We start from the raw sequence: 54,271 nt of genomic DNA on the forward strand, positions 1-54,271 counted from the left end.
GCCTGCCCTGGGCCCTGCAGGACGCGCCCGTGCGCGAGCTGGTCGCGGCGTGAGTTCCCGCATCGCCTCGCGCCTCGACGGGGACCGCGGGTATCCAAATTCGCCTATAGTTTCTTTTTCGATCCATAAAGTGGAAAACGAGATGGAAGCTGCGAATTCGACCTTCAAGTCATCGATCGACTACGTGGCGCTGGGCAACCGCCTGCGTGCCTACCGGGTGGGCGCCTCGTTGCTGGCCGAGGACGTGGCCGAGCGGCTGGGCATCTCGCGCGCGGTCGTGTACCGGCTCGAGAAGGGCGAGATCGTCAAGATCGAGACGCTCGAGCGCCTGGCCCACCTGCTCGACACCACGCTGGCGTCGCTGCTCGGCGTGGAGGTGGAGTACTACTCGACCGCGCTGGGCCTGTTCGAGCGCATGCGCCAGCTCGAGGAGTCGTCCGACCGCATCCTCGCGCACTTCGAGCCGATCTCGCTGCTGCTGACCTCGGAGGACTACCTGCCGATCCTGCGCCAGATGCTGATCGAGGCCTCGCCCAAGGGCGCGGGCAAGGGGCCGACCTCGGCCGACATCGACAAGATGCTGCAGATCATGCAGGAGCGCCGGGCCTTCTTCCAGCGCCGGCGGCCGCACATCGTGAGTCTGATCGGGCTGCGCGAGCTCGAGCGCTTCGTCGATACCGGCCTGGTCGGTCGTATCGACCTGCCCGAGAGCGTGCGCACCGAGCGCCGGCTGGCGGCGCGCCGCGAGGTCGAGCGGATCGCCGATCTGATGGAGAGCGAACCGATCGACGTGCAGATCGGACTGATCGACGACGCCATGCCGACCGCGACCTTCCAGGTGTTCTCCGGCCGCGCCGGCAGCGTGCTGGCCGTGAGCCCGTTCCGGCTCGGCGAACTGCCGAACGTGCGCAACGGCATCGCGACCGTGACCGCCTCGCCCGAGGCGGTGCGCATGTACGAAACCATGATCGGCCGGCTCTGGAAAGCTGCCTACAAGGGCAAGGCGGGTGCGACGCACCTGCGCAAATTGCTCGACCGAATTCACTAGCCGAAGGCACGACCGCCATGACCACTGCCCCAGACCCGACTCCGACCCGCCTCGATGTCGCCGCCCGGCTGCTCGATGCCGGCTGCGTGACGCTGCGCACCGACGAGCCCTTCCGGCTTCCCTCGGGATGGGCGACGCCGGTCTACATGGATTGTCGGCGGCTCATTTCCTTTCCCGAGGCGCGCCGTGCGCTCGTGGGCCATGCCGTCGAATTGCTCAAAGCCGATGGCTGCCTGGCCGGCGTCGGCTCGATCGCGGGTGGCGAGTCCAGCGGCATCGCGCTGGCGGCCTGGATCGCGGATGCGCTGGACCTGCCGATGCAGTACGTCCGCAAGCGTGCGATCGGCGCCCGCCAGGTCGAGGGCGTGGTGCGCGCCGGCGAGCGCGCGCTGCTGGTCGACGACATGATGGCGGCCGGCGCATCGAAGGCCAATTTCGCGCGCGCGCTGCGCGCCGCGGGTGCCGAGGTCGGCGATGTGCTGGTGCTGTTCGACTACGGCATGTTCGGCGCCGACCGCATGCTGGCCGCCCTGGGGCTCAAGGTCCATGCGCTCGCGAACTGGCACGACATCCGCGCGGTCGCGGCACAAAGAGGAAGTTTCGGCCGCGAGGTGATCCGAGTTCGACGATTTCCTGCGCGATCCGGTCGCGTGGTCCGCGGCGCACGGCGGCAAGGGTTCCATCACTGAGCACATCGAAAGCAACGCACCATGAACTTCCAGGACATCAGCACCCGCTTCGCGAACGACCTGTCGGGCTCCGACGCCTTCAAGCTGCTGTACCGCGGCGCCTTCGACCTCATGAAGTCGGACCTCGACAACGCGGGCCTCTATTTCGTCATCGGGGTGGCGGCGCAGGCCTTCGTCCAGAAGTACGAGGACCAGGGCATCACGGTGGAATTCGCCGACAACGCCAAGGCCACGATGGTGGCGTTGAACACCCGGATCTTGGCCGCGTTGGCCGCCGAGCCCGTGCAGCGCTTGCGCATCCTCGGCGAGGTCGCGACCGAGTACGAGTGGAACGTCACGGCGTTCTGAACGCGCTGCGTCGGTCATGGCGTGTGCGCGCGCCATGACCCATTCGCTCAGAGATCGAGGACGAGCCGCGCGGAACAGCTGCGCGACACGCACGGCAGCATCAGCGTGCCCGACGCCTTCTCGGGCTCGGTGAGGAAGGAGTCGCGATGCTCGGGCCGGCCCTCGAGCACCGTGGTCATGCAGGTGCCGCAATGGCCTTCCTCGCACGAGGTCTCGATGTGCACGCCGTGGGCGCGCAGCACCTCGACGATGCTCCGGCCCGCTTCCACCTGTGCCGAGATGCCCGAGGCGGCGGCGCAGACCTCGAACGCGGCCTGCGGCGCCGATGCCGCGGCGGGCGTCGAGCCCGCGCCGAAATACTCGAAGCGGACCTGGTCGGCCGGCCAGTTCGCCGCGGCCTGCCGCACGAGCTCCATGAAGGGGCGCGGTCCGCACAGGTAGAGGTACTTGCCCGGCGCCGGATCGCCCACGATCGCTGCCAGCAGCTCGGGCAGCGCGTCGGGGCCGTAACCCTGGTGGTGCCTCACGGAAGGGGCCAGGGCCGCGTCCTCGAGATGCCGGCGGAAGGCGACGTGTTCCGCCGACTGCGCGAAGTAGTGCAGCTCGAGCGCTCGTCCGGCGCCGCTCAGGTGCGAGGCCATGCACAGCAGTGGCGTGATCCCGATGCCGCCCGCGACGAGGATGAAGCGCTCGCCGTCCTGCGCGAGCGGGAAGTGATTTCTCGGCGCGCCGATGGTGAGGACATCGCCTTCGTTCACGGCCTCGTGCATGAACCGGGAGCCGCCGCGCGAGCGCGGATCGCGCTTCACGCCGATGACATAGCGCCCCTCGCCATGGGGTGCGCACAGCGAGTACTGCCGGGTTTCGCCCCCGCCGACATCGACATCGATGTGGGCGCCGGGCTCGTAGGGCGGAAGCGCTTCGGCGCCGATGGCGACCAGTTCGAAGGAACAGATGTCGGTGGCCTCGGGCACCTTGCGTTGGACTTTGACTTGCATGGGTATCGACGGAGTGGGTGGATGGATGGCGTTCGGTTCGGTGTTCAGGCGGCTGGACCGGCTTCGGCCACGACCTCGCAGATGTAGGAGCGGTGCGGCGCCGAGCCGCTGATCGGGTCGAGATCGCCGTCGTCGACCAGCAGGTTGAAGTTCGAGCCCTGTTCGGAGAGCGGTGCGTGCGCGGGCAGGCCCAGTTGCTCGTTGCCCTGCCACCAGCCGTACTGCGCGCAGACCACGCGTGGATCGAGGCTGGCATCGAGCGTGGCCTTGAAGCGCACCGAGCCGCTCGGCGAACGCACGCGCACCCACATGCCGGGCTTGATGCCGCGCGCGGCTGCCGTGGCGGGATTCATGGCCACGAGCGGATCGGGGGCCTTGCTGCGCAGCGACGCCACCTGCCGGTGCTGGCTGTGGCAGTACTGGGGCAGCTTGGCCGAGGTCAGCACGAGCGGGAAGTCCGAGCTTCCTTCGCGAAGCCGCAGCTTCGGCAGCGGCGGCACGTACACCGGCAGCGGCGACTGGCCATGCCGGTGCAGCAGCGCCGAATAGATCTCGACCTTGCCGGTGTCGGTCGCGAAGCGGAAGCCCGCGCCGTGGTGCTTCTGGTAGCGCGTCTCCAGCGGGTAGCGGATGCCTTCGGGGTGCTGCCGCAGTGCCTCGAGGCCGATGCCCAGCGGCTCGAGCATGTAGCGCATGCCCTCGTCGATGTCGCCGCCCCAGAACCGGTCGGCGAGCCCGAGCCGCTTCGCGAGCTCGAAGACCACCCAGGCGTCGGAGCGGCTGTCGCCCACCGGCGCCACCATCCGCGGGCGCAGCTGCACCAGTTCCTCGGCGCCCTGGTTCACCTCGAAACCGATGCGCAGCGCCTCGCGCTCCCAGGGCGTGCCGATCGGCAGCACCACGTCGGCGTAGTGCGCGGTCGGTGTCAGCGTCACATCGGCATGCACGAAGAAGTCGAGCTGGCGCAGCGCCTCGGCACCGCGCAGCGGGTTGGCGTGCGCGAGCAGCAGGTTGGCGCCGAAGCCGATCACGCCGCGGATCGCGTAAGGCTTCTCTTCGAGGATGGCGCGGTACAGCGTGTCGCTGCCGATGCAGCCCTGCGCGGCCGGGCCGAGCGGAAGCTCGTCGATGCCCACGCATTTCGCGAGCTGCGCCGCCGACAGCAGCTCCTTGCCCGATGCCTTGCGCGCCGGCGGATGCGCGAAGTCCACGTTGCCGCCGGCCGCGTCGAAGCTGCCCGTGAGCGCGTAGAGCAGTGCGATCGCGCGGTCGGTCTGCGTCGCGTTGGTGTGCTGGCCGACGCCCGACCACGCGTAGTAGCTGACGGGGCGGTGCGCGAACAGCAGCCGCGCGGTGTCGCGCACCTGCTGCGCGGGGACCCAGCAGAGTTCCTCGGCGCGCTCGGGCGACATGGCCTCGCACAGCTCGGCATAGAGCGCGAAGGCGGGCCGGCATCGAACGGGGCCCGTGGTCGTCTGCAGCGTCATGGCGCCGAAGAGCGCGAGGGTGCAGTCCTGCGATGCGTAGCTGGCCGTGCCGGGGTCGTAGGGCACGATGGATTCGCTCGCCTCTTCGAAGGCCACGAGCCGCTGCGAGGCGAGGCCCGTGAGGTCGGCTTCGCGCAGGAACGCGCCCGTGTCCTCGCGCACCAGCAGCGGCCCGTTCGAGTGCCGGCGGATGAAGTCGATGTCGTATTCGCCATTGCGGATCATCTCGCCGGCGATGGCCAGCGCCAGCGCGCCGTCGGAACCCGGCCGCACGCGCAGCCATTGGTGGGCACGCATCGCGAAGCCCGCCTTGCGCGGATCGACCACGACGATCTTCGCGCCGCGCGCGAAGGCTTCCGTCACGCCCGTCGCATGGTCGAGCCAGGTCGCCGACGGGTTGTGGCCCCACAGCACGATGCACTGCGTGTTCGAGAAGTCCGGCGCGCCGATGCCGCGCCCGAAGGTGAAGCCGTGCGCGACGTCCTTGTGCCAGTTGCAGATCTCGGTGCCGCGGCACAGGTTCGGGCTGCCGAAGGCATTGACCAGACGTTCGATCCAGACGATGCCGTCGGACAGCGGCGAGCCGCTCGGCGAAGTGATGGCGAAGGACACCGACTCGGGACCGCTCTCGTCGCGGAGGCGCCCGATGCGTTGCGCGACGAGGTCCAGTGCCTCGTCCCACGAGGCCTGGCGCCAGAGCGGATCGGCGGCCTCCTTCGGCGCCGTGCGTATCAGCGGATGCAGCAGCCGCTGCGGATTGGCCACCAGTTCGGGTGCCGCGCGGCCCTTCACGCAGAGGGCCTTGCCGGTCGGGTGGGCGGGGTTGGCTTCCTGGGCGATCAGCACGCCGTCCTCCACCACGCTGATCGAACCGCAGCGCGAGCGGCAGAGGGCGCAGAAGCCAGGGATTTTTTCGGCCATAGTTCCAGTGCCCAGGCGGAGGTGGAAGTCCGGCCTGGCGCATGATTATATATAAAATAAAGAAAGTATATATACTTTGAGAAAAGGCGCAACATGAAGGAAAGCAGCTCGCAAGTGGCCGCGGGGTCGGTCTACGAGACGCTCCGCTCCGAGATAGCGACGGCCGTGCTCGAACCCGGCGCGCCGCTGAAGCAGGACCACCTCGCCGCGCGCTTCGGCGTCAGCCATGTGCCGGTGCGCGAGGCGCTCTCGCGGCTCGTCGCCGCGGGGCTGGCCACCGCCCGGCTCAACAAGGGCACCTCGGTGGCCTTCCTGAGCGCGCGCGAGGCGGTCGAGCTGATCGAGCTGCGCTGGCTGCTCGAAGGGCGGCTCATCGAGCTGGCCGTGCCGCATCTCTCGCGCGCCGACATCGCGCGTGCCACCGGGCTGCTGGACGAGCTCGGCAAGGCCAGGCAGGTCGAGGAGGTGTTCCGCCTCAACCATGAATTCCACGCGAGCCTCTACGCCAAGGCCGACCGGCCGCTGCTGTTGCAGTCGGTCGAGTCCGCGCGGCTCAACCTCGGGCGTTATCTCTACCTGCCGTGGAAGTCGAAGACCAACGTCGATCGCTCCGAGGCCGAGCACAAGAAGCTGCTGCGCCTGTGCCTGGCCGGCGATGCGCAGGGCGCGAAGGCGATGGTGACGGAGCACGTCATCCATACCGGCAAGCTGATCGTGGAGATCATCGAACAGCAGAAGGTGAACGTCGGCATCGACTAGCCCCAGGCGAAGCACGGGCTGTTGCGTTGCAATCCGCGATTCGTCGCGATAATGGTGCCCGTGCACGTCCTTCGAAAACTCTCGACCCTGCATCGCCTCGTGCTGGCGTGGTTCGTGCTGTCCCTGTCCGTCGCGGTCGCGTCGCCGATCGTCAAGCCTCAGCAGATCGACATCGTGTGCTCGGCCTCGGGCCACGTCACGATGGTCGTGCAGACCGAGGATGGCGCGGTGCCGATGGGCAGCATGGGCATGGACTGCCCGTTGTGCGTGATCGGCGGCCTGCCGCCCGCGGTCGCGCAGGTCGAGGTGCCGATGCCGGCACCGCTGTCCTACGCCCTGCGTTCGATCCCCGCCGCGCGCATCGCCGCGGCCACCGCCGCGCCGCTGCCGGCGCGCGGGCCTCCTTCCTTCCTCTTCGCCTGAACCGCTGAATCCGTCGCACGACGGACCCTGGCGTCGCCTCGTGGGCGCGCCGGTCCGCGCGCGGCGCCCATCGTTCGTCGACGGCATGCGCGGCCACGCGCCGCTGCGCCGTCAGCGCAGCCACGCGCTGCGAGAAGAGAGATCCCGTGCCTTTCATTGCCATTCCCCACGGCCGTGGTGCCGAGCGCCTGCGCGCGCGTGCGCTGTCCTGCTTCGCGCTCGGCGCCTTCGCCGCGCCCTTCGCGCACGCCCAGGTCCAGACCACGCTGCAAGCGATCGAGGTCGACCCGCCACCCGCGCCCGCGCCCAACGGGCGCCTCAACCTCGACACGCCCTCCGAGACCGGCAGCCGCCTGGGCCTGACGCCGCGCGAGACGCCGGCCTCGGTCAGCGTGGTCGACCGCGCCACCATCGAGGCACGCGGCGCGCAGGACACGCAGGAGATCCTGCGCGCGGTGCCCGGCATCACGGCGCACAACGCGCCCGGCAACATCGGCGTGAGCTACCGCGGCTTCGGCGCCGGCTCGCTGAGCCAGATGTTCAACGGCATCAACGTGCAGTACTCGATCGCCGCGCGGCCGGTCGACAGCTGGATCTACGACCGCGTCGAGGCCATCGGAGGGCCCTCGAGCTTCCTGTTCGGCGCGGGCGCGGTCGGCGGCTCGATCAACTACATCAGCAAGATCGCCGAGCGCGGCGACCTCACCGAGGCCCGGCTGCGCCTGGGCACGCAGCAGCTCAAGGAGGCCTCGATCGGGCTCAACCGCCGCATCGCGGGCGATGGCGGCGCGGGCAGCCACTACGCGCGCATCGACCTCAACCGCAAGGACGCCGACGGCTGGACCGACGGCACGCGCACGCGCGCCACGCAGCTCGCGGCCTCGCTGCTGTCGGACTTCGGCGGCGGCTTCACGCACACGCTGGCCTACGAGTACCAGGACGAGTGGGTGGACCGTCCGTACTGGGGCACGCCGCTGCTCAATCCCGTGGTTGGCAGCCTGCGCGTGGACCCGGCCACGCGCTTCAAGAACTACAACAGCGCCGACGGCCTCTATGCGCAGCGCGTGCAGTGGTTGCGCTCCATCGCGGACTGGCGCGTGTCCGATGCGCTGCAGCTGAAGAACACCTTCTATGCCTACGACGCGCTGCGCGACTACCGCAATGTCGAAAGCTACCGCTTCAATGCGAGCAACACGGCCGTGATCCGCTCGGCGGCTTTGCTGCAGCGCCATGACCAGCAGGTGGTGGGCGACCGCATCGAGGGCCTCTATAAGGGGCAGCTCGCGGGCCTGCGCAGCGACTGGTCCTTCGGGCTGGACTTCAGCGTCAACAAGCAGACGCGCTTTCCGAACAGCCTGCCGGCCACCGTGAGCACGGTGAACCCCTACCTCTTCGCCACCGAGCCCTTCTTCGCGGTGCCGGGCATGCGGCCGGGCTTCAACCCCGACCGCGACAACAAGGTGACGACCACCGCGCTGTCGATCGAGAACCGCACGGCGCTCGCGCCCTCGCTGCACCTCGTGAGCGCGCTGCGCCACGATCGCATCGAGCTCGCGCTGACCAATCGGCGCGCCATCAGCGCCAGCGCGCCGGCCAGCTACCAGCGCAACTACAACCCGACCACGGGACGCGTCGGCCTGGTATGGGACTTCGCGCCCGGCGCCAACCTCTATGCGCAGTACGCGACCGCGGCCGATCCGCCCTCGGGCGTGCTGTCGACCGCCTCGTTCGCCGACGTGATGAACAACAGCGAGCTCACGACCGGCCGGCAGGCCGAGGTCGGCGCCAAGCTCGACTTCTGGCAGGGCAAGGGCACGGCGACCGTGGCGGCCTACCGCCTCTCGCGCAAGAACATCGCCACGCAGGACCCGAACAACAGCGCGCTGACCGTGCTCGTGGGCGAGCAGTCGTCCAGGGGCGTGGAGATCGCGGTGGGCCTGCAGCCCACACCGCAGTGGTCGCTGCAGGGCAACCTGAGCTACGTCGACGCGAAGTACGACAACTTCATGCAGAACGGCGTGTCGCTCGCGGGCCGCACGCCCACCAACACGCCGGCGGTGGTGGCCAACCTCTGGGTGTCGTACGCGATCACGCCCGCGCTGCAGGCCAGCGTGGGGCTGCGCCACGTGGGCAAGACCTACGCCGACGCGGCCAACAGCGCGCGCTGGCCGTCGTACACGCTGGTCGATCTGGGCCTGTCGTGGAAGATCAACCGCTCGCTCACGCTGGTGGGCCGCGTGCGCAATGCCACCGACCTCATCTACGCGGCCAACCTCGGCAGCACCTTCGCCTACCTGGGCGCGCCGCGCACCGGCGACCTCAGCCTGCACGTCGCGTTCTGAGGAGGGCGATTCCATGGCCCATTTCAAGCGCTGGCTGTTCCTGCTGCACCGCTGGCTCGGCATCGTGGTGTGCGCCTTCTTCGCGATGTGGTTCGTCTCGGGCGTGGTGATGATGTACGTGGGCTATCCCAAGCTCACCGAGTCGGAGCGGCTGCTGCACCTGCCGCCGCTCGCGGCCGATGCCGCGCTGCTCGGGCCGCGCGAGGCGCTCGATGCGGCGGGCATCGCGGGGCCGCTCAAGGAGCTGCGCCTGGCTGTGGCCAGCGGCGGCCGCGCCGTGTATCTCGCGCAGCCGGCGGGTGGCAAGGGCGCCAAGGCCGGTGTGGTGATCGACGCGGCCACCGGCACGCCGTTGCGCCATGTCGACCGCGAACTCGCGATGGCCAGCGCCGCGGCCTTCGTGGGGCCGGGTGTGGGCCTGGTGTACGAGGGCACGCTCGACGAGGACGCCTTCACCCATTCGCGCGCGCTCGATGCGCACCGGCCGCTGCACCAGGTGGCCCTGGTCGATGCCGCGCACACGCGGCTCTATGTCTCGGGCCGCACCGGCGAGGTGGTGCGCGATGCGCCGCGCGCCGAGCGGCTGTGGAACTACGCGGGCGCGTGGATCCACTGGCTGTACCCCTTGCGTGGCGGTGCGCTCGATCCGTACTGGGCCGACATCGTCAACTGGCTCTCGATCCTGGGCATCGCGGTCACGCTCATGGGCACGGCCGTCGGCATCCTGCGCTGGCGCTTCGCGAGCCGCTACCGCAGCGGCTCGCGCTCGCCGTACCGCGGCTTCATGATGCGCTGGCATCACATCACGGGCCTGCTGTTCGCGGCCGTCACGCTGACCTGGATCTTCAGCGGCCTGATGTCGATGAACCCCTGGCGCGTGTTCGACAGCGGCGCGCCCGCGCTGCGCATCGAGGCGATGAATGGCGGGCCGCTCGCGCCGCCGGCCGATGCCGCCTCGCCCCAGGCGCTGATCGCGGCGGCGGGCGGCACGGTGCGCGAGCTGCGCTGGACCCGCACCGCGGGACGCGATCTCGTGCTCGCGCGCGGCACCGCATTGCAGCCCACGGTGCTCGATGCCGCGAGCGCCGCGCCCACGGCGCTGGACGCCGACATCTTGAAGGCCGCGGTCGCGAAGCTCTCGAGCGCGCCGGTCGCGCGCATCGAGGTGCTGACCGCCTACGACAGCCATTACTACACGCGCGAGCCGCACACCATGACCGGCGGCGGCGACAAGCCGCTGCCCATCTGGCGCGTGGTGTTCGCGGACGAGGCCGGCACCTGGGCCCACGTCGATCCGCGCACCGGCGCCTTGCTGAACCGCAGCGACAGCCATCGCCGCGCCAGCCGCTGGCTGTTCGCGATGCTGCACAGCTGGGACTGGCGCCCGCTGCTCGAGCGCCGCCCGCTGTGGGACCTGGCAATGGTGCTGCTGAGCCTCGGCGGCGCGGCGCTGAGCCTCACGGGCGTGGTGATCGGCTGGCGCCGGCTGGGCCGCAAGCTGACGCCGAAGCCGGCGGCCCGGCGCATTCCCCCATTCACTCCCTCGAAGGAACATCCATGACCCGCGTACTCACCACGACCCGCCGCCGCCTGCTGCTGGGCACAGCCTCGCTGCCCCTGTGGGCCGCGCTGGCCGCCTGCGGCGAATCCGAGCCGAAGCCGAGCTTCACCGGCACCGACATCACGGGCGCCAACTACGGCCGCGACTTCGCGCTGAGCGATCCCGACGGCAAGCGTCGCACGCTGGCCGACTTCAAGGGCAAGGTGGTGATGATCTTCTTCGGCTTCACCCAGTGCCCCGACATCTGCCCGACCGCGCTGACGCGCGCGGCGGAGGTCAAGCAGCAGCTGGGCGCGGCCGGCGACGACCTGCAGGTGATCTTCGTCACCGTCGACCCGGAGCGCGACACGCCCGAGGTGATGCGCGCCTACACGGCGGCCTTCGACCCGAGTTTCCTCGGGCTGCGGGGCGACCTCGCGCAGACCGAGGCGACCGCGAAGGAGTTCAAGGTGTTCTACGAGAAGGTGCCCACGCGCACCTCGTACACCATGGACCATTCGGCCTTCACCTACCTGATCGACCGCAAGGGCCGCATGCGCGTGGTGATGCGCTATGCGCAGAGCGCGAGCGAATTCACCGCGGACGTGCGCGCGCTGCTGGCGGCGGGCTGAGGGAAAGTCCCCATGCGCGGCGTCGCTCGCGCATAAGTTTTCGCCCGTCGCGCAAAGGACGCGCCGCGCGGCCGTCTATAGACTGCCCCGCATGCAGACCGTCCCGACGCCCGCCGTGGCCCCTCCGTTCTTCTCTCCCTCGCGTCGCGAGGGCGAGTTCGTCTTCGTGAGCGGCCAGATGGCCTTCGACGCCCGGTGGCGCATCGAGGGCGAAACGGTCGGCGAGCAGACGCGGCGCTGCCTCGGTCGCATCGGCGAGATCCTTGCGGCCGAGGGCCTGGGGCTCGCCGATGTCGCGAAGACCACCGTGTGGCTCTTGCGCGTGGAGGACTTCGCCGAATTCAACCGCAGCTATGCCGAATGCTTCGACCCTGCCGCGGGCCCCGCGCCCGCGCGTTCGACGGTGCGCGCCGACCTGATGGTGCCGGGCGCGCTGGTCGAGATCGAAGCCATCGCGCATGCACGCCGCGCCCGCCGCGCACCTGGAGCCTGACGCCATGAGCACCACATTCCCAGCCGCTTCCGAACTGCCCGACCTCGACCTCGAGGCCATCCGCGAGACCGCGCGCGCCAATGCGCAGGCGCTGCTGCGCACGCCGGTCGCGCCGCTGCACGGACCCACGGTCGAGCGCCTGCTCGGCCGCGCCGACGTGCACATGAAGCTCGAGCTGTTCCAGCGCACCGGCACCTTCAAGGCGCGCGGCGCGCTCAACGTGGCGCGCCGACTGTCGAGCGAGCAGAAGGCGCGCGGCATCACCGCGATGAGCGCCGGCAACCACGCGGTGGCCGCGGCCTTCGCGGCGCGCGAGGCCGGCGTCTCCGCGAAGATCGTGGTGCAGGCTTCGGCCAATCCGGCGCGCGTGGCGATGGCGCGCGCCTACGGCGCCGAGCTGCTGATCGCGCCCGACGGCGCCACCGGCTTCGCGATGGCCGAGGCGCTGGTGCGCGACGAGGGCCGCACCTTCATCCATCCCTTCGAGGGCGAGGGCACCTCGCTGGGCACCGCCACCGTGGGGCTCGAGTTCGCCGAGCAGGTGCCGGGCCTCGACACGGTGCTGGTGGCCGTGGGCGGCGGCGGCCTCGGCAGCGGCGTGGCCACCGCGATCCGCAAGCTGATGCCCGGCTGCCGCGTGATCGGCATCGAGCCCGAGGGCGCCGACGTGATGCGGCGCAGCTTCGAGGCCGGCTCGCCGCAGCGCATGGAGAAGCTCTCGACCATCGCCGACAGCCTGGCGCCGCCGATGACCACGCCGATGGCCTACGGGCTGTGCCGCCGCCACATGGAGCGCATCGTGACCGTGAGCGACGACGAGATCTGCCGCGCGATGGCCGTGATGTTCCGCGATGCCAAGCTGGCGGTGGAACCGGCCGGCGCGACGGCGCTGGCCGCGCTGCTTGGGCCCCTGCGCGAGGAATTGCGTGGGCAGCGCACCGGGCTGATCGTCTGCGGCGCGAACCTCGATGCCGAGACCTACGCGCGCCAGCTCGCGCGCGGCGAGCAGTTGCTCGAGGCCTGAGCGCCGGCTTTCCCTCTTCGTTGCGTTCGTTGTTCCGTGGCCGGTGGGTGCGCGTCGCGCCCGCCAGCCGCTCGTTGCCGTCCGTCCCTTGTCTTTCGGAGAACCCCCGATGAAGCGTCGCGCCTTCCTGCCCCTGCTGCCCGCCGGCGTCATCGCCGCTGCCTTGCCGCCGCTGGCCGCGGCGCAGCCGTCCGCCACGGCCGGCCGCACCATCCGCCTGGTGGTCGGCTATCCCGCGGGCGGCACGGCCGACGCGGTGGCGCGCCTCTATGCGGAGGAGCTGCAGAAGCGCCTGGGCGCCACCGTGGTGGTGGACAACCGTCCCGGCGCGGGCGGCCAGATCGCGGCCGAGCAGTTCCGTGCACTGCCGCCCGATGGCAGCGCGCTGCTGCTGGGCAACAGCCACATGTTCTCGACCCTGCCGCTGACCTCGCGTTCGGTGAAGTACGACCCGGTGAAGGACTTCGCGCCGGTGGCGCGGCTCGCGACCTTCGAGGTGGCGCTCGCGGTCAGCGCGGCGCAGCCCGCGAAGACGCTGCAGGAGTACCTCGCGCTGGCGCGCGCGAAGCAGGAGGCGCGCAGCTTCGGCGTGCCCGCCGCGGGCAGCTCGCCGCACTTCGTGGGCTACGTGGTCGGCAAGAAGGAGGGCATCGAACTGCTACCCGTGCCCTACAAGGGCGGTGCACCGCTGCTGGCCGACCTGATGGGCAACCAGATCCCGGCCGCCGTCGATGCGCTCGGCGGGTTCCTGGGCGCGCACCGCGCCGGCAAGATCCGCATGCTGGCCGTGACCGGCCCGCGCCGCGCGGCCAGCGTGCCCGAGGTGCCGACCTTCGGCGAACTGGGCTTCACCGCGCTCGGCAGCTCGAGCTGGGTCGGCCTGTTCGCGCCGCCCGGCACCTCGCAGGCACTGGTCGATCGCGTGAGCGCGGCCGTGGCCGAGATCGCGGCGCTGCCGTCCACCACCGCGAGCCTGGCCAACGTGGGCTTCGATCCGGCCGCCGGCAACCCGCAGCAACTGCGCGAGGCGGTGCGCGGCGAGCTCGCGCTGTGGCAGCCGATCATCCGGGAATCCGGCTTCCAGATCGATTGACGGACGCAGCGCCGATGATTCCGACCGACACGCTGTTCAGCGCCGACTATGCGACGGCGCGCCGCAAGTTCCTCGCCGCCTGCGCGCTGCGCGGCCTCGCGCCCGAGGTGCATGGCCATCCACTCGCGGGGGCGCAGGGCGAGGCGCTCGCCACCGACGTGGTGCGCATCGGCCCGGCCGACGCCCAGCGCGTGCTGGTGCTGACCTCGGGCGTGCATGGCGTGGAGCTGTTCGCGGGCTCGGGCTGCCAGATCGACTGGCTGCTGACGCAGTCGGCCGACGACCTGCCGCCCGACACCGCCGTGGTGCTGGTGCATGCGATCAATCCCTGGGGCGCTTCCTGGCTGCGGCGCTACACCGAGGACAACGTCGACCTCTGCCGCAACTTCATCGACCATGCGCAGGCGCCGTCCTCGCACAAGTACGAGCCGCTGCATGCGGCGATCGCACTCGATCCCGGCGATGCCTCGGCCGTGGCCGCGGGCGATGCGCTGCTCGCGGACTTCGCGCGCAGCCATGGCAGCGAGGCGCTCTACAACGCGCTGATGGCCGGGCAGTACGCCTTCGCGCAGGGCATGGGCTTCGGCGGCCAGGCGCCCACCTGGTCGCGTCTGACCATCGAGGCCGTGCTGCGCCGCCATGGCGCCTCGGCGCGCGAGGTCTGCCTGGTCGACTACCACACGGGGCTCGGCCCCTACGGCTATGGCTCGCTGGTCGCGCTGCAGCAGGGCGAGGCGCTGGCGCGCATGCGCGAGGTGTTCGGCGAATGGGTGGTGGCGGTGCACGATAGCGGCGCGCCCGAGGACTTCGCGCCGGTCACGGGCCACAGCACGCCGGGCTACGAGCGCGCGCTGCAGCAGGCGCGCGTGACGGCGGCCGTGCTCGAGTTCGGCACCGCGCGGCCGCAGCGCATGCTTGACCTGCTGGTGCGCGACCAGCGCGAATGGGCGACGGGCATCGGCCGCACGCAGCTGTCGGACACGCGGCGCGAGTTGCTGCGCTTCTTCTATCCGGGCGAGCCCGCGTGGCAGCGCAGCCTGGTCGACCAGTCGCGGCAGGTGATCGTGAACGCGCTGCGCTGGTTGGGCGAGGCCTGAAGCCTCGACGTCCTAGGCGTCGTCGACCTGCGCCAGCGAAGTGCGGAAGGCCTGCAGCAGGTCGTCGAAGTCGGCACGCCTGCGGCCTTCGGCGACCGACAGTGCGGACACCGTTACCGGGATGCGCGGCGAGACGGTGCGGATCGACAGCGATTCGCCGCGCGAGAAGCCCGCGGTGAAGGAGTCGATCACGCAGGGGCCGAAGCCGTCGAGCGTGAGCAGCAGCGCCGACTGGTAGGTCTGCGCCGAGAGCCGCGTGCCCGCGAACACCGCGCTCTCCGACAGCAGGCCCAGCAGGGCCTTGCCGACGAGATCGTCCTTGTCGATCCCGATGAAGTCGCGTGCCGCGATCTCGGCGATCGGCATGTCCGCAGTGTCGGCGCGCTTCCTCGCGCCGGCTTCGCGGCGCTCGACCCACACCAGGTGGCCCGTGCCCACCACCTCGGCATCGACCGGGGGCGCGTCGATCTCGCCATAGGCGATGCCCAGGTCGCATTCGCGCAGCGCCACCGAGCGCGCGATCTCGTCGGAATGGAGGATCTTGATCGAGACCGCGCTGCGCGGATGGCGGGCCTTGAACGACGCGAGCGCGCGCGACAGGCAGGTGGTGGACAGCGAGGGCACGATCGCGACGCGGAACTGCGCGAGGTGGTCGGGCCGCAGCGACTGCGCGAGGCGCCGCAGTTCGTCGACCTGCTCGAAGATCTTCTGCGCCCGCAGATGCAGTTGGCGCGCCTCGGGCGTCGGCTTCATGCCGCCCTTGTCGCGCACGAACAGCGCATAGCCAAGTTGCTGCTCCGCATGCTTGAGCGTCTGCGTCACCGCGGGCTGCGTGACGTTGAGGATGCGCGCCGCGGCACTCACGCTGCCCGACAGCATGATCGCGTTGAAGACCTCGATGTGCTTGAGTTTCATAGGGGGGCCATTAGAAGACCTTATCGCCTTGCGTCAAATTCTGATTTGACGCTCCCGGGCCCTGGATCGGAGACTTCGATGCATGGAAAACAACCGGGGCGCGCCGATCATGGCGCACGCCGGAAGTCGATGGCAACAACCGGCATCGGGAACCTATGGCGCATTCATTGGCGGTGGACCACACCGCACGACACGAGATCGATCCAGGCCTGTTCGACACGCCCGAGGTGCGGCAGGCCTGCGTCGACCTCGCTGCCTGCTTTCGCATGGCTGCGAGGCTCGGCATGGAAGAGGGCATCTGCAACCACTTCTCGGCGGTGGTGCCGGGTTTCGACCACTGCTTCATCGTCAACCCCTTCGGATTGGCGTTCGACGAGATCCGCGCCTCCGACCTGATCATCTGCGACTTCGACGGCCGCGTGCTCAAGGGCGACCGGCCGCCCGAGATCACCGCGTATTTCATCCATGCGCGGGTGCACAGGAGCCTGCCGCGCGCCCGCGTCGCGTTCCACACGCACATGCCGTATGCGACCAGCCTCGCGCTGGTCGAAGGTCAGCCGCTGCAATGGGCCGGCCAGACCGCGCTCAAGTTCTACGGGCGCACGGCGGTCGACGACTTCAACGGTCTGGCGCTCGATGCGAGGGAAGGCGACCGCATCGCGGCGGCGATCGGCGACGCCGACGTGGTGTTCATGCGCAACCACGGCGTGATGGTGGTCGGCGCGACCATCGCGGAAGCGTGGAACGACCTGTACTACCTCGAGCGCGCCTGCGAGGTGCAGGTGCTGGCCGAGTCCACCGGCCGCAAGCTCAGTCCCGTGCCGCCTGAACTGGCCGCGGCCACCTATGCGCAGATGCGCAGCGGGGGCAACGAAAGCGCGGTCCAGCACCTGGCGAGCATCAAGCGGCGCCTGCTCAAGACCGACCCCGATTACCTGCTCTGAATGCCACTCCTCGAACCTCTCATGAAATCCCGTCTTCCGCATCTCGCCATCGCCGCCCTCGCATTCGCCTGCCTGGGCGCGAACGCCGCCGAACTGACCGGCCGCCTCAAGACCATCAAGGAGCGCAACACCATCACCGTGGCCTACCGCGAGTCCTCGATCCCGTTCTCCTACCTCGGGGGCAACGGCCAGCCCATCGGCTATGCGCAGGACATCTGCCAAAGAATCGTCGATGACATCAAGACCGCCATCGGCAGCCCGGACCTCGTGGTGAAGCGCCAGGCCGTGACCTCGCAGAACCGCATCCCGCTGATCCAGAACGGCACCATCGACCTCGAGTGCGGCACGACCGTCAACAACCCCGAGCGGCAGGCGTTGGTGAGCTTCAGCACCACCTACTTCGTGGTGGGCACCAAGTTCGTTTCGCGCAAGGCCGACAAGCTCGCCACGCTGCAGGACCTCAAGGGCAAGACCGTCGTGGCGACCACGGGGTCGAACACCGTGATGCGCCTGCGTGGCATCGACCGCAAGGAAAGCCTGAACCTCAACCTGATCCAGGCGAAGGATTTCTCAGACAGCATGCTGACCTTCACCTCGGGCCGCGCCGATGCCTTCTTCGAGGACGACATCAACCTGGTCGGGCAGATCTCGTTCTCGCTGAATCCGGCCGATTTCAGCCTGAGCACCGACACCCTGAGCCGCGATCCCTATGCGGTCATGCTGCCGCGCGGCGAGCCCGAGTTCAAGGCCGTGGCCGACAAGGCCATCGCGCGGCTGTTCGCCAGCGGCGAGATCAAGGCGCTCTATGACAAGTGGTTCCAGTCGCCGATTCCGCCGCGTGGCGTGAACCTGCATTTCCCGATGAGCGATGCGCTGGCCAAGGTGATCGCGAAGCCGACGGATTCGCCGAATCCCTCGGACTATTGAGCCAAGGGATTCGCATGCCCGGCACCCGCAAGGTCGGCATCCTGGGCGGCATGGGTCCCGCGGCCGGCGCGGATTTTTTGCGGCTCTTCGTCGGCGCCTGCGAGGCGCGGTTGCGAGCCAGCGGCAGTCCCGTGTCAGACCAGGCCTTTCCCGAACACTGGCTCGCGCAGCTGCCGGTGCCCGACCGCACCCTGGCCTGCTCGAGGACGGCCCTTCGCCCTTCGAAGGAATGACGAGCGGCATCGAGGGCCTGCGCAGCCACGGCGTCGCGAGCATCGCGATCGCGTGCAACACCGCGCATGCGTGGCACGCGAAGCTGCAGCGCTCGCATCCCGACGTGGAGTTGCTGCACATCGTCGAGGAGACCGCGAAGTACCTCGCGGCCCAGCGCATCGAAGCTGTGTGCCTGCTCGCGACCCAGGGCACCTACAGCCTGGGCTTCTACCAGGCGGCGTTGGCGCAGCGCGGCATCGCCTGCCATCTGCCGATGGAGCCGGAGAGAGAGCAGGTCATGCGCGGCATTCGCGATGGCGTGAAGGCCGGGGACCTCGGGCTCGCGACGCGGCTGTTTGCCGAGGTGGCGCGGCGGATGGTCGAGCGGCATGGGTGCGACAGCCTGCTGCTGGCTTGCACCGAGATACCGCTGGCGCTGCATGGTGTGCCGGGGCATGCGGGGGCGCGGTTGGTGGATCCGGCGGATGTGTTGGCAAGGGCGTTGGCCAATCGGGCGTATGAGATGGGTTGATGCCGAGCGCAGGCGCAGTGAGCCACTGGCTTTGGATATTCGGGGCCTTAAGGCCTTGACGCATTGGCGCAGTTGCGGAATGCCGTTCGGTATCTGCGTCGGCAGCCAGGCTGCACATGGATGTCGTCCCGTGCGTGCCATCGGAGTTCGAATAACGCGCTAGCCGAAATGTGTGGATGCCGATGTCGCGCTTCTCATGATTCTTGGCTGCCCTTGCTCGGCGGCTAGTTTGAACTACGGCGAACAGTGGGTATGCGCTTCACCACAGATGTTGGACGATGCGCCGCGAGCGTCTGCTTTGCAGCGGCTACCGAAATTCGGGCCAGCGCGAATGGGTACTATCGGCCAAGAGTTGCCACTCGTGAGGGGCGCTAGATTCGCGTCATATCGTCAACTGCGCTCCTCCTTGTTCATCCTCCACAAGAACTCGCTCAGGAACTTCATTCATGGTGAAAAAACTTCTTGTGCTGCTTGCGGCATTCGGCTTCATCGGATGTGCCACGGCTCAGACGCGTTCTGCGGAGATTAAAGCCGCCGACGGGACGGTAGTTGTTGTCAATGTCGACCCGGTCACTCGGAAGGTGACGGCCGTTGAGTCTGCAGATGCGGTTATGCGCGGCGTGGATATGGTTCTGGGGCCTGCAGGGATGCGCGGCTCGGAAATGTCGCTTCGGTGGCATTTCGCCGTTTTCTTGCGGAGAGATGTTCAGCCCCAAAGAATCGTTGTCGAAGACGTGACGGCTTCTCCGGTTCGCCTCTTGGTCGACGATGTAAGTCCGAGTCTCGAAGGCCAGGTTTGGGCGAAGTCTTCAAGAGCCGTACCTCTTGCCGGCCCGCTACTCGCCGATTTCAATAGCGGCGATTTTTGGGGTGCCATTTTCAAAGTCAGCATTACGTTGCCGAACGACACAGTGACACATCTATATCAATACGCTGCTTACGGGCCGAATAGGAGGGCCGAGATGCTCAGAACTGCGTTGGAGGCGAACAAGTAAGCATTTTTGTGTGCGGTGACGAGCTCGCGGCACCGGTGGCAAATCTAGCGCGATAGCGACCCTTCGAAAGACCGCTTGCTGCTCAAAACTATGGCCGCTTTGGGGAACAGCCTACCGTCTCGTATGGGGTCCGCAGCAGTCCTTGCTAGCATGTCCGGTTGAATCCGCCGCCAAAACCAGACTTTCGTGCGAACCTTCCCCTCACAATGATTTCTCCCGAGGAAGCCACCGAATACGCTGAGACCTTTATCGCCGACAAGCGCCAACGATATCGTTGCGGCGTGTTTGCTTCGATAAAGCACCATCCTTCACGGAATAGGGAGGATGCCAGTGGAACCTACTACGTTGAGTTTTCGTATGCTGGGCCGTCTGCTCGGGTTCGAACGACCCCACCTCGTGACCACCCTACCGTCGTTTTGGTGAATGATCAGACTGGTCAATGCGAAGTGATGTATTGGATGTAGGTGGGCGGGCTGCTTCATGCTTTGCTCGTGTGCCAGGCTTCGGCTATATGCGGACCTTCGCTCGTTCCTTAAATGCTATCTACGCACACCCTCAAGCTGCTCGATGAGCTCTGCGCAAAGTCGCATGCTGCATACCCAGAGGGAGGCATGCTTTGGACCTTTTTAGAGGCTGCGAATCAAGCTCATTTTCGGTTCAAGGACTCCCGCCGAGAACCACAGGCCGGCGCCATGGATTTGGAGCAACTTGGGGCTTGGCTTCAAGGCGCTCTTGGCGGGCTGAACAACTTTCAAGCGTCGGTGTCGGCAGCGTCAATCGGCGCCGCCAGTGAGCTTTTGCAGGCGCTGAAGGATGACCTGCAGGTAGATGAGTTTCTGTGGGTCTTCGACGATGGGGGAACCGACATGACCGGCAACATCTACATGGCCCGCAACTCAGATAATCGCTACTTCGCGCTGGAAATGTGGTGGTCTTCAGACTGAGTTAGTCCCTTGGAATGATTGGTGGCTGTGTCCGCTTTTGAAAATCATCTGTGGCCGCTTTGGGCCCGAACCGAAGTTCAGCTCTGCCGAAAGCAGACATCCAGGGCGCATGGCACGTTCACCAAAGTCGCTTGGGCGCCCCGGGCAAACTCTCCAGAGGAAACGGAAACTTGGGCTCCATGCCGCATTGACGAGAATCTCCTGTTCGAATGCTCGAGGCAGTGCCCGGTCGTTCAAGCGTGAAAAGGCTCTCGTCCCAGCACCCGCGCCAGATCGTCCAGCAATGCCCGCTCCCGCGCATCGAGCGCCGATGCATCGACATGGCGCCAGTTGCGTTCGTAGGTGCCCCAAGCCTCCTCGGGCGTGAGCTCGGTGTCGGGCGCCAATTGCCAGCCAAGACGTCGCAACTGCGGATAGTCGGCGACTCGTATGCCGCCGGGGACGGGCACGGGAGCGGTGGCCTGCGTCGATGCGATCACATCGACATCGAGCCCCAGCGCCGCGATGGCATTCATGTAGGCACCCATCGTGACCGAGGGCTCGCCGCGTTCGATGCGGGCCAGCGTCATGCGAGAGATGCCCGCGGCCTCTGCCGCGGTGCTGGCGCTGATCTTCAACGCCTTGCGGCGCTCATGGATGCGCCGGCCGAACGCGGTGAGGCGGTGGTCGGACGTGGGAGCGATGGGAGGGGCTGCGGCGGGCATATCTGTATCTCATCGTAGACAAAATTCGAAATTTGTCTGAAACGAGATACGGGTTCGGGCCTATAGCCCGACCCGCACCAGCCGATATCAGAGCCCCAGCGCCTTCGCCACCCCCGCCCCATACGCCGGATCGGCCTTGCTGCAGTTGTCGATGTGCCGCCGCTTGATGAACTCCGGCGCATCGCCCATCGCGCGTGCCGTGTTGTCGAACAGCGCCTGCTGCTGCTCGGGCTTCATCAGGCGGAACAGGTCGCCGGGCTGCTTGTAGTAGTCGGCGTCGTCCTCGCGGAAATTCCAGAAGTCGGCGTCGCCGCGCAGCTTGAGCGGCGGCTCGCGGTAGTCGGGTTGTTCCTGCCATTGGCCGAAGCTGTTGGGTTCGTAGTGCAGGGTGCCGCCGTAGTTGCCGTCCACGCGCATGGTGCCGTCGCGGTGATTGCTGTGCACCGGGCAGCGCGCGGCGTTCACGGGGATCTGGTGGTGGTTGACGCCGAGGCGGTAGCGCTGCGCGTCGGAGTACGCGAACAGGCGCGCCTGCAGCATCTTGTCGGGCGACACGCTGATGCCGGGCACGAGGTTGTTGGGCGCGAAGGCGCTCTGCTCGACGTCGGCGAAGAAGTTCTCGGGGTTGCGGTTGAGCTCCATCACGCCGACCTCGATCAGCGGGTAGTCCTTCTTGGGCCAGACCTTGGTGAGGTCGAAGGGGTGGTAGGGCACCTTCTCCGCATCGGCCTCGGGCATGACCTGCACGTAGAGGGTCCACTTGGGGAAGTCGCCGCGGCCGATCGAATCGAACAGGTCGCGCTGGTGGCTCTCGCGGTCGCCGCCGACGAGCGCGGCGGCCTCGGCGTCGGTGAGGTTCTGGATGCCCTGCTGCGTCTTGAAGTGGAACTTGACCCAGAAGCGCTCGTTGGCCGCGTTGACGAAGCTGTAGGTGTGCGAGCCGAAGCCGTGCATGTGGCGGTAGCTGGAAGGAATGCCGCGGTCGCTCATCACGATGGTGACCTGGTGCAGCGCCTCGGGCAGCGAGGTCCAGAAGTCCCAGTTGTTGGTGGCGCTGCGCATGTTGGTCTTGGGATCGCGCTTCACCGCCTTGTTGAGGTCGGGGAACTTGCGCGGATCGCGCAGGAAGAACACGGGCGTGTTGTTGCCCACCAGGTCCCAGTTGCCTTCCTCGGTGTAGAACTTCAGCGCGAAGCCGCGGATGTCGCGCTCGGCATCGGCCGCGCCGCGCTCGCCGGCCACGGTGGTGAAGCGCGCGAACATCTCGGTCTTCTTGCCGACGGCGCTGAACAGCTTGGCGCGCGTGTACTTCGTGATGTCGTGCGTGACGGTGAAGGTGCCGAAGGCGCCGGAGCCCTTGGCGTGCATGCGGCGCTCGGGAATGATCTCGCGGTTGAGGTTGGCGAGCTTCTCGATCAGCCAGACGTCCTGCATCAGCAGCGGGCCGCGCGGGCCGGCCGTGAGGCTGTTCTGGTTGTCGACCACGGGCGCGCCGAAGGCGGTGGTCAGGGGTGTCTTGTTCTGGGGATCGGATGGGTTGCTCATGGGGCGTCCTCTCGTCGTGGGTTGAAAGCGGGTCCACTCTACGAGCATCCGATGACCTTTCCAAACGACCTCCGTGGGGGGACGGGGGATACGATGGAATGATGCGGCGCGGCGCGGAATGGAGTAGGCAATCGGCCCGGCCCTCCGCGCGCCATCGCCGGCCCTAGCCGCGCATCCGTTCGACCGCGTCGATCCAGCGCACGAAGGCCGCCATCTGGTCGGTCACGAACTTGAGCGTGGTGTCGTCGGTGCAGCGGCCGGTTTCGGCGTCGAACTTGGTGGGCGCGTGGCCGATGAAGACCTCTGGCTTGACCAGCGGCATGGCGTTGAGGAACAGCATGACCTTGCGCAGGTCGTACTGCACGCGCGCACCGCCCAGCGGGCCCGGCGCGGCGCTGACGATCGCCACCGGCTTGGCGTTGAAGGGCTGGTCCTCACCGCGGCTGAGCCAGTCGATGAGGTTCTTGAGCCCGCCGGGAATGCTGAAGTTGTACTCGGGCGTGGCGATCAGCACGCCATCGGCGGCGCGGATGCGCTCGCGCAGCGCGGCGACCGATGCCGGCAGGCCGCGCGCGTAGTCGTCGGCATCGAACACGGGCACCTCGCGCCATTCGAGCAGGGTGAGGGAGGCCCCTTCGGGCAGGACCTCGCGCGCGAGCTGGACCACGTGGCGGTTCACGGAGGCGGCGCGCAGGCTGCCGCAGAGGGCGACGATGTCGCGGGTTGTCATTCGGAATCCTTCGGGAGCAGTGGGAACGGGAAAGCGGCGAGCGGGCTCACTCGAGCGAGATGTTGTTGTCCTTGACGACCTTGACCCAGCGCTTCGATTCGGTGCCGACCAGCTGGGTGAAGTCTGCCGGAGAACCGCCGACGGGAATCAGCCCGAACTCGCCGAGGTAGCGCCGGTACTCGTCGGACTCGGCGATGCGGCGCGACAGGCTGGCGAGCAGGTCGACGATGGGTTGCGGCGTGCCCTTGACCGCGAAGACCCCATGCCACGAGTCGCCCTCGAAGCCCGGGAAGGCCTCGGCCACGGTGGGCACCTGCGGCAGCGACTCGAGCCGGTGCGTGCTCGACACGGCCAGCGGCCGCACCTTGCCGGCCTTGATGTAGGGCAGCACGTCGGCGATCGGCGAGAACGCGGTGCTGACGCGGCCGCCGAGCACGTCGGTCAGGCCGCCGTCGCGGTAGGGCACGTGGTTGAGAGCGAGGCCGGCGCTGTTGGCGAAGTAGGCCATCGACATGTGCGGCACCGTGCCCACGCCGTACGAGGCATAGCTGACCTCGCCGGGGCGGGCCTTCGCGTCCTTGATGAGGTCGGCGAGCGTCTTGTAGGGCGACTGCACTGGCACCGAGACCACCAGCGGGATCGACAGCATGCGCGTCACCGGCACCAGGTCCTGCGGCTGGTAGGGCAGCTTCTTGTAGACGAAGGGATTGATGGTGAGCGTGCCGCTCGCGGTGTAGAGCAAGGTGTAGCCGTCGGCGGGCGCGGTGGTGACGGCCTGCGTGCCGACGATGGTGGAGGCGCCGGCGCGGTTGTCGATCACCACGGGCTGCTGCAGCTGCTTGGAGACGCGGTCGCCCCAGTAGCGCGCCATCACGTCGGGCGCGGTGCCGGCGGGGAACGGCACCACCACGCGGATCGGCTTGCTCGGGTACTTGTCCTGGGCTTGAGCGCTGGCGGCGACGGTGAGGCAGAGGGCCAGCGTCCAGGCGGTGCGTTGGAAGAAGGGGCGGATCGCGGTCGGCATGGTTGTCTCCGGTAGGCCGGACTTGGGTGCCGGCTGGTTGAAGCGCGGGGTGCGCGCAGTGCCAGCGAATCTAGGTGTTCCATCGAGCGCAATGAAGCGCCCCCGGCGGAAAGCTTTGTTCCGCCTGCAGGAAAACTCGGGCGCGGGAGTATCCTCGGCGCCTCTTCGAACCCGCCCACGGACCCAAGCGATGGACACGCCGTTCAGCCTGCCTTCCGCCTATCGCCTCGCGTCGACCCGCCGCTGGGGCCGCACCCAGGGACTGACGGTGACGCCGACCGGCGCGGCGCGCGGCCGGCGCGAGTTCCTGTGCTTCCGGCCCGGCTTCTATCTGTCGCTGGGCCATGTCACGCACCTGGAAGAAAGCCGCGAGGTCTACCGCAGCGGCGACTTCATCAAGCTGCATTTCCGGCTCGAGGGCGAGAGCCGGGTCGGCCAGCCCGGCAGCACGGGCGCGCAGACGGTGAGCGCGATGAGCGTGAGCACCCTGCTGCAGCCGCCCGGTGCGGCCAAGGAGGAGTTCTTCGCGAGCGAGGTGCGCGAGCGCTCGGTCACGCTGTGCTGCTCACGCGATTTCCTGTCGGAGGAACTGGGCCTGCTCGAGCTGCCGCTGGACGGGCCTTTCGGCGCCTTCATGCAGGCGCGGCCCGATCGCTTCGAGCTGCTGCGCTTTCCGCTGAGCACGGCGCAGCATGAGATCGCCGATGCGCTGCTCGACGATGGATCGGGCGACCGCTTCAGAGGGCTCTATGCCGAGGCCAAGGCCTTCGAGCTGCTGCATGGCTTTCTGACGCGCGGCTTCGGCGATGCGCCCGTCGATGGCGCCACGGCCGCGGCACGCGAGCGGCTGGCGCCGCTCAAGGACCATATCGACGCGCATCTGGGCGAGGTCTTCGATGTGCGTGGCCTGGCGCGCCGTTTCGGGCTCAGCGAGAGCCGCCTCGCGCGTGGCTTTCGGCAAGCCTATGGCAGTTCGCTGTTCGAGTACGTGGCCAAGGCGCGGCTGGCACGCGCCAGGGTGCTGCTGGAACAGGGGCGCCAGAGCGTGACCGAGATCGCGCTCGACGTGGGCTATGGCCATGCCGCGAACTTCAGCACCGCCTTCAAGCGCCACTTCGGGCTGAGCCCGCAGGCGGCCCGGCAGGCCGCGCGCTCGGAGCACGGCGGGCACTGACGCGACGGCTCAGACCACGTCGGCCGGGGCAATCAGCACCCGCGTGTACTTGTTCATCGCCTCGACCTCGAGGCCGAGCCAGCGCGCGACCTGTTCCACCGACGTGCCGCGGCGAAGCTGGCGCAGCGCGAAGGTGTGGCGTAGCCGGAACGAACCGCCCTCGGCACTGTCGAGCCCTGCCTGCGTGAGCAGTTCGCGGGCGCAGCGGTAGTGCGATTCCTTGCCCCAGGGCTTGCCCGTGCGCGTCGAGGGAAAGAGGTGTTCGCCAGGAATACCCAGTTCGGCGCGGACCTGCAGCCAGTGCTTGAGCAACTCGGCGGCCCAGGGCGCGATCGGCGTTTCGCGCGGCGGCAGGTTGCCGTTGCCGGGCACGGCGATCTTCCAGGGGCGGTCGGCCACGCGGCCACCTGCGGCGGTGGGGGCGTCGATGGCCAGCGCGCGCACGTCGCCTGGCGCGAGGCCGGCACCGAGCTGCAAGCCGACGGCCGCGTGGTTGCGCAACTGCTGCCATGTCAGCGGTTGGCCGCGTCCTTCCGACGAGGCACCGGGGCGCGGGCGGGCACTGGAGAGAAACAGGATCAGATGCTTGGCCTCGGACGCCGACAGGAACTCGGGCGGCGGGTCAGCACTGGCCGCTTCGGCATAGCGGATCTCGGGATGGGCCAGCAGCCAGTCGGCGGCCGCCGTGCTCGGGGGCAGGTCGTGCATGGCGCAGCGATGGCGCAGCACGTGGTCGATCAACCGCACCAGCCGCAACGCATGGCGCGGCGAGAGCGACAGGTCGCTGCTCTTGATGCCGTAGCGGGCGGCCTTGAAGGCGTCGAGGTCGGCGGGTGACAGGGACTCCAGTGTCACCCGCGGGGACTGGCCCAGGCACCACGAGGTGAAGCCGTTCCACATGTCGCGGTAGACGGCCATCGACGAGGCCTCTCGCAGGGTGCCGGCGGCGCTGCGGGCCGCGAGCCATTCCTGGAAAGCCGTTTCATGCGGGCTGCCGACGGGGTCGGTATCGAAGAGGGAAGGCGTGAACATGGAAATACGCTAACGGCCTGGGTTTGTTGTTGATGACGGGTGTTTGTTTCGGCGGAGACTTAAAAGGGGCTCGTGTTAAGAGTAAGCCGTTAGTTTATTTATAGGGCCATGATCCCGCTGCTGACCGAGGCCTGAAAGAGACATCTTTTCGACTCTAGTTAGCCGACCTGTTGCAACTCGACCCGTCGCTCCACCGTTTTCCGTTGGCAACTTGTCGGGCAGCCGTTTTCAAGAATCGCCCGAGGCCGCCGAGATGCCCTCCGACAGGCCATCTCGTGGGGACGCGGCAAGTTCCAGCGCATGCTGAGCCTGAATGCCCTCTCACCCATGCTGGCCGACTCGCGCACCATCGATCTGAGCGAGTCGGGCTGGATCTTCGAGCAGCGACTGAGCGGCTGTCGCCTGCTGGCGCAGACACGCACGCCCACGCGATCGGGCAAGGTGCAATTGCAGACGCGTGACGGCTCGGACGCCACGGGCTGGTTTCCCGAGGTGGTGGAGAGCCTGGCCCAGTTGAAGGAAGGCCCCTGCATCCTCGATGGCGTGGCTTGCGTGCTCGACGATAGAGGCCGTTGCGACCGCGAAGGGCTCAGCGAACGTGCCAAGCGGCGCGGGTGGTATCGCGGCGCCAGGCCGGTGTTCTATTTCGTCTTCGACCTGCTGATGGTGCAGGGCATCGATCTCACCAGCGAGCCCTTGTCGCAGCGCAAGCAAAGGCTCGCGCGTCTGCTCGGAACGCCCTTGCTCAACGTGATACCAGTGCACCACTACGAACGTTCGGAGGCCGTCGCATTGCTGCAGCAGGGCAGGGCCCAGGCGGACTTCGCGGGCCTGATGGCCAAACGGGGAGCCAGCATCTACAGACCCGGGATCCGCTCGGCCGATTGGGTGGCACTGAACGCACAGGGTCCGCACGAGCGCATTGCGACCTGAGCCGATGCCTCGGCGCCTTCAGCGCGTGTCGGTCGTCTCGAGCTTGGCGGCCAGCTCCTCGAGGATCGAGCGCAGCTGAGCGATCTTGCGTTCGCCGAGCAGTCCGGCCAGCCGCTCCTCGTAGCTCTTCGACAGCACGATCCCGGTCAGCACCGCCTTCTCGCCGCGCGCGGTGAGCTGCACCGTGTTGGCCCGGCGGTCCTGTGCATCGGGCGTGACCGTGACGAGGCCGCAGCCCTGCATCTGTTCGACGAGGTAGCTCATGCTCTGCTTGGTCATGCCGGCGCGCGCCGCGAGCTCGCTCACGCGCGAACTGCCGGGCCCCAGGTTGCGCAACACCGCGCTGAAGGCCGGCCGGATGTCGTCGAAGCCGCTTTCCCGGAGCTCCGCATAGAGCCACCCGGACATGCGCTCGTAGGGCATGCGCAGCAAGGCACCCAGGGTCTGGTGGGTGTCGGTGAAGGGCTTTTCCTGTTGCATCGCGCGAGTATCCCGAACGACAGTCCACCTGTCCATCTGCGATCCCGCCTATGGCCAATGGCCGATGAAAAAGACAGGGCCTTTGTCAATAATTGGCAGACATTCTGTCTTTCAACGGCGCCCCGGCAGAGGCGTCACCTGCATCAGGAGCTTTGGCTTGCAAACGATCGAACACAACCTGGCGGTGGTGGACCGCCATATCCAGGGGGAGGCCCGCGATGTCGACTCCATCCTCGACCTCTACACCGACGACATCGTGCTCGAGGTCCCGGGCCGCGGCCTGCGCTTCGTCGGCCGCGACGCCGTGCGTGCCAACTACCTCGCGATGTGGCCGTCGATGGCGGAGGTGGAGATCACGCCGCTCGACCGTTTCGCCACCGAGCACCGGGTGGTCGACGACATGCTCGTCCACCTGCGCCTCGTCGGACCGGGCATGGTCAACGCGCCGGTGGCCATCGGCTCGCGCGTGGCGCTGCGCCTCGTTCACCACTTCGAGATGCGCGACGGACGGATCGCGCGCGAGCAGGTGTTCGAGATGTGGAACCTGCGCGAGCCCGAGGCCGGTCGCTGAACGGGAAGAGGCATTCGCAGCGGAACCAGTCCCGGCTTTAGCGAGTCGCATCGGTCGGTCGGTGAGCAGCCGTCTTGCGCGTGTCGGCATCTCTTCCGACAGGCGCGGCGAAGGCCGCTGACTACGCTCGTCGGCAGACCCGGGTGACACCGGGACCCGATTCCAGCCACGCCTGCTTCTGCGTCACGCGACATGTCCTCGATGCCTCTGCCACCGTCCCTCCATCCGTTCTTTCTCCGGAAGCAGCCGAAGACGCCCGCATCGAGCGGCATCGGCCGCGACACGCTCTCGCATTCCGAGCAGCACCAGGGATGGGAATTCCACTACAGCCTCGCGCCGGTGCCCGCGCGCGCCACCTTCTCGGGCACCGCGCAGATCCATCGCCAGGGCGAACGGCATTGCGAGCTGCCGATCTTCGAGCCGCAACGCAATGCGCTGGCATCGATCGACCTGTTGCGCGAGCAGTGCCTGGCGTGGATCGAGAGCCGCTCGGCGGCCACGGGCCAGCCGCCGCCCTCCGCGAACTGAGCCCCCATGGACTGGATCTCCTGGCTGCAATGGCCCGCCTTCGTCGCCTCGGTCGGCGCCGCCTGGCTGGTGGCATCGAATGCGAAGGGCAGGCGCAACACGGGGTTCTGGGTATTTCTCGCGAGCAATGTGCTGTGGGGCATCTGGGGCGTGTATTCGAGCGCCTGGGCGCTGATCGCGCTCCAGGTGTGCCTGGCCGCCATGAACCTGCGCGGTCTCGGCAAGACCAGGGAGGCGTCGTCGCAGAACTGATCGGCAGCCGACCCGGAGCGGAAAACAGCCCCGTCGGTCAAAAATAGCCAATAGGGCTAGAATGGCCAGATTCCTCCCTCGGAGAAGTCCATGGCTGCCCTCTGGCCCCCGCTCGATCAACTGCCGCGTCAGAACGCCTCGCAGGTCAAGAACCGCTGGGGCGAGGTCGTGCGCCAGGTGCGCCAGTCGGGCAGCGTGGCGATCACCAACCATGCCAATGTCGAGATGGTGCTGCTCGACGCAGCCACCTACGAACAGCTGACCACCGACCTGCAGGCCCTGCGCTCGCGCGAGGCCAACGTGCTCGAGGAGCTCGGCGCGCGCTTCGATGCGCGGCTCGCGGTGCTGCAGCAGGAGGACAGCGCCGCCAGGCTCGACGGCCTGTTCGAGGCGCGCGGCAAGCAGCGCCGGCGTCCGCGGGCCGGCGAAAGCTTCTGATGGGCGCTGCCGCGGCACGGCGGCCGTTCATCTTCGTGCTGGCCGGCGTCAATGGCGCCGGCAAGAGCTCGGTCGGCGGCGCGATGCTGGCCGGGCACGGCCTCGACTGGTACAACCCCGACCGTTTCGCGCGCGAGCTGGTGGCCGCGCTCGGCATCGACATCGCCGATGCCAACGGCCGCGCCTGGGAGCATGGGCGTGCGCGGCTCGAGGCCGCCATCGACGGCGGCCGCAACTTCGCCTTCGAGACCACGCTCGGCGCCCGCACCATCCCCGACCTGCTGGCCCGCGCCGCGCGCAGCCACGACGTTTCGATGATCTTCTGCGGCCTGGCCTCGCCCGAGCTGCATCTGCGCCGCGTGCGCGCCCGCGTGCTGCGCGGCGGCCACGACATCCCCGAAGCGAAGATCCGCGAGCGCTGGACCGCCTCGCGTGCCAACCTGATCCGGCTGCTGCCGCATCTCGCGCGGCTGCAGGTGTTCGACAACAGCGCCGAGGCCGCGCCGGGCGAGGAGATCGACGATCCCCTGCTGGTGCTCGAAGCCATCGGTGGCCGGGTCACGCACCCGGCGCCCGAGGACGCCGCAGCACTCGCCGCCACGCCCGCGTGGGCACGAGCCATCGTGCAGGCGGCGATCGAGCAGGCGCGATCGCCGGACAGCACGGCCTGATTCAGGCAGGCACCGCGCCGGGCCGAACCGTCTCGCCCGCGATCGCGCGCCGCGCGACATGGGCCACGCCCTCGGCATCCAGCAGGTAGTGGCGGTACAGGTGCGTGGGCGGCGCGATCAGGCTGTACTCGTCGTGGATGCCGTGGCGCACGAGCCGCACCGACCCGCCGACATCCGACAGCACCTCCGCCACCGCGGCGCCGAGGCCGCCGAGCACGTTGTGCTCTTCCACCGTCATCAGCAGCTTCGATCGGCCGGCCGCCTCGAGCACCGCCGCGCGGTCCAGCGGCTTCACCGTGGCCATGTCGAGCACGCCGACCGACAGCCCCTCTGCGCGCAGCGCCTTGGCCGCCTCGAGCGCGGAGTAGACCGGCATGCCGCAGGCCATGATCGTGAGATCGGTGCCCTGGCCGTGCGCGATCGCCTTGCCGATGCGGAAGTCGATGCCGTCCGCGTAGATCTCCGGATCGCGGCCGCGCCCGATCCGGAAATAGATCGGCTCGGGCCAGTCGACCGAGGCCTTGATCGCGGCCTTCAGCTGGTGGCCGTCCGCGGGAGAAATGATCGTGAGCCCGGCGATCGAGCGCATCGTGCCGATGTCCTCGGTCGCATGGTGCGAGGTGCCGTAGAAGCCGAGCGAGATGCCCGTGTGGTGGCCGATCAGCCGCACCGGCAGCGCGCTGTAGGCCACGTCCATGCGGATCTGCTCGCAGCACAGCAGGCCGAGAAAGGAGGCGAAGGTCGCCACGAACGGCATCTGGCCGGTGGTCGCGAGGCCGGCCGCGGCCGACACCATGTTCTGTTCCGAGATGCCGAACTGGATGTAGCGCTCGGGAAAGGCGGCCGCGAACTTGTTGAGGCCGTTCGAATACTGCAGGTCGGCCGAGCCGGCCACGACCGGATGGCCGGCCTCGGCCAGTTCGATCAGGGCGTCCGACAGCATGCTCAATCCGGGCGTGGTGGCGTTGAGCGAGCGGTACTGCCAGCTTTCGGGGGAGAGGGGTTGGGACATCGGGTGGGCCTCGTGGTCAGATTTCGGTTTGCATGATTTCTTCGATCGCGCGCGCGGCGTCGTCGGGCGACAGGTAGCCCAGGTGCCAGCCGGGCTCGGTCTCCATGTACGACACGCCCTTGCCCTTCACCGTGTGGGCGATCACGCAGGCCGGCCGCTCGCGCCGCGCGTCCTGCTTGAGGCGGCGCAGCAGCTGCGTGAGGGCCGAGAGGTCGTGGCCGTCGATCTCGTGCGTCTCCCAGCCGAAGGCGCGCCACTTGTCGGCCAGGCCCTCGATGCCGATCACGTCGTCGACGCGGCCGTCGAGCTGGAAGCCGTTGCGGTCGACGATGGCGATGAGCTTCGAGAGCCGGTAGTGGGCCGCGAACATCGCCGCCTCCCAGACCTGGCCCTCCTGCATCTCGCCGTCGCCGAGCATCACGAAGGTGTCGAAGCCGCGCTTCGCGATGCGCCCGCCGAAGGCCATGCCGGCACCGGCCGACAGCGCATGGCCGATCGAGCCCGAGCTGAAGTCGATGCCCGGCACCTTGCGCATGTCGGGGTGGTCGCCCAGCGGATTGCCCAGGCGGGTGTAGCCGTCGAGCGTGGCGCGGTCGATGTAGCCGTACTCCGCGAGGATCGGGAACAGGCCCACCGCCGCATGGCCCTTGCCCATGAGGAAACGGTCGCGATCGGGCCAGCGGGGCTCGTTGGCGCGGATGTCCATCACGTCGTAGTAGAGCGAGGCGAACAGCTCGGCGGCGGAGAACACCGAGCTGTAGTGGCCGACCTTGGCGATCTCGATCAGCCGGATCGTTTCGAGGCGGATGAAGCGGGCCTTCTCGCGCAGGCGGTGGAGCTCTTCCGCGGACAGGGCGGACGGGGCGGGCGGTGATTCGGACGGGAATGGCATATCGGTTGCGTGGCTAGAGGGTGAAAGGAGCTCGCGCGCATGGGCATGCGCGCGGGCGTGCGTGGGGTTCGGGAGCGTCGTGCCGGGCCTGCGTCCTCCATCGGGTTTTCCATCAACGGATCGAGCGAAAAAAGACTTGTCTCGCTCGAAATCAACATATAGGATATATCCTACATCACCGATCGGGACCTGCAAAGTCCGATTTCCTCCCCACTGTCCAGAAGGTCGTCCATGACAGTCGTATCCGCGCGTTCCCGCTGTCGCGCAGGCATTTCCAAACTCGCCGCGCTCCTCGCGCTGGCCGCTGCCGCCACCGCGTCGATGGCGGCCGATCTCACGGTCGTCGGCTTCGGCGGCGCCTTGCAGGAAGCATTTCGCAGCGCCTACTTCGAGCCGTTCAGGAAGCAGGGCGGCATCGCGCTGGTCGAGGACAGCTACCCCGGCGGCTACGCGCGGCAGAAGGCCATGGTCGAGACCGGCAACGTGACCTGGGACCTGGTGCAGATGGACGAGAACGAGATGGCCTCGGCCTGCGAGCAGGGCCTGCTCGAGCCCATCGACCGCAAGCAGTTCGCGAAGGCGCAGGACATCAACCCCGCGGCCTTCGCCAGGTGCGGCGTGGGCGCCTTCGTCTGGTCGAAAGTGCTGGCCTACGACGGCCGCAAGTTCGGCGACAACGGGCCGCGCACCTGGGCCGAGTTCTGGGACACCCGGCGCTGGCCCGGCAAGCGCGGCCTGCGCAAGCAGCCGCGCATGACGCTGGAGATCGCGCTGCTCGCGGACGGCGTGCCCGCCGCCGATGTCTACAAGGTGCTCGCCACCAAGGCCGGCCAGGACCGCGCCTTCGCCAAGCTCGAGCAGTTGCGGCCTTCCATCGTCTGGTGGGAATCGGGCGCGCAGCCGCTCGAATGGCTCGACAGCGGCACGCTGGCCGCCACCGCCGCCTACAGCGGGCGCATCGCTTCTGCCAACCAGCAGGGCAAGCAGTTCCGCTTCAGCTGGGACGGCCAGCTCTACAGCATGGACTACTGGACCATCGTGAAGGGCAGCCCGCACCGCCAGCAGGCCTACGCGCTGCTCGATTCGATGTTCGACGCGCAGCGCCAGGTCGCCTTCGCGCAGGCCATTCCCTACGGCGTGACCAACACCCGCGCCGCCGCCGCGATGCCCGAGGCGCTGCGCCCGCTGCTGCCCACCTCGCCGCAGAACCTGCGCAACGCGCTGCTGCTCGACACCGCCTTCTGGGTCGACCACGAGGAAGAGCTGCTGCAGCGCTTCACGCGCTGGGTGTCGCAACGTTGAGGCCCGCGACGATGTCCACCGGTTCCTCCGCCGTCTCGCTCGCCGTCCCAGCCCTGCCGGCCGGCACCGGCGCGGCCCTCAGGCGCTCGACCCACCGCGCGGGCCGGCGCCAGCGGCTGGTGTCGCTGCTGCTGGTCGCGCCGCTGCTGCTCTACGGCGCCGTCTTCTTCCTGCTGCCGCTGGCGATGATGATCCACCGCGCCGTCGACAACCCCGAGGTGCGCGAGGCGCTGCCGCGCACCGCGCAGGTCCTGGCCGACTGGCAGCCCGCTGCCGCTTCGCTGCCCGGCGACCCCGCCTTCGCCGCGCTGGCCGCCGACATGGCGCAGGCCCAGGGCACGCGCGCCATCGGCGAGCTCGGCCGCCGCATGAACTACGAGATCAGCGGCTACCGCACGCTCGTGATGAAGACCGCGCGCCGCGCCGGCACCGACGCGCCCGCCGCTCCCGATGCCAGGGCCTGGCTGCTCGAGGTCGACCCGCGCTGGGGCGAGGCCGCCTACTGGAGCGCGCTGCGCCGCGCCGCCACGCCCTACACCGGGCGCTACCTGCTGGCCGCGCTCGACATGGCGGAGAACGACGAGGGCCACATCGTGCGCGCCGAGCCCGACCAGCGCATCTACCTCGACATCCTCTGGCGCACCCTGTCGATCGCGGGCGCGGTCACGCTGGCCTGCCTGCTGCTCGGCTATCCGCTCGCGGCGCTGCTGGTGAAGGCGCCCAGGCCGATCGCCTTCGCGATCATGCTCGCGGTGCTGCTGCCCTTCTGGACCTCGCTGCTCGCGCGCACCACGGCCTGGATCGTGGTGCTGCAGGAGAACGGGCTGGTCAATGCGCTGCTGCAGGCCATCGGTGCCGTGAACCAGCCGCTCGCGCTGATCTTCAATGCCACCGGCCTCTACATCGTGATGGTGCACATCCTGCTGCCCTTCGCCGTGCTGCCGATCTACAACAGCCTCAAGGGCATTCCGCCGCACCTGATGCGCGCCTCGTCCTCGCTCGGCGCGCACCCGGTGCGCGGTTTCCTGCACGTCTACCTGCCGCTGAGCCTGCCGGGCGTGGCGGCCGGCGGCCTGCTGACCTTCATCGTGGCCGCCGGCTACTACATCACGCCCTCGCTGGTCGGCAGCGCGCGCGAGCAGATGCTCGGCTACTTCGTCGCCTTCTACGCCAACAACACCGTCAACTGGGGCATGGCCTCGGCGCTCGGCCTGATGCTGCTGGCCTGCGTGATGGCGGTGTACCTGGTGGCGGCTTCCACGCTCGGCGTGAAGCAGCTTGCTGGCATCAAGTGAAAGACGGGAACCCCTTCGCATGACCCACCGCCAATTCGCCCGCGCCGCCGGCGCCGTGCACTACCTGTACGGCGCGCTGATGGTGTGCTTCCTGCTGCTGCCGCTGCTCGCGATGACGCCGATCTCGCTGAGCGCCGGCTCCTTCCTGTCCTACCCGCTGCCGGGCTTCTCGACCCAGTGGTACCAGCGCGTGTTCTCGCCCGGCCCCTGGCTCGATTCGCTGCGCAACAGCCTCGTGGTCGGCGTGTGCTCGACCCTGATCGCCACCGTGCTCGGCACGCTCGCGGCCTTCGCCTTCGCGCGGCGCAACCTGCCGGCGCGGCGCACGCTGCTCGGCTTCCTGATGGCGCCGATGATCGTGCCGCCCGTGATCACCGGCCTGGGCATGTACTTCCTGTTCTCGCGCATCGGGCTCACGGCCTCGCTGCCGGGACTGGTGATCGCGCACGCTGTGCTGTCGACGCCCTTCGTCGTCATCACGGTCACGGCCACGCTGCAGCAGTTCGACATGGGCCTGCTGCGCGCTGCCTACAGCCTGGGCGCCTCGCCCGTGCGCGCCTTCTTCACGGTGGTGGTGCCGATCGTCATGTCGGGCATCGTCTCGGGCGCGCTGTTCGCGTTCATCACCTCGTTCGACGAGGTCGTGGTCGCCATCTTCATCGGCGGTCCCGGCCAGCGCACGCTGCCGCGCCAGATGTTCGACGGCATCCGCGACACCATCGACCCCTCGATCATCGCCATGTCGACCTTCCTGATGGTCGTCGCGGCGGTGGCGCTCACGCTGTCGGCCTGGCTGAGCCAGCGCGCGGCCCCTGTTCAACGCCCCCAGGACCCCGGAAGCTCCTCATGACCCCAGACTTCTCCGCCGGCGTCGCCCACGTCGACGGCCAGTACGTCGCGCTGCGCGACGCCCGCATTCCCCTCGTCGACCGCGGCTTCGTGCGCTCCGACGCCACCTACGACGTGGCCCACGTCTGGCAGGGCCGCTTCTTCCGGCTCGACGACCACATCGACCGCTTCCTGTGGTCGATGGGCGAGCTGCGCATGAGCCTGCCGATCAGCAAGAAGGAGATGCGCCACATCCTCGAGCAATGCGTGGCGCTCAGCGGCCTGCGCGACGCCTATGTGCAGATGACCTGCACGCGCGGCGTGCCGCCGCCGGGCTCGCGCGATCCGCGCGAATGCCAGAACCGCTTCTATGCCTTCTCGCAGCCCTTCGTCTGGATCGGCACGCCGGCGCAACAACGCACGGGGCTCGCGATGGTGATCAGCCAGGTGCAGCGCATCGCGAGCGCGGCGATCGACACGCGCGTGAAGAACTTCCACTGGCTCGACCTGACCATGGGCATCTTCGAGGCCTACGACCGCGGCGCGCTGGTCGCGGCGCTGCCCGATGCGCACGGCAACGTGACCGAGGGCGCGGGCTTCAACATCTTCGGCGCCAAGGACGGTGCGCTGTTCACGCCGCGGCGCAACGTGTTCGAGGGCATGACGCGGCGCACCGTGATCGAGCTCGCGCGCCAACTCGGCATCGGCTGCGAACTGGCCGACATCCCCGTGCAGCGGCTGCGCGAGGCCGACGAGATCTTCATCACCAGCACCGCCGGCGGCGTGATGCCCGTGACCCGGCTCGACGAGGCCAGCGTGGGCCACGGCGAGGTCGGCCCGCTGACGCAGCAGCTGCAGCGCATGTACTGGCAGCGCGCGGCGGACGACCCGCGCAACACCCCCGTGCCCTACGAGAACGTGGCCGCCGCGCGCGGCGGCAAGGAGCTCGCATGATCGTCGTCACCGGAGGCACCCACGGCATCGGCGCGGCCATCGTGGCCCAACTGGCCGGCCATGGCGAGCAGGTGCTGTTCACCGGCCGCGACACCGCGGCCGGCGAGGCACTGGCGCAGCACACCGGCGCCCACTTCGCGGCCGCCGACGCGTCCGATCCCGCGGCCATCGCCGAGGTCGTCGCGCGCGCCGAGGCGCTGGGCGGCGGCGTCATCGACGGGCTGGTCAACAACGCGGGCGCCGGTTCGCGCAGCGCCTTCCTCGAGCTGGGCGTCGACGACTGGGACCGGCTGATGGCGGTCAACCTGCGCTCGGTGTTCCTGTTCAGCCAGAAGGCGCTGCCGGCCCTGCAGAAGTCGCAGCGCGGCGCGGTCGTCAACGTGGCCTCGATCGCCGGCAAGGTCGGCGAGGAGGGGCTCGCGGCCTACTGCGCCTCGAAGGGTGGCGTGATCGCGCTCACGCAGGCGCTGGCGCTGGAGTTCGGCGAGCGCGTGCGCTTCAACGCGGTGTGCCCGGGCCAGATCGCCACGCGGATGATGGCGCGCGTGATCGCCGACGCCGACCGCCTGGCCGCGCTCACGCGGCGCATTCCCGCCGGCCGGCTCGGCGAGGCCGGCGAGGTGGCCGACACGGTCTGCTGGCTGCTCTCGGCGCAGGCCAGCTTCATCAACGGCGCGGTGCTCACGGTCGACGGCGGCGAAACCGCCGGCTACCGCACGCCGCCGCTGCCCGGCGCACCGCGCGCCTGAACGCTTCTTCCTTCGATAGCGAGACACCCATGCTTCCCGTCCTCTACACCCCCATTCACCGCGAGCACGAGCCCTCGTTCTTCTTCGTCACCGGCCGCTTCACGCCCGCGCAGGAGCGGATCGACCGCGCGGAGCAGCTGCGCGACGCGGCCGTGCAGGCCGGCTGCGAACTCGTGGCCGCCGACGAGCATGGCCTGGGCCCGGTCGCCGACGTGCACACGCCCGACTACCTGTGCTTTCTGCAGGACGGCCACCGTCGCTGGTCCGAGATCCCGGGCGCCGCGCCCGAGATCGTGCCCAACGTGTTCGCGGTGCCGGGCCTGCGGCACGGCTATCCCGAGCGCGTGGTCGGCCAGGCCGGCTACCACATGCAGGACCTGGCCTCGCCGATCGGCCCGGGCACGGCCGCCGCGGCCTTCGCCTCCGCCAACCTCGCGGCCGATGCCGCGCAGCGCGTGCTGCAGGGTGCCAAGGCGGCCTATGCGATCTGCCGGCCGCCCGGCCACCACGCCTACCGCGAGCGCGGCGGCGGCGTCTGCTATCTCAACAATGCCGCGATCGCCGCGCAGCTGCTGCGCCGCCATGGCCGCCGCGTGGCCGTGATCGACATCGACGTGCACCACGGCAACGGCACGCAGGGCATCTTCTACGAGCGCTCCGACGTCTATTTCGTCTCGCTGCACCGCGACCCGACGAACTACCACCCTTACTTCTGCGGCTATGCGCAGGAGCGCGGCGCCGGCGCGGGCCTGGGCTACAACCTGAACCTGCCGCTGCCGGCCGAGACCGGCGACGACGCCTACCTGGTGGCGCTCGAGCATGCCTGCCGCCGCCTCGCGGCCTACAGCCCCGACGCGCTGGTGATCTCGCTGGGCCTCGACGCGCACGAGCACGACCCGTTCAAGGGCCTGAAGGTGACGACCGAGGGCTTCCGCCGCATCGGCGAGCGCCTGGGCCGGCTCGGCATGCCGAGCGTGATGGTGCAGGAGGGCGGCTACGACTGCGACCACATCGGCGCCAACCTGGTGCACTTCCTCGACGGCTTCACGGGCGGGCTGCGCGCCTGAACCCCGTTCCTTTTTTCCTTCCCGTTCCTTTCTCCCGGAGTTCCCATGAACCTTTCGCTTTCCCTGCGCGGCCTCGTCCTGGCCGGCCTGGCCTTCGCCGCCCCGTGGACCCAGGCGCGCGACCTCACCGTCGTGAGCGTCGGCGGCGCGCTGCAGGAGTCCTTCCGCAAGGCCTACTGGCAACCCTATGCCGCCGCGAAGTCCGAGAAGCTGGTGGAGGACAGCAACGTGGTCGGCCTCACCAAGGTCAAGGCCATGGTCGAGTCGGGCAACGTGATCTGGGACCTGGTGCAGATGGACGAGGAGGACGTGGTGGTCGGCTGCGACTCGGGCCTGCTCGAGAAGATCGACTGGGCCAACGCGGCGCCCGCCACGCGCGACCTGCCCAGGGAGTTGATGAACCCCTGCGGCGTGCCGGCCATGCTGTGGGCCAAGGTGCTCAGCTACGACAGCAAGCGCCTGCCCGACGGCCCGAAATCGTGGGCCGATTTCTGGGACACCAAGCGCTGGCCCGGCAAGCGCGCGCTGCGCAAGCAGGCCAAGCAGACGCTCGAGATCGCGCTGATGGCCGACGGCGTGCCGGCCGCCGAGGTCTACAAGCTGCTGGCGACCAAGGCCGGCCAGGACCGCGCCTTCGCCAAGCTCGACCAGATCAAGAAGGACGTGCAATGGTGGGAGGCCGGCGCCCAGCCGATCGAATGGCTGGCCTCGGGCGCGGTGGTGATGGCCTCGGCCTACAACGGCCGCATCGATGCCGCGAACAAGGAAGGCCGTTCGCTCGCGATGGTGTGGAAGAACCAGGTCTACGGGCCGACCGACTGGGTGGTGGTGAAGGGCAGCCCGAACAAGGCCAAGGCGCTCGCGCTGATCGACTACATGAGCGCGCCGGCGCAGCAGAAGCTGTTCGCCGAGACCATTCCCTACGGACCGGCCAACCCGAAGGCGCAGGCCCTGCTCTCGAAGGCCGTGCTCGACAAGCTGCCCAACGCGCCGCAGAACATCGACCAGCCGCTGCTGCAGAACACCGCCTTCTGGGCCGACCATCTCGACGAGCTGCAGCAGCGCTTCGCGAAGTGGGTGTCGAACTGAACGGCACGGCGATGGCAGGTAACGCCAGCGGGTTGCAGATCCTGCACACGCCGCTTCATGCGCTGCACCGCCCTGGGCTGCTGGGCGCGCGCGGCGGATGGCGCACCTCGCGCGACGCGCCCGAGCGCGTCGACGCGATGCGCGCCGCGCTCGGCGAGGCGGGCTTCGCGGTGCAGGACGGCACGGTCTCGCACGGCCTGGCGCCGCTGGCGCGCGTGCACGATGCGCGCTACCTCGACTTTCTCGCCACCGCGCATGCCGAGTGGTTGGCGCTGCCGGGTGCCTCGGCCGAGGTGCATGCCAACGTGTTCGCGATGCGGCGCCACGGCGGCGGCTATCCGCGTTCGGTCGAGGGCCGCGCGGCCTTCCACTTCCACGACCAGTTGGCCCCGATCGGGCCCACGACCTGGGAGGCCGCGCGCGCCGCCGCGGACCTGGCCGTCGAGGCCGCCGAGCGTGTGCTGCGCGGCGCGCGCTGCGCCTATGCGCTGTGCCGGCCGCCCGGCCACCATGCCTATGCCGACATGGCCGGCGGCGGCACCTACCTCAACAATGCCGCGATCGCCGCCGAGCATCTGCGCCAGCGCTTCGCGCGCGTCGCGGTGCTCGACCTCGACGTGCACCACGGCAACGGCACGCAGGACATCTTCTGGCGCCGCGCCGACGTGCTCTTCGTCTCGCTGCATCGCGATCCTGTCGACTACCACCCGTTCTTCGCGGGCCATGCCGACGAGCGCGGCGAAGGGGAGGGCGAGGGCTTCACCTTGAACCTGCCGCTGCCCGCGGGCACGGGCGACGCCGACTACCTGCTGCAGCTCTCGGCCGCGCTCGAGCGCATCGACCGCTTCGCGCCCGAGGCGCTGGTGGTGTCGCTGGGCCTCGATGCCCATGTGTCGGACCCGGCTGCGGGACTGCGGCTCACCGAGGCGGGCTTCGCCGGCATGGGCCGGCAGGTGGCATCGCTGGGGCTGCCGACGGTGCTGGTGCAGGAAGGTGGCTACAACCCCGCGGTGGTCGGGGCGTCGCTGGTGGCGTTCCTCGACGCCTGGCGCTGAGCGCGCGGGCCGATCAGGCCTCGGCGGCCTCGAGGCTCTGCTCGTATTCCTTGAGGAAGCGCTCGATGCTCGGCCCGGCCGACATCAGGTCGGCCCGGATGGCCGTCACGGCGGCGGCCGGGTCGCGGCGCGCGAGCGCGTCGAGCAGCGCATCGTGCTGGCCGTAGCCCTGGTCGTACGAACCGTCGGACTTCTCGTAGAAGGCGCGCAGGATCGGGCCCATCGAGGCCCACATGTTCTCGATCATCGACAAGAGCCGCGGCAGGCCGCAATGCTCATAGACGCCGAAATGGAACTCGCGGTTGTAGCGCAGCTGGTTCTCGGGATGGTGCGCCGCCTCGGCCTGCGCAAATTTCTTGTTGATCCGCACCAGCTCCGCCACGTCCTTGTCGCTGACCTTGAGCGCGGCCTGCTCGACCGCCGCGCTCTCGAGCGCCACGCGCACCGTGCGGATCTCGATGTAGCGCTCCAGGCTCAGCGGCGGCACGATGATCTGCTTGGCCGTCTCCATCTCGAGCGCATGCTCGCTGACCAGCCGCAGCAGCGCCTCGCGCACCGGCGTGTCGCTGGTGCCGAACATCTGCGCCGCCTCGCTGATGCGGATCCGGTCGCTGGGCATGAAGCGCCCGGCAATCAGCGATTCGCGCATCTCCGAGTACACGCGCGCGGCGAGGTTGGTCTTGTCGATGGGTTTGATCTTGGGTTTCACGGGTTCTTTTCAGGCGGGTCGCGCGAAAACGAGCATATCGCGGGATTGCCATCCCAGAGCGACGTCCGCGCCCACCACGGTATCGCTGGGCAGCGTGCCGTGGCCGAGCTTGGCCACGATCTGGTCGCCGTTGCGCAGCCGCGCGATCAGCCGCGTGTGGTCGCCCAGGTAGACCAGGTCGACCACCTCGGCGCTGACCTGCACGCCCTGGCCGTCGGCCAGCCGCACGCACTCGGGCCGCACCAGCGCGCAGCCCGCGCCCGCCGGATGCGCCGCCTGTCCCTGGCCGGCCTCGGGCAGCGGGATCCGCAGGCCGTCGCGCAGCTGCAGCACGCCCGCGGCCTCGATCGTGCCGTCGAGGCGGTTGTTCTCGCCGATGAAGGTGGCGATGTAGTCGGTGGCGGGCGCGTCGTAGATGGTGCGCGGCGGCGCCAGCTGCTCGATGCGGCCGTCGTGGAAGACCGCGACCCGGTCGGACATCGTCAGGGCCTCGCCCTGGTCGTGCGTGACGTAGACCACCGTCACGCCCAGCTCGCGGTGGATCTGCTTGATCTCGTACTGCATGTGCTCGCGCAGGTTCTTGTCGAGCGCGCCGAGCGGCTCGTCCATCAGCACCAGCTCGGGGTCGAACACCAGCGCGCGCGCCAGCGCCACGCGCTGCTGCTGGCCGCCCGAGAGCTGGCCCGGCTTGCGCTCGGCCATGCCCGCGAGCCGCACCAGCTGCATCGCGCGGTCGACCTTGTCGCGCAGCGCCTGCCCCGAGATGCCGCGCATCTTCAGCGGATAGGCCAGGTTCTGCGCCACGCTCATGTGAGGGAACAGGGCGTAGTTCTGGAACACCATGCCGATGCCGCGCTTGTGCGGCGGCACGTCCTGGATCGGCCGGCCGTCCATGAGGATGCGCCCGCGCGTCGGGTTCTCGAAGCCGGCCAGCATCATCAGCGTGGTGGTCTTGCCCGAGCCCGAGGCGCCCAGCAGCGTGAGGAATTCGCCGCGGCGGATCGCCAGGTTCAGGTCGGGGATGACGAGGTGCTCGCCGTCGTAGCTCTTCTGGACGCCGATCAACTCGATCAGCGGACGTTCCGTCGTGGTGTTCACGCTGCCTCCTTTCGCGCTGCGGCGGGTGCCTTCCAGGGATCGCGCGCGGCCACCTCGTCGAGCGCGGCGCCGAGGGTGCGCGCCATCCATTCGACCTGGGCCTCGTCGAGCACGTAGGGCGGGCTCAGCGCGATCACGTCGCCCATGTTGCGCACGATCAGGCCGCGCTCGCGCGTGGCCTGCTCGACCTGGGCGCCCACGCCCTGCGCGGGATCGAAGGCCTCGCGCGTGTCGCGGTTGCGCACCAGCTCGATGCCCGCGATGAAGCCCTTGCCGCGGATCTCGCCGACCAGCGGATGCGCGGCCAGCGGCGCCAGGCTCGCGTGCAGCCGCTCGCCGAGGCGCCGGGCATGGGCCGGCAGGTCCATCTGCTCGTAGATCGACAGCGCCTCGAGCGCCACGGCCGCGCCCAGCGGATGGCCGGAGTAGGTGAAGCCGTGGCCGAAACCGCCGGTGCGGCCGCTCTCGGCCTCGATGACCTCGTAGACCCGGGGCGCCACCACCACGCAGGAGATCGGCGCGTAGCCGGCCGACAGCCCCTTGGCGCAGGCCATCATGTCGGGCTCGAAGCCGAAGGACTGCGCGCCGAACCATTCGCCGGTGCGGCCGAAGCCGCAGATGATCTCGTCGGACAGCATCAGGATGCCGTGGCGCCGCAGCACCGCCTGCACGCGCGGGAAGTAGCCCTCGGGCGGCACCAGCACGCCGCCGGCGCCGATGATCGGCTCGGCGATGAAGGCCGCGATGGTGCCGGCGCCCTCGCGCTCGATGGTCTGCTCGAGGTCGGCCACCAGCCGGTCGACGAAGGCCGCGTCGCTCTCGCCGGGCAGGGCGTGGCGGTAGGCGGAGGGGCATTCGAGCCGGACGATGCCGGGGATCGGCAGGCCGAAGGCGGCATGCATGTTCGGCAGGCCCGAGAGGCTCGCGCCCATCACCGTCGAACCATGGAAGCCGCGCTGGCGCGCCAGGATCTTGCGGCGCGCCGGCTCGCCGCGCGCGATGTGGAAGTTCCAGGCCAGCTTCACCATGCTGTCGTTGGCCTCCGAACCCGAGGTGGCGAAGAACACGCGTGCATCGCGCATCGGCGCCAGCGCCGCGACCTTGGCCGCGAGCAGCGAGGCGACGTCGGTCGAGCGGTGGTTGAAGGTGTGGTAGTAGGGCAGCCGGCGCATCTGGCGCAGCGCGGCGTCCACCAGCCGCGACTCGGAGAAACCCAGCGAGGCGCACCACAGGCCGGCCATGCCCTCGAGGTAGCACTGGCCGTGCTCGTCGAACACGTAGGCGCCTTCGCCGCGCACCATCACGAGCGGGCCGCGGCTGCGGTGGGTCTGGAGGTTGGTCTGGGAATGCAGGTGGTGTGCCGTGTCGGCCTTGCCGACGGCGCTTTGGCGCGCCGTGTCCGGGGAGAGGGTTTCGATGTCGGTCATGGTCTGGGTTTGGATGCAGGATATATCCTATATGACGAATCGAAACGGTGCAAGCCGATGGCTGGCGGCGCGAAAACGCTGGATAGAGGGGGGCGGCGGGCACGCGAAGGCCCATGCGCAGCGCGCCCGGGCCGAAGGTGACCGGGCGGAGGGAATACCAAAGGATGAAGGGGTTCGGCGCTCGCGCCCTCAGCGGTGGAGGGCGTTCGTCAGGGAAAAGATGGCGCCAGGAAGCTGCCGGACAAAGCTGTGCACCGCACAAACTTTAAGCAGACTGTTGTTTCCCCTTTGAAAACAACAGCTTAGATCGCTTTTACAACGCAGTACCTGAGTTATCCACAAAGTTGCCCACGGAAAATGGGGAGCACTTGGACATCATCAGCTCGCGCGCGGAGAAGGCGCGGCGCAGGTGGGGCCGCGGCAGCGCGAAGGTCGGGCGGTCGCGCTCCTCGATCCAGTGCGAGCCCGCGCCATAGACCGCGTTCTGTACCTCGCACACGATGCGCGCCTCGCGCCGGGCCGCGGCCGTGGCCGGCACCCACATGCCGCCATCGTGGTGCTCGTCGTCCTCGTGGTGGCGCACATCCCAGCGCCAATGGACGCGGATCTGGGCGGTCTCCACACCCGGAAAGATCTCGGCGATGAAATTGTTAAAAATCATTAACTGCATGCTAGGCAGGCCCGGCGGAGGCACAAGGGCCGCCGACGAAACCTGCCTTCAAGGCTGTGCAGTTTTCCTCACTTTTTGACACATTTTTGTTCCGTGTCACGTTTCGTTTGTTCCCGAGGGAACGTAACGCCCGTAACGCCGGCAGCCCCGAAGGGCGGTGAGGCGCCCGGATTCAGGCGTCGAATGCCAGCCGCAGACCTGTTCGCGTATCGAACAGGTGGACCTTGCGCACGTCGGGCACGAAGCCGACCCGGTCGTCGACCCGGGCCTGGGTGCGCTCGCGCAGCACGCAGTTCAGCCGCAGCGTCTCGCCGATGCCGAGCACCACGTGCGTTTCGGGCCCGGTCGGCTCGATCGACCGCACCACGGCCGAAGCTTCGCCCGCGCCGCCACTACTTCCCCCCAGCGCGATGTCCTCGGGCCGCACGCCGTAGGTGCAGTCCTGGCCGGCCCAGCGCCGTGCCGCCTCGGGCAGCGTCAGCACCAGGCCTTCGGGGGCGCGCAGCACCGGCGCGCCGCCGTCGGGCGATTCGACCCGGCCCGGCACGAAGTTCATGGCCGGCGAGCCGATGAAGCCCGCCACGAAGACATTGCGCGGCCGGTCGTAGAGCTCGAGCGCTTCGCCCATCTGCTCGACCACGCCGTCGCGCATCACCACGATGCGGTCGGCCATGGTCATGGCCTCGATCTGGTCGTGCGTGACGTAGACCATGGTGGTGCCGAGCCGGCGGTGCAGCGCCTTGATCTCGGCGCGCATCTGCACGCGCAGCTTGGCGTCGAGGTTCGACAGCGGCTCGTCGAACAGGAACACCTGCGGATCGCGCACGATGGCGCGGCCCATGGCCACGCGCTGGCGCTGGCCCCCCGAGAGCTGCTTCGGAAAGCGCTGCATCAGCGGCTCGAGCCCGAGGATCGCGGCCGCGTTGGCCAGCCGGCGCTCGATCTCGGCCCTGGGTTCGTTGCGCATCTTCATCGCGAAGCCCATGTTGTCGGCCACCGTCATATGGGGATAGAGCGCGTAGTTCTGGAACACCATCGCGATGTCGCGCTCCTTGGCCGGCAGGTGGTTCACCAGCCGCTCGCCGATCCGGATCTCGCCCGCGCTCACGCGCTCGAGCCCCGAGATCATGCGCAGCAGGGTCGACTTGCCGCAGCCCGAGGGTCCGACCAGCACGACGAACTCGCCGTCGGCCATCGGGATGCTGACCTCCTTGATGACGGCCGTGTCCCCGAAGGACTTGCTGACCTTGTCGATCTGGATCGCTGCCATGGCGCGCTCAGGCCTTCGCTTGCGCCGCGCGCCATGCCTCGTAGGCGCGGCGGCTCTCGTCCGAGGGCGGGTAGAGGCCGAAGGTGGAAGCGCCCTGGTCGACCTGGCGCGTGACGTAGTCCTCGAACTCGGTCATCTGCGCGGCCTCCTCGGCCACCTCGTCGACCAGGTGCGGCGGGATCACGATCACGCCCTCGGCGTCGCCCACGATGACGTCGCCCGGGTAGACCGGCACGCCACCGCAGCCGATGGGCACGTCGATGTCCATCGCATGGTGCTTGGTGAGGTTGGTCGGTGCGGCCGGCTGGCGGCAGTACACCGGGAAGTCGAGTTCGCGCAGCTCGGGCGTGTCGCGAAAGCCGCCGTCGGTGACCGCGCCCGCGGCGCCGCGCCGCAGCATGCGCGTGATCAGGATGGCTCCGGCCGAGGCCGCGCTGGCGTCGCCGCGGCTGTCGATCATCAGCACGTGGCCCGGCGGGATGGTCTCGACCACCTTGCGCTGGGCGTTCTCGCGGTCGGCGAACACGCCCAGGTGGTCGAGGTCCTCGCGCGCCGGGATGTAGCGCAGCGTGGTCGCCAGGCCCACCATGCGCGCGGCGCGCCGGTTCAGCGGCAGCGCGCCCTGCACCACGGCATTGCGCAGGCCGCGCTTGAACAGCGCGGTCGACAGGGTGGCGATGCTGATGCCGCGCAGTTGCGCCGCGCGCTCGGGGCTGAGGGTCGGGGTCGTGGAGGTGGTCATGGATGAAGGCCTGGAAAAGTGGATCTGCGCGGTGGATCAGGCGTTGCCGATCGGCTGCGCGAAGGCGAGGCGGTTGCGCTCGCGCGCCTGCTGCAGCCGCGGGTGCGCGAGCAGGGTGCGCAGCAGCGCCTGGTCGGCGTCTGACAGCTCGGGCCGCGCGGCCGCGTCGACGCTGGCCGACAGCTGCTCGGGCGTGCCCGCGCCGACGATCAGGCCGTCGACGCCGGGCTGCGCCAGCGTCCAGCGGATGGCGGCGCGCGCCACCGCGGCGCGGTCGTCGATGCCGGCGGCCGCGGCGATGCGGAACAGCTCGCCCTTCATGAAGACCTCGCGCACCACCACGCGCACGCCCATGGCCTGCGCGGCGGGAATCAGCCGCTCGAGGGCGCCGTCGTCGGCCAGGTTGAAGTTGAGGTTCAGCGAGGCGAAGGCGCCGGTCTCGAGCAGCGCGAGGTAGGTGGCCGCGCCCGAGAAGCTGTCGGCCGCGGCGCAACGTATCAGCCCTTCGCGCTGGAGCGCGCGCACCGCTTGCGCGAGCTTGGCGGGAAAGGCGCGGTCCTGTTCGATGGCGTCCTTCAGGATGCCGAGATTGAGGATGTCGATGCACTCGCGGCCCATCAGCGCGAGGATGCGCAGCACCTCTTCGCGCAGCTGGCCCGGCGCGACCATCCGGCGGTTGCCGGGGTCGTAGCCGTAGACCATGCCTTCGGGCCGGGTCTGCACCACGGCCGCTCCGGGCGGCGGCAGCTCGCGCAGGTTGCGGCCCAGCGCTTCCTTCTCCGAGTCCATGGTCACGTCGAAACTGTCGATGCCCAGCGCGTAGGCGCGCTCGAGCACCGAGCGGCGCAGCGGCCCGCCGAAGCTCGGGAACAGGTGGCCGGGCGTGACCGCGAGGCGCAGGTCCTCGTTGAAGGCGCGCGAGCGGCCGTCGGGCAGGTACTCGTGCCCACCGAGCACGATGCGCGAGAGCCGTACGCCGCTGGCGCCCAGCGTGAAGTGGTCCATCGGCCTCATCCCTTCACGGCCGAGCCGGCCGAACTCTTGACCAGGTAGCGCTGCAGGAACACATAGGCCCCGGCGGGAATGGCGCAGCCGATGACGGTGGCGGCCATGATGTCGGACCACAGCACGCGGAACTGGCCCACCAGGTTGGTGATGCCCAGCGTCATCGTCTGCTTGCTGGGCTCGCTGATCAGGCACAGCGCCCACAGCAGGTCGCCCCAGGCGAGCAGGAAGGCGAACACCATGGTCGCCACCAGCCCGGGCAGGATGTTCGGCAGGATGCAGTGCCACAGGCATTGCAGGCGCGAGGCGCCGTCGATCTCGGCGGCCTGGTCGATCTCCAGCGGCACGCTGTCGATGTAGCCCTTGAGCATCCAGACCGAGAACGGCAGGGTCAGCGTGGTCTGCGCGAGGATCAGTCCGAGGTGGGTGTTGTAGAGCCCCGCGAAGGACATCATCTTGAAGTAGGGCCCGACCAGCAGCACGCCCGGGATCACCTGGCTCGCGAGGAACATCACCATCATGGTGTCGCGCCCGCGGAAGCGGAAGCGCGAGAAGCCGTAGGCGCAGAACACGCCGATGGTGGCCGAGAGCAGGGCGGTGGCGCCGGACACCTGCAGGCTGTTGAGGAAGTAGCGCACCAGCCCCTCCTGCCCCCAGATGCGCGCATAGGCATCGACCGTGAAGGACTGCGGCAGGATCGTGGCGGGAAAGCTCGTGACCTCGATGTCGGTCTTGAACGAGGACGACACCATCCAGAAGAAGGGCAGCAGGTTGTAGAGCGCCATCGCGGCCAGCGCCGCGTAGAGGCCGAGCCAGCGCGCGAAGCCGCCGCCGCTCTCGTCGTGGCTGCGCATCACTTGTCCTCCTTGAGCGTGAGCCGCACGTAGGGCACCGCGAGCACCATCAGGATCGCCGCGAGCACCACCGCGATCGACGAGGCATAGGCGGTGTCGAAGAACTGGAAGTAGTTCTTGTAGACCTGCAGCGAGAGGTTCTGCGTGGCGTAGCCGGGGCCGCCGCCGGTCATGCCGTAGACCATGCCGAACAGCCGGCATTCCCAGATCGCGTCGAGCACCACGGCCAGCAGGATCATGGTGCGCAGGTTGGGCAGCGTGATGTGGCGGAACTTCTTCCAGGCGCCGGCGCCGTCGATCTCGGCCGCCTCGTACTGGTCGCGCGGTATCGCCTGCAGGCCGGCCAGCAGGATCAGCATCACGTAGGGATAGCCGCGCCAGGTCTCGGCCACGATCACCGACAGCAGCGACAGCGAGGGGTCGCCGAGCCAGTCGATCGGGCCGGGCAGGTCGAGCCGCTGCATCACGGCGTTGATGCCGCCGGTGAGCGTGTCGAAGATGAAGCGGAAGATCAGCCCGCCGATCACGTCGGGCATGGTCCACGGCAGGATCGCGATCACGCGGAACAGCCAGCGCGCCTTCATGTCGAGGTTGAGCAGCATCGCCACGCCCAGCCCGAGCACGAGGTGCAGGCTCACGACGGTACCGACGAACAGCGCGGTGTTGAACAGGGTGCGCGCGAACTCGGCATCGCCCAGCAGCCGCCGGTAGGCGCCCAGGCCCATCGGCGCGCTGCCGCCGGCGCCGAAGCTCTGGAACACCGAGGCGATGGCCGGGAACCCCAGGATCACCACCATCAGCACCACGGCGGGCATGACAAAGGCATAGCCCGCGCCGCGGGACTCGTCGGACATCGTCGCCTCCTTCGCTTGAACGCCCGGGGGCTTACTGCTTGAGCAGCGCTTCGATCTGCTGGTGGGCGTCGGCCAGCGCCTGCTCGCGCGGCTTCGAACCCGCCACCGCGGCCTGCAGGTTCTGGCGGAAGATCTCCAGCGCCTGCGGCCACTTCGGCGTCTGCGGCAGGAAGGCGCCATGCGCGATCTCGGCCGCGACGATGCGCGCCGATTCGCTGTTGGCGATCTTGTCGTAGCCCTCGTTCACGCTCTTGCGCGACGACAGCATGTTGTTGTCGTCGAACCATTTCTTCATGCTCGCGCTGTCGGTCAGGTACTTCGCGAGCTTCCAGGCTTCCTCGGGATGCTTGCTGTTCTTGCCGACGAAGATCGACTTCTGGAACAGCGTGGTGCGCACCTGCTTGCTGCTGCCGGCCGGCTGCGGCATCGGCGCCATCGCCAGCACGTTCCAGCCGTCGAGCTGCGGGTTCATCGCGCTGACCTCGGGGTAGCTCCAGGTGGTGCCGATCTTCATCGCCACGGTGCGGTTGGCCAGCAGCCGGCGCGAGCCGTTGGCGTCGACCTGCGCGGCCCCGGGCGGCACCGACTTGTCGACCAGGATCAGGTCGACGATGAAGTTGAAGGCGGCCTTGGCCTCGGGCGTGTCGAGCGTCGAATGCTGGCCGTCGGGCGTGATGAAGTCGGCGCCGAAGCCGCGCAGGATCGACGACACGCGCAGGTCGAAGCCGGCCGGCGCGAGCACCACCGAGAAGCCCCAGCGGTCGATCGCCGAGCCACCGGTCGACGAGCGCGTGAGCTTCTTCGCGGCGGCGCGGAACTCGTCCCAGGTCTTGGGCGGCCCGGCCACGCCGGCCTCTGCGAACAGCTTCTTGTTGTAGACCAGGGTCATCGCGACGGTGTTCATCGGGATGCCCCAGGTCTTGCCGGTGACGGTGACCGGCAGCAGCGAGTTCGGATAGAAGTCGGCCAGGAAGCTGCCGCCTTCCTTCTGGATGTAGGGCGTGAGGTCGCGCACCCAGCCCTCGGCGATGTACTGGCGCACCGGGTTGGCGTCGAGCGCGAACACGTCGGGGCCTTCGCCCGCGCGGATCGCGGTGCTGTACTTCACGTCGCGCTGCGCCAGCGGCACCGGCTCGCGCTTGACCTTGATGCCGGGGTTGGCCTTCTCGAAGGCGTCGATCACGCCGTTGAGCGACTTGCCCCAGACGTCCTGCGCGAGCTGCCAGTCCGAATAGGTGATCGTGACATCGGCATGCGCCGACATGGCCGCGGCCATGCCCGCACCCGCCACCATGGCCCGCAGCAGATGCGCGGCCCGCAGGGATAGCTTCATTTCTTGTCTCCGGTTTCCGAGGTTGTCGCTCATGACGCCTTCTTTATGGCGTTCTGGGATACTAGTATACCAGTTGAGCCGGATCAAGTTCTTTCGCGATCGGCCGGCCCATAATCGGCCGCGATCCCACTTTCCGAACAAGATGAATGCGCCTTTGCTGAAGCCCGCGCTGAAGATGCCGCCGCGCGAGAGCACCAGCCAGCAGGTCTACGAACTGCTGCGCACCGCCATCGTCAATGCCACGCTGGCGCCGGGCCGCGCGATCTCGGAGATCGAGATGGCGAACCAGCTCGAGGTGAGCCGCACGCCGGTGCGCGAATCGTTCCGCCGGCTGGCCGCCGAAGGCTTTCTCAAGGTGGTGCCGCAGGTGGGCACCGTGGTCTCGAAGATGAGCCGACGCGAGCTGATGGACGCGCTGTTCATCCGCGAGTCGATCGAATGCGCGGCCGCGCGCCTGGCCGTGAAGGCCCCGCTCGAGGAGCGCGAGGCGCTGCACCGGCTGATGCTGCGCCAGCGCGCGGCCGTCGACCGCGGCGACATCGAGGAGGGCCTGAACAAGGACGAGGACCTGCACCGCGGGCTGATCGACCTGTCGGGCCATCCGCGCGCCTGGGAGCCGGTGCGCCAGGCGCGCGCGCACATGGAACGCGTGCGCCGCATGGCGATTCCCGAGCTGCAGAGCAACATCAAGGCCGCCGAGCAGCACGAGCGCATCGCCGCGGCGCTGGTGGCGGCCGATACCGAACTGCTGGTGAGGGAGCTGCAGGCGCACATCCGGCTGATCGAGGGGTTCATCGAGGGTATCTCGGCGCGGTATCCGGATTACTTCGAGGACTGAAGCGCACAAATGAAGCGCGCAAAAAAACACCCGCCGAAGCGGGTGCATCCCTTGCGGGCCCAGAGGGAGGTTCTTCTTGCTCTTCTTGGCACCCTGGTGCGTGACAGCGACGCCATGTTCGATGCGAAGCCGTAAGAGACGCGTCAGCCTTTGGGAGGCAGCGCGTGTAGGCCATTGCAAGAATCGTGAAGAATTGCTCAGAATTCTTCATATGGGATGCCAAAAAGCCCGCCCTCCCATAGAAATGTCGGTGTCGTCTGACGTGAGATGACTGTTTCAGGCTCGAACATCCTTGTGTCTGGCCGTTCCTCCCTCGGCTGGGCGCCTAGTGTGTGACAGCAACTTAGGCTTCGCGCCCGGCCTCGTGCCGGGCGCTTTTCTTTGTGCCGCCCGATCCGGCTCCGAGTCCACGTAAAGCTTGTGTGAAACCATGCCAATAAGAATCATTCTTATTAAAATGATTTCAATAGTGTTACAGCCGAGGATCAGGCATGGACAAGTTCATGGCACGTGCCGAGTGCGAATGGCTCGCACAGTTTTTTCCGGATCCGGGGACGGACACCGCGCCAGCACCGCCGAGCCAGAGCGGGAACGCCCCTCCCAAGCAAGAGGCCGCCACAAGCCGCGCGCCCTGGCATCGGGCGATCCGGTCGTCGGTCGCGCGCGTGCTGCGCCCTGGCGCGCCCAAGGCCGGCGCCTGAGCCGATGCCGGCCTGGCGCTGAATTCAGCGCCGGCGCAAGGCCCGGCTCAGATGCGGATCCGCTTCCTCGTCGTCGGGCGCATCCGCCCCTAGGCTGACTTCCACCGTATGGAGGTGGCTGCGCAGCAGCGCCAGCGCTTCCTCGGTCGAGCCGCTTTCGATCAGGGCGATCAATTGCGCATGCTCGTCCTGCAGGCATTCGGTGTGCTTGTCGTATTCGTGCTGGTAGAGCAGCAGGATCAGCGCGATCCGCCCAACCAACTGATCGAGCGTCTGCGCGAGCAGGTCGTTGCCCGCGAGCCGCGCGAGCAGCACGTGGAATCCCGCGCCGAGCCGGCGCACTTCCTCCATGTCGTTGCCCACGCGCGCCGCGCGCTCCTGCTTGACGTGCGCGCGCAGCGCCGCCAAATCCTTCCTGGTGTGGGCCTGCGACAGCTTCTCCAGTGAGTGGCGCTCGATCGCCCAGCGCAGATCGAAGGTGTCGCGCGCTTCCTTTGGCGTGGGCTTGGCCACCGAGGCGATCTTGCCCGGCGTGAGGTCCACCAGCCCCTCGCGCGCCAGGCTCTGGAGCGCCTGGCGCACCACCGTACGGCTCACGCCGTAGAGCTTGCCCAGGCTCACTTCGCGCAGCTGCGTGCCCGGCAGCAGGCGGTGGGCGGCGACGGCTTCCCGGATGCTGTCGCTGATCTCTTCGTTCTTGGTAGACATGGTCCGGGATTGTAATTAGACTGAATCGGTATACCGATATAGAGTACTGACTCGGAATTCAGACTGCCCCACCCACCCTCGAGGACAACGCCCCATGATCGAATTTCGCCCGGCTGTCGCAGCCTTCGCGGCCTTCTTCTGCGCCACAACCGCGTTCGCGGCCGAGCCGCTCCAGATCGGCTTCGTCTATCAAAGCCCCGTGTCCGACGTCGGCTGGGTGGCCGTGCACGAAAGCGCGCGCAAGCAGCTCGAGAAGGAATTCGGCAACCGCATCAAGACCCAGGTGGTGCAGGACGTGAAGGCCGGCCCCGACGGCGCGCGCGTGATCCGCGAGCTGGTCGGCGACGGGGCAGGGCTGATGGTGCTCGGCAGCTTCGGCTACATGAACGACGGCCTGAAGGCGGCCGCCGAGAACCCCAAGGTCAACTTCGTCCACGCCAGCGGCTTCAGGCAGGCCGCCAACTTCGGCACCTACAACGCGCGCTGGTACGAGGCCGCCTATGTGGCCGGCCTGGTGGCAGGCAAGGTCACGAAGTCGAACAAGCTCGGCTACGTCGGCGCGCTGCCGATCCCCGACGTGGTCTCGACCATCAATGCCTTCGCGCTCGGCGCGCAGAAGAGCAACCCGGCCGCCAAGGTCTCGGTGGTGTGGGTCAACGAGTGGTTCAACCCCGGCAGCGAGCGCGACGCCGCCAACACGCTGATGCAGCAGGGCGCCGACGTGATCGGCTCCGGCTTCCAGGACAACCCCGCCGTGCTGCAGGCGGCCGAGGCCAAGGGCGTCTGGTCGATCGGCATGTTCTCCGACCATCGCAAGTCCGCGCCGCAGAAGCTGCTGACCTCGCTCACGCACGACTGGACGCCCTACCTGCGCCAGGCCGTGCAGGACACGCTCGACGGCAAGTTCAAGGGCACGGCCTATGCCGCGACCCTGGCCAACGGCGGCGTGAACCTCGCGGACTGGAACACCGGCGTGCCGGCCGATGTGGTCCAGATGGCAAAGCAGGCGCGCGCCGACATCGTGGCCGGCAAGCTCAAGGTCTTCGCCGGCCCGCTCAAGGACAACACGGGCAAGCAGCGCGCGGCGCCGGGCGCCGCGCTGTCCGATGCCGAGGTCGCCGGCATGAACTGGTTCGCCGAGGGCATCCAGGGCGCGATCCCGCGCTGAGGCCCGGCCATGAACCAGACCGCAGACGCGACGGCGGCGAGTTCCGCCGACTGGTTTCCCGTGGAGTTCTCGCGCAACCTGCTGCCGGGGCAGGTGCTGCAGTCCACGCTGCTCGGCCATGAACTGGCCCTGTGGCGATCGGCCTCGGGCGCGATGGAAGTGTGGGAGAACCGCTGCCCGCACCGCAGCGTGCGGCTCAGCCTCG

Annotated in this window: 59 protein-coding genes (2 of these 59 only partly in view); 37 read left to right on the plus strand and 22 right to left on the minus strand. The window is 68.6% G+C overall.

What is annotated here, in order from left to right; all coding sequences use genetic code 11:
• The 4 genes from pyrC to R0232_RS34435 form a co-directional block, all read left to right on the plus strand.
• Window positions 1-53 carry the final stretch of a dihydroorotase gene (gene pyrC / locus R0232_RS34420; protein ID WP_431513793.1) on the plus strand. 1,030 nt of this gene lie to the left of the window's left edge, so the window shows 53 of its 1,083 coding nt (coding positions 1,031-1,083); the start codon falls outside the window, past its left edge; the stop codon is at window positions 51-53.
• A gap of 89 nt (window positions 54-142) precedes the next feature.
• On the plus strand, window positions 143-1,048 hold the full coding sequence (locus tag R0232_RS34425; RefSeq protein WP_431513794.1) for a helix-turn-helix transcriptional regulator: 906 nt from the start codon (window positions 143-145) through the stop codon (window positions 1,046-1,048).
• Between the two features lie 17 nt (window positions 1,049-1,065).
• Window positions 1,066-1,737 (plus strand): orotate phosphoribosyltransferase, encoded by a 672-nt coding sequence (locus R0232_RS34430; RefSeq protein ID WP_431513795.1) that lies wholly within the window; start codon window positions 1,066-1,068, stop codon window positions 1,735-1,737.
• Window positions 1,738-1,758: 21 nt separating this feature from the next.
• Window positions 1,759-2,085, plus strand: a complete 327-nt coding sequence (locus R0232_RS34435; protein ID WP_431513796.1) for a hypothetical protein — start codon at window positions 1,759-1,761, stop codon at window positions 2,083-2,085.
• Window positions 2,086-2,132: 47 nt separating this feature from the next.
• Here the strand turns inward: R0232_RS34435 and R0232_RS34440 are convergent, their stop codons facing one another.
• Window positions 2,133-3,083 carry a PDR/VanB family oxidoreductase gene (locus R0232_RS34440; protein ID WP_431513797.1) on the minus strand — a complete coding sequence of 317 codons (951 nt, stop codon included), beginning with the start codon at window positions 3,081-3,083 and terminating at the stop codon, window positions 2,133-2,135.
• A gap of 44 nt (window positions 3,084-3,127) precedes the next feature.
• The gene (locus R0232_RS34445) at window positions 3,128-5,491 is read right to left on the minus strand and encodes a molybdopterin-containing oxidoreductase family protein (RefSeq protein WP_431513798.1); all 2,364 of its coding nucleotides are present in this window, start codon (window positions 5,489-5,491) and stop codon (window positions 3,128-3,130) included.
• A gap of 93 nt (window positions 5,492-5,584) precedes the next feature.
• Between R0232_RS34445 and R0232_RS34450 the strand changes: the two genes are divergently transcribed.
• The 9 genes from R0232_RS34450 to R0232_RS34490 all read left to right on the plus strand — a co-directional run bounded on the left by R0232_RS34450 (window position 5,585) and on the right by R0232_RS34490 (window position 14,894).
• On the plus strand, window positions 5,585-6,250 hold the full coding sequence (locus tag R0232_RS34450) for a GntR family transcriptional regulator (RefSeq protein WP_431513799.1): 666 nt from the start codon (window positions 5,585-5,587) through the stop codon (window positions 6,248-6,250).
• Between the two features lie 60 nt (window positions 6,251-6,310).
• A complete protein-coding gene (locus R0232_RS34455) occupies window positions 6,311-6,673 on the plus strand; it encodes a DUF2946 family protein (protein ID WP_093346157.1) in 363 nt (120 codons plus the stop codon).
• A 155-nt stretch (window positions 6,674-6,828) separates the two neighbouring features.
• Window positions 6,829-9,015, plus strand: coding sequence for a TonB-dependent receptor (locus tag R0232_RS34460; protein ID WP_431514676.1), 2,187 nt, complete (start codon window positions 6,829-6,831; stop codon window positions 9,013-9,015).
• Window positions 9,016-9,028: 13 nt separating this feature from the next.
• Window positions 9,029-10,576, plus strand: a complete 1,548-nt coding sequence (locus R0232_RS34465) for a PepSY domain-containing protein (protein WP_431513800.1) — start codon at window positions 9,029-9,031, stop codon at window positions 10,574-10,576.
• Window positions 10,573-11,187, plus strand: a complete 615-nt coding sequence (locus R0232_RS34470; protein WP_431513801.1) for an SCO family protein — start codon at window positions 10,573-10,575, stop codon at window positions 11,185-11,187. Before R0232_RS34465 ends, R0232_RS34470 begins: the two co-directional genes overlap by 4 nt.
• Window positions 11,188-11,278: 91 nt before the next feature.
• On the plus strand, window positions 11,279-11,680 hold the full coding sequence (locus tag R0232_RS34475) for a RidA family protein (protein WP_431513802.1): 402 nt from the start codon (window positions 11,279-11,281) through the stop codon (window positions 11,678-11,680).
• 4 nt (window positions 11,681-11,684) lie between these two features.
• Window positions 11,685-12,704: a pyridoxal-phosphate dependent enzyme gene (locus R0232_RS34480; RefSeq protein ID WP_093346161.1), complete on the plus strand. Its 1,020-nt coding sequence runs from the start codon at window positions 11,685-11,687 to the stop codon at window positions 12,702-12,704.
• 109 nt (window positions 12,705-12,813) lie between these two features.
• On the plus strand, window positions 12,814-13,797 hold the full coding sequence (locus R0232_RS34485) for a tripartite tricarboxylate transporter substrate-binding protein (protein ID WP_431513803.1): 984 nt from the start codon (window positions 12,814-12,816) through the stop codon (window positions 13,795-13,797).
• 14 nt (window positions 13,798-13,811) lie between these two features.
• Entirely contained in the window at window positions 13,812-14,894 is a 1,083-nt protein-coding gene (locus R0232_RS34490) for a DUF2817 domain-containing protein (protein WP_431513804.1), read from the plus strand.
• Between the two features lie 12 nt (window positions 14,895-14,906).
• On the opposite strand, the gene R0232_RS34495 is transcribed toward R0232_RS34490, so the two are convergent.
• Window positions 14,907-15,809 carry a LysR family transcriptional regulator gene (locus R0232_RS34495; RefSeq protein WP_431513805.1) on the minus strand — a complete coding sequence of 301 codons (903 nt, stop codon included), beginning with the start codon at window positions 15,807-15,809 and terminating at the stop codon, window positions 14,907-14,909.
• 155 nt (window positions 15,810-15,964) lie between these two features.
• Between R0232_RS34495 and R0232_RS34500 the strand changes: the two genes are divergently transcribed.
• The 6 genes from R0232_RS34500 (at window position 15,965) to R0232_RS34525 (ending at window position 20,364) form a co-directional block, all read left to right on the plus strand.
• The gene (locus R0232_RS34500) at window positions 15,965-16,753 is read left to right on the plus strand and encodes an aldolase (RefSeq protein ID WP_431513806.1); all 789 of its coding nucleotides are present in this window, start codon (window positions 15,965-15,967) and stop codon (window positions 16,751-16,753) included.
• 21 nt (window positions 16,754-16,774) lie between these two features.
• Window positions 16,775-17,680 (plus strand): amino acid ABC transporter substrate-binding protein, encoded by a 906-nt coding sequence (locus tag R0232_RS34505; protein ID WP_431513807.1) that lies wholly within the window; start codon window positions 16,775-16,777, stop codon window positions 17,678-17,680.
• Window positions 17,681-17,694: 14 nt separating this feature from the next.
• Window positions 17,695-17,913: a hypothetical protein gene (locus R0232_RS34510; protein ID WP_431513808.1), complete on the plus strand. Its 219-nt coding sequence runs from the start codon at window positions 17,695-17,697 to the stop codon at window positions 17,911-17,913.
• Window positions 17,910-18,425: an aspartate/glutamate racemase family protein gene (locus R0232_RS34515; protein WP_431513809.1), complete on the plus strand. Its 516-nt coding sequence runs from the start codon at window positions 17,910-17,912 to the stop codon at window positions 18,423-18,425. Before R0232_RS34510 ends, R0232_RS34515 begins: the two co-directional genes overlap by 4 nt.
• A 446-nt stretch (window positions 18,426-18,871) precedes the next feature.
• Complete coding sequence (locus tag R0232_RS34520; protein ID WP_431513810.1) at window positions 18,872-19,420, plus strand: hypothetical protein; 549 nt, start codon at window positions 18,872-18,874, stop codon at window positions 19,418-19,420.
• A gap of 611 nt (window positions 19,421-20,031) precedes the next feature.
• Window positions 20,032-20,364, plus strand: a complete 333-nt coding sequence (locus R0232_RS34525; protein WP_431513811.1) for a hypothetical protein — start codon at window positions 20,032-20,034, stop codon at window positions 20,362-20,364.
• Window positions 20,365-20,597: 233 nt separating this feature from the next.
• Here the strand turns inward: R0232_RS34525 and R0232_RS34530 are convergent, their stop codons facing one another.
• From R0232_RS34530 to R0232_RS34545, 4 genes are all read right to left on the minus strand, one after another.
• Window positions 20,598-21,068 carry a helix-turn-helix domain-containing protein gene (locus tag R0232_RS34530; protein WP_431513812.1) on the minus strand — a complete coding sequence of 157 codons (471 nt, stop codon included), beginning with the start codon at window positions 21,066-21,068 and terminating at the stop codon, window positions 20,598-20,600.
• 87 nt (window positions 21,069-21,155) lie between these two features.
• A complete protein-coding gene (locus R0232_RS34535) occupies window positions 21,156-22,613 on the minus strand; it encodes a catalase (protein ID WP_398493541.1) in 1,458 nt (485 codons plus the stop codon).
• Window positions 22,614-22,776: 163 nt separating this feature from the next.
• Window positions 22,777-23,343 (minus strand): NADPH-dependent FMN reductase, encoded by a 567-nt coding sequence (locus tag R0232_RS34540; protein ID WP_431513813.1) that lies wholly within the window; start codon window positions 23,341-23,343, stop codon window positions 22,777-22,779.
• A 46-nt stretch (window positions 23,344-23,389) separates the two neighbouring features.
• Window positions 23,390-24,367, minus strand: coding sequence for a Bug family tripartite tricarboxylate transporter substrate binding protein (locus tag R0232_RS34545; RefSeq protein ID WP_431513814.1), 978 nt, complete (start codon window positions 24,365-24,367; stop codon window positions 23,390-23,392).
• A 190-nt stretch (window positions 24,368-24,557) separates the two neighbouring features.
• Between R0232_RS34545 and R0232_RS34550 the strand changes: the two genes are divergently transcribed.
• Window positions 24,558-25,541, plus strand: a complete 984-nt coding sequence (locus R0232_RS34550) for a helix-turn-helix domain-containing protein (RefSeq protein WP_431513815.1) — start codon at window positions 24,558-24,560, stop codon at window positions 25,539-25,541.
• Between the two features lie 9 nt (window positions 25,542-25,550).
• Here the strand turns inward: R0232_RS34550 and R0232_RS34555 are convergent, their stop codons facing one another.
• Window positions 25,551-26,573, minus strand: a complete 1,023-nt coding sequence (locus R0232_RS34555) for a tyrosine-type recombinase/integrase (protein ID WP_431513816.1) — start codon at window positions 26,571-26,573, stop codon at window positions 25,551-25,553.
• Window positions 26,574-26,900: 327 nt separating this feature from the next.
• Between R0232_RS34555 and R0232_RS34560 the strand changes: the two genes are divergently transcribed.
• Window positions 26,901-27,506: a hypothetical protein gene (locus R0232_RS34560; RefSeq protein ID WP_431513817.1), complete on the plus strand. Its 606-nt coding sequence runs from the start codon at window positions 26,901-26,903 to the stop codon at window positions 27,504-27,506.
• Between the two features lie 18 nt (window positions 27,507-27,524).
• Here the strand turns inward: R0232_RS34560 and R0232_RS34565 are convergent, their stop codons facing one another.
• The gene (locus R0232_RS34565) at window positions 27,525-27,986 is read right to left on the minus strand and encodes a MarR family winged helix-turn-helix transcriptional regulator (RefSeq protein ID WP_431513818.1); all 462 of its coding nucleotides are present in this window, start codon (window positions 27,984-27,986) and stop codon (window positions 27,525-27,527) included.
• Window positions 27,987-28,143: 157 nt separating this feature from the next.
• Here R0232_RS34565 and R0232_RS34570 point away from each other — a divergent pair, with 157 nt between their 5' ends.
• The 5 genes from R0232_RS34570 (at window position 28,144) to R0232_RS34590 (ending at window position 30,446) form a co-directional block, all read left to right on the plus strand.
• Entirely contained in the window at window positions 28,144-28,557 is a 414-nt protein-coding gene (locus tag R0232_RS34570) for a nuclear transport factor 2 family protein (protein WP_431513819.1), read from the plus strand.
• A 192-nt stretch (window positions 28,558-28,749) separates the two neighbouring features.
• Window positions 28,750-29,085, plus strand: a complete 336-nt coding sequence (locus tag R0232_RS34575) for a hypothetical protein (RefSeq protein ID WP_093345613.1) — start codon at window positions 28,750-28,752, stop codon at window positions 29,083-29,085.
• Between the two features lie 6 nt (window positions 29,086-29,091).
• The gene (locus R0232_RS34580) at window positions 29,092-29,337 is read left to right on the plus strand and encodes a hypothetical protein (protein ID WP_398493553.1); all 246 of its coding nucleotides are present in this window, start codon (window positions 29,092-29,094) and stop codon (window positions 29,335-29,337) included.
• 90 nt (window positions 29,338-29,427) lie between these two features.
• Entirely contained in the window at window positions 29,428-29,775 is a 348-nt protein-coding gene (locus R0232_RS34585; RefSeq protein ID WP_431513820.1) for a type II toxin-antitoxin system prevent-host-death family antitoxin, read from the plus strand.
• Complete coding sequence (locus R0232_RS34590) at window positions 29,775-30,446, plus strand: AAA family ATPase (RefSeq protein ID WP_431513821.1); 672 nt, start codon at window positions 29,775-29,777, stop codon at window positions 30,444-30,446. Before R0232_RS34585 ends, R0232_RS34590 begins: the two co-directional genes overlap by 1 nt.
• A gap of 1 nt (window position 30,447) precedes the next feature.
• Here the strand turns inward: R0232_RS34590 and R0232_RS34595 are convergent, their stop codons facing one another.
• Together R0232_RS34595 and R0232_RS34600 are read right to left on the minus strand one after the other, a co-directional pair.
• Window positions 30,448-31,458 carry a transketolase family protein gene (locus R0232_RS34595; RefSeq protein WP_431513822.1) on the minus strand — a complete coding sequence of 337 codons (1,011 nt, stop codon included), beginning with the start codon at window positions 31,456-31,458 and terminating at the stop codon, window positions 30,448-30,450.
• Between the two features lie 16 nt (window positions 31,459-31,474).
• Window positions 31,475-32,350: a transketolase gene (locus R0232_RS34600; RefSeq protein WP_431513823.1), complete on the minus strand. Its 876-nt coding sequence runs from the start codon at window positions 32,348-32,350 to the stop codon at window positions 31,475-31,477.
• Window positions 32,351-32,581: 231 nt separating this feature from the next.
• Here R0232_RS34600 and R0232_RS34605 point away from each other — a divergent pair, with 231 nt between their 5' ends.
• Genes R0232_RS34605 through R0232_RS34640 form a run of 8 tightly spaced genes read left to right on the plus strand, consistent with a single transcriptional unit; the run spans window position 32,582 to window position 40,689 of the window.
• Window positions 32,582-33,652 (plus strand): ABC transporter substrate-binding protein, encoded by a 1,071-nt coding sequence (locus R0232_RS34605; RefSeq protein WP_431513824.1) that lies wholly within the window; start codon window positions 32,582-32,584, stop codon window positions 33,650-33,652.
• Window positions 33,653-33,663: 11 nt separating this feature from the next.
• Window positions 33,664-34,947 carry an ABC transporter permease gene (locus R0232_RS34610; RefSeq protein WP_431513825.1) on the plus strand — a complete coding sequence of 428 codons (1,284 nt, stop codon included), beginning with the start codon at window positions 33,664-33,666 and terminating at the stop codon, window positions 34,945-34,947.
• A 19-nt stretch (window positions 34,948-34,966) separates the two neighbouring features.
• A complete protein-coding gene (locus tag R0232_RS34615; protein WP_431513826.1) occupies window positions 34,967-35,797 on the plus strand; it encodes an ABC transporter permease in 831 nt (276 codons plus the stop codon).
• Window positions 35,794-36,729 (plus strand): aminotransferase class IV, encoded by a 936-nt coding sequence (locus tag R0232_RS34620; protein WP_431513827.1) that lies wholly within the window; start codon window positions 35,794-35,796, stop codon window positions 36,727-36,729. The genes R0232_RS34615 and R0232_RS34620 overlap by 4 nt, the downstream gene beginning before the upstream one ends.
• A complete protein-coding gene (locus R0232_RS34625; protein ID WP_431513828.1) occupies window positions 36,726-37,478 on the plus strand; it encodes an SDR family NAD(P)-dependent oxidoreductase in 753 nt (250 codons plus the stop codon). Before R0232_RS34620 ends, R0232_RS34625 begins: the two co-directional genes overlap by 4 nt.
• A 29-nt stretch (window positions 37,479-37,507) precedes the next feature.
• Window positions 37,508-38,545 (plus strand): histone deacetylase family protein, encoded by a 1,038-nt coding sequence (locus R0232_RS34630; RefSeq protein WP_431513829.1) that lies wholly within the window; start codon window positions 37,508-37,510, stop codon window positions 38,543-38,545.
• A 45-nt stretch (window positions 38,546-38,590) separates the two neighbouring features.
• A complete protein-coding gene (locus R0232_RS34635; protein WP_431513830.1) occupies window positions 38,591-39,634 on the plus strand; it encodes an ABC transporter substrate-binding protein in 1,044 nt (347 codons plus the stop codon).
• A complete protein-coding gene (locus tag R0232_RS34640) occupies window positions 39,619-40,689 on the plus strand; it encodes a histone deacetylase family protein (protein WP_431513831.1) in 1,071 nt (356 codons plus the stop codon). The genes R0232_RS34635 and R0232_RS34640 overlap by 16 nt, the downstream gene beginning before the upstream one ends.
• Window positions 40,690-40,702: 13 nt before the next feature.
• On the opposite strand, the gene R0232_RS34645 is transcribed toward R0232_RS34640, so the two are convergent.
• From R0232_RS34645 to R0232_RS34690, 10 genes are all read right to left on the minus strand, one after another.
• Window positions 40,703-41,398 (minus strand): GntR family transcriptional regulator, encoded by a 696-nt coding sequence (locus R0232_RS34645; protein WP_057590058.1) that lies wholly within the window; start codon window positions 41,396-41,398, stop codon window positions 40,703-40,705.
• Between the two features lie 9 nt (window positions 41,399-41,407).
• The gene (locus tag R0232_RS34650) at window positions 41,408-42,496 is read right to left on the minus strand and encodes an ABC transporter ATP-binding protein (protein ID WP_431513832.1); all 1,089 of its coding nucleotides are present in this window, start codon (window positions 42,494-42,496) and stop codon (window positions 41,408-41,410) included.
• A complete protein-coding gene (locus R0232_RS34655; RefSeq protein ID WP_431513833.1) occupies window positions 42,493-43,923 on the minus strand; it encodes an aminotransferase in 1,431 nt (476 codons plus the stop codon). Before R0232_RS34655 ends, R0232_RS34650 begins: the two co-directional genes overlap by 4 nt.
• Window positions 43,924-44,236: 313 nt before the next feature.
• Entirely contained in the window at window positions 44,237-44,593 is a 357-nt protein-coding gene (locus tag R0232_RS34660) for a hypothetical protein (protein WP_296783416.1), read from the minus strand.
• 172 nt (window positions 44,594-44,765) lie between these two features.
• Window positions 44,766-45,863 (minus strand): ABC transporter ATP-binding protein, encoded by a 1,098-nt coding sequence (locus R0232_RS34665; RefSeq protein ID WP_431513834.1) that lies wholly within the window; start codon window positions 45,861-45,863, stop codon window positions 44,766-44,768.
• A 7-nt stretch (window positions 45,864-45,870) separates the two neighbouring features.
• Window positions 45,871-46,605, minus strand: coding sequence for a ribonuclease activity regulator RraA (locus R0232_RS34670; RefSeq protein ID WP_093345656.1), 735 nt, complete (start codon window positions 46,603-46,605; stop codon window positions 45,871-45,873).
• A 36-nt stretch (window positions 46,606-46,641) separates the two neighbouring features.
• Entirely contained in the window at window positions 46,642-47,610 is a 969-nt protein-coding gene (locus tag R0232_RS34675) for an aldo/keto reductase (protein WP_431513835.1), read from the minus strand.
• Window positions 47,611-47,615: 5 nt separating this feature from the next.
• The gene (locus tag R0232_RS34680) at window positions 47,616-48,464 is read right to left on the minus strand and encodes a carbohydrate ABC transporter permease (protein ID WP_208513549.1); all 849 of its coding nucleotides are present in this window, start codon (window positions 48,462-48,464) and stop codon (window positions 47,616-47,618) included.
• The gene (locus R0232_RS34685) at window positions 48,464-49,318 is read right to left on the minus strand and encodes a carbohydrate ABC transporter permease (RefSeq protein ID WP_208513550.1); all 855 of its coding nucleotides are present in this window, start codon (window positions 49,316-49,318) and stop codon (window positions 48,464-48,466) included. The genes R0232_RS34680 and R0232_RS34685 overlap by 1 nt, the downstream gene beginning before the upstream one ends.
• 31 nt (window positions 49,319-49,349) lie before the next feature.
• The gene (locus R0232_RS34690) at window positions 49,350-50,651 is read right to left on the minus strand and encodes an ABC transporter substrate-binding protein (protein WP_431513836.1); all 1,302 of its coding nucleotides are present in this window, start codon (window positions 50,649-50,651) and stop codon (window positions 49,350-49,352) included.
• A gap of 142 nt (window positions 50,652-50,793) precedes the next feature.
• On the opposite strand from R0232_RS34690, the gene R0232_RS34695 reads away from it, so the two are divergent.
• Window positions 50,794-51,489: a GntR family transcriptional regulator gene (locus R0232_RS34695; protein ID WP_208513552.1), complete on the plus strand. Its 696-nt coding sequence runs from the start codon at window positions 50,794-50,796 to the stop codon at window positions 51,487-51,489.
• A 725-nt stretch (window positions 51,490-52,214) separates the two neighbouring features.
• Here the strand turns inward: R0232_RS34695 and R0232_RS34700 are convergent.
• Window positions 52,215-52,898, minus strand: coding sequence for a GntR family transcriptional regulator (locus R0232_RS34700; RefSeq protein ID WP_057590053.1), 684 nt, complete (start codon window positions 52,896-52,898; stop codon window positions 52,215-52,217).
• 94 nt (window positions 52,899-52,992) lie between these two features.
• On the opposite strand from R0232_RS34700, the gene R0232_RS34705 reads away from it, so the two are divergent.
• Window positions 52,993-54,066 (plus strand): BMP family ABC transporter substrate-binding protein, encoded by a 1,074-nt coding sequence (locus R0232_RS34705; RefSeq protein WP_431513837.1) that lies wholly within the window; start codon window positions 52,993-52,995, stop codon window positions 54,064-54,066.
• A gap of 9 nt (window positions 54,067-54,075) precedes the next feature.
• Window positions 54,076-54,271, plus strand: partial view of a Rieske 2Fe-2S domain-containing protein gene (locus tag R0232_RS34710; RefSeq protein ID WP_431513838.1) — the beginning only. It continues 491 nt past the right edge of the window; the window shows 196 of its 687 coding nt (coding positions 1-196); the start codon lies at window positions 54,076-54,078; the stop codon falls past the right edge of the window.

Source organism: Variovorax sp. DAIF25 (genome assembly GCF_050711835.1).
Taxonomy (GTDB): Bacteria; Pseudomonadota; Gammaproteobacteria; order Burkholderiales; family Burkholderiaceae_C; genus Variovorax.

Coding starts and splice junctions, on each gene's coding strand:
- R0232_RS34490 (WP_431513804.1), top strand. CDS start 13,812: ATGATTCCGACCGACACGCTGTTCAGCGCCGACTATGCGACGGCGCGC.
- R0232_RS34580 (WP_398493553.1), top strand. CDS start 29,092: ATGGACTGGATCTCCTGGCTGCAATGGCCCGCCTTCGTCGCCTCGGTC.
- R0232_RS34430 (WP_431513795.1), top strand. CDS start 1,066: ATGACCACTGCCCCAGACCCGACTCCGACCCGCCTCGATGTCGCCGCC.
- R0232_RS34675 (WP_431513835.1), bottom strand. CDS start 47,610: ATGGACCACTTCACGCTGGGCGCCAGCGGCGTACGGCTCTCGCGCATC.
- R0232_RS34565 (WP_431513818.1), bottom strand. CDS start 27,986: ATGCAACAGGAAAAGCCCTTCACCGACACCCACCAGACCCTGGGTGCC.
- R0232_RS34465 (WP_431513800.1), top strand. CDS start 9,029: ATGGCCCATTTCAAGCGCTGGCTGTTCCTGCTGCACCGCTGGCTCGGC.
- R0232_RS34585 (WP_431513820.1), top strand. CDS start 29,428: ATGGCTGCCCTCTGGCCCCCGCTCGATCAACTGCCGCGTCAGAACGCC.
- R0232_RS34500 (WP_431513806.1), top strand. CDS start 15,965: ATGGCGCATTCATTGGCGGTGGACCACACCGCACGACACGAGATCGAT.
- R0232_RS34685 (WP_208513550.1), bottom strand. CDS start 49,318: ATGTCCGACGAGTCCCGCGGCGCGGGCTATGCCTTTGTCATGCCCGCC.
- R0232_RS34540 (WP_431513813.1), bottom strand. CDS start 23,343: ATGACAACCCGCGACATCGTCGCCCTCTGCGGCAGCCTGCGCGCCGCC.
- R0232_RS34610 (WP_431513825.1), top strand. CDS start 33,664: ATGTCCACCGGTTCCTCCGCCGTCTCGCTCGCCGTCCCAGCCCTGCCG.
- R0232_RS34605 (WP_431513824.1), top strand. CDS start 32,582: ATGACAGTCGTATCCGCGCGTTCCCGCTGTCGCGCAGGCATTTCCAAA.
- R0232_RS34425 (WP_431513794.1), top strand. CDS start 143: ATGGAAGCTGCGAATTCGACCTTCAAGTCATCGATCGACTACGTGGCG.
- R0232_RS34480 (WP_093346161.1), top strand. CDS start 11,685: ATGAGCACCACATTCCCAGCCGCTTCCGAACTGCCCGACCTCGACCTC.
- R0232_RS34525 (WP_431513811.1), top strand. CDS start 20,032: ATGCTTTGGACCTTTTTAGAGGCTGCGAATCAAGCTCATTTTCGGTTC.
- R0232_RS34450 (WP_431513799.1), top strand. CDS start 5,585: ATGAAGGAAAGCAGCTCGCAAGTGGCCGCGGGGTCGGTCTACGAGACG.
- R0232_RS34615 (WP_431513826.1), top strand. CDS start 34,967: ATGACCCACCGCCAATTCGCCCGCGCCGCCGGCGCCGTGCACTACCTG.
- R0232_RS34655 (WP_431513833.1), bottom strand. CDS start 43,923: ATGACCGACATCGAAACCCTCTCCCCGGACACGGCGCGCCAAAGCGCC.
- R0232_RS34440 (WP_431513797.1), bottom strand. CDS start 3,083: ATGCAAGTCAAAGTCCAACGCAAGGTGCCCGAGGCCACCGACATCTGT.
- R0232_RS34550 (WP_431513815.1), top strand. CDS start 24,558: ATGGACACGCCGTTCAGCCTGCCTTCCGCCTATCGCCTCGCGTCGACC.
- R0232_RS34520 (WP_431513810.1), top strand. CDS start 18,872: ATGGTGAAAAAACTTCTTGTGCTGCTTGCGGCATTCGGCTTCATCGGA.
- R0232_RS34680 (WP_208513549.1), bottom strand. CDS start 48,464: ATGCGCAGCCACGACGAGAGCGGCGGCGGCTTCGCGCGCTGGCTCGGC.
- R0232_RS34665 (WP_431513834.1), bottom strand. CDS start 45,863: ATGGCAGCGATCCAGATCGACAAGGTCAGCAAGTCCTTCGGGGACACG.
- R0232_RS34435 (WP_431513796.1), top strand. CDS start 1,759: ATGAACTTCCAGGACATCAGCACCCGCTTCGCGAACGACCTGTCGGGC.
- R0232_RS34495 (WP_431513805.1), bottom strand. CDS start 15,809: ATGAAACTCAAGCACATCGAGGTCTTCAACGCGATCATGCTGTCGGGC.
- R0232_RS34445 (WP_431513798.1), bottom strand. CDS start 5,491: ATGGCCGAAAAAATCCCTGGCTTCTGCGCCCTCTGCCGCTCGCGCTGC.
- R0232_RS34600 (WP_431513823.1), bottom strand. CDS start 32,350: ATGCCATTCCCGTCCGAATCACCGCCCGCCCCGTCCGCCCTGTCCGCG.
- R0232_RS34535 (WP_398493541.1), bottom strand. CDS start 22,613: ATGAGCAACCCATCCGATCCCCAGAACAAGACACCCCTGACCACCGCC.
- R0232_RS34475 (WP_431513802.1), top strand. CDS start 11,279: ATGCAGACCGTCCCGACGCCCGCCGTGGCCCCTCCGTTCTTCTCTCCC.
- R0232_RS34485 (WP_431513803.1), top strand. CDS start 12,814: ATGAAGCGTCGCGCCTTCCTGCCCCTGCTGCCCGCCGGCGTCATCGCC.
- R0232_RS34595 (WP_431513822.1), bottom strand. CDS start 31,458: ATGTCCCAACCCCTCTCCCCCGAAAGCTGGCAGTACCGCTCGCTCAAC.
- R0232_RS34635 (WP_431513830.1), top strand. CDS start 38,591: ATGAACCTTTCGCTTTCCCTGCGCGGCCTCGTCCTGGCCGGCCTGGCC.
- R0232_RS34515 (WP_431513809.1), top strand. CDS start 17,910: ATGACGAGCGGCATCGAGGGCCTGCGCAGCCACGGCGTCGCGAGCATC.
- R0232_RS34700 (WP_057590053.1), bottom strand. CDS start 52,898: ATGTCTACCAAGAACGAAGAGATCAGCGACAGCATCCGGGAAGCCGTC.
- R0232_RS34530 (WP_431513812.1), bottom strand. CDS start 21,068: ATGCCCGCCGCAGCCCCTCCCATCGCTCCCACGTCCGACCACCGCCTC.
- R0232_RS34510 (WP_431513808.1), top strand. CDS start 17,695: ATGCCCGGCACCCGCAAGGTCGGCATCCTGGGCGGCATGGGTCCCGCG.
- R0232_RS34555 (WP_431513816.1), bottom strand. CDS start 26,573: ATGTTCACGCCTTCCCTCTTCGATACCGACCCCGTCGGCAGCCCGCAT.
- R0232_RS34660 (WP_296783416.1), bottom strand. CDS start 44,593: ATGCAGTTAATGATTTTTAACAATTTCATCGCCGAGATCTTTCCGGGT.
- R0232_RS34670 (WP_093345656.1), bottom strand. CDS start 46,605: ATGACCACCTCCACGACCCCGACCCTCAGCCCCGAGCGCGCGGCGCAA.
- R0232_RS34620 (WP_431513827.1), top strand. CDS start 35,794: ATGACCCCAGACTTCTCCGCCGGCGTCGCCCACGTCGACGGCCAGTAC.
- R0232_RS34575 (WP_093345613.1), top strand. CDS start 28,750: ATGTCCTCGATGCCTCTGCCACCGTCCCTCCATCCGTTCTTTCTCCGG.
- R0232_RS34630 (WP_431513829.1), top strand. CDS start 37,508: ATGCTTCCCGTCCTCTACACCCCCATTCACCGCGAGCACGAGCCCTCG.
- R0232_RS34690 (WP_431513836.1), bottom strand. CDS start 50,651: ATGAAGCTATCCCTGCGGGCCGCGCATCTGCTGCGGGCCATGGTGGCG.
- R0232_RS34545 (WP_431513814.1), bottom strand. CDS start 24,367: ATGCCGACCGCGATCCGCCCCTTCTTCCAACGCACCGCCTGGACGCTG.
- R0232_RS34470 (WP_431513801.1), top strand. CDS start 10,573: ATGACCCGCGTACTCACCACGACCCGCCGCCGCCTGCTGCTGGGCACA.
- R0232_RS34590 (WP_431513821.1), top strand. CDS start 29,775: ATGGGCGCTGCCGCGGCACGGCGGCCGTTCATCTTCGTGCTGGCCGGC.
- R0232_RS34695 (WP_208513552.1), top strand. CDS start 50,794: ATGAATGCGCCTTTGCTGAAGCCCGCGCTGAAGATGCCGCCGCGCGAG.
- R0232_RS34625 (WP_431513828.1), top strand. CDS start 36,726: ATGATCGTCGTCACCGGAGGCACCCACGGCATCGGCGCGGCCATCGTG.
- R0232_RS34705 (WP_431513837.1), top strand. CDS start 52,993: ATGATCGAATTTCGCCCGGCTGTCGCAGCCTTCGCGGCCTTCTTCTGC.
- R0232_RS34560 (WP_431513817.1), top strand. CDS start 26,901: ATGCTGGCCGACTCGCGCACCATCGATCTGAGCGAGTCGGGCTGGATC.
- R0232_RS34505 (WP_431513807.1), top strand. CDS start 16,775: ATGAAATCCCGTCTTCCGCATCTCGCCATCGCCGCCCTCGCATTCGCC.